Source organism: Thermogemmatispora carboxidivorans, assembly GCF_000702505.1.
Lineage (GTDB): Bacteria > Chloroflexota > Ktedonobacteria > Ktedonobacterales > Ktedonobacteraceae > Thermogemmatispora > Thermogemmatispora carboxidivorans.
Map to the genome: position 1 here is coordinate 5,532,510 of NZ_JNIM01000001.1, position 57,671 is coordinate 5,590,180.

Annotated in this window: 42 protein-coding genes, 3 tRNA genes and 2 rRNA genes (2 of these 47 cut by a window edge); 24 read left to right on the forward strand and 23 right to left on the reverse strand. The window is 61.1% G+C overall.

Going from position 1 to position 57,671, the window contains the following annotated elements; translation table 11 throughout:
* The 10 genes from N688_RS21815 to N688_RS21860 form a co-directional block, all read left to right on the forward strand.
* Positions 1–2,732, forward strand: the 3' portion of a protein-coding gene (locus tag N688_RS21815) for a UvrD-helicase domain-containing protein (RefSeq protein WP_052891256.1). 1,051 nt of this gene lie to the left of the window's left edge; 2,732 of the gene's 3,783 nt are visible here — the last part of the coding sequence; its start codon lies beyond the left edge, outside the window; it ends in the stop codon at positions 2,730–2,732.
* Between the two features lie 315 nt (positions 2,733–3,047).
* Positions 3,048–3,743, forward strand: coding sequence for a DUF8166 family protein (locus tag N688_RS21820; protein WP_156025628.1), 696 nt, complete (start codon positions 3,048–3,050; stop codon positions 3,741–3,743).
* A 93-nt stretch (positions 3,744–3,836) separates the two neighbouring features.
* Positions 3,837–5,582, forward strand: a complete 1,746-nt coding sequence (locus tag N688_RS21825; RefSeq protein WP_052891258.1) for an ATP-binding protein — start codon at positions 3,837–3,839, stop codon at positions 5,580–5,582.
* A gap of 3 nt (positions 5,583–5,585) precedes the next feature.
* Positions 5,586–5,981: a hypothetical protein gene (locus tag N688_RS21830; RefSeq protein ID WP_052891259.1), complete on the forward strand. Its 396-nt coding sequence runs from the start codon at positions 5,586–5,588 to the stop codon at positions 5,979–5,981.
* Positions 5,982–5,984: 3 nt separating this feature from the next.
* Positions 5,985–6,962, forward strand: coding sequence for a glycosyltransferase family 9 protein (locus N688_RS21835; protein WP_052891260.1), 978 nt, complete (start codon positions 5,985–5,987; stop codon positions 6,960–6,962).
* Between the two features lie 158 nt (positions 6,963–7,120).
* Entirely contained in the window at positions 7,121–7,939 is an 819-nt protein-coding gene (locus tag N688_RS21840; protein ID WP_052891261.1) for a hypothetical protein, read from the forward strand.
* Positions 7,940–8,473: 534 nt separating this feature from the next.
* Positions 8,474–10,762: a hypothetical protein gene (locus N688_RS21845; RefSeq protein ID WP_052891262.1), complete on the forward strand. Its 2,289-nt coding sequence runs from the start codon at positions 8,474–8,476 to the stop codon at positions 10,760–10,762.
* 276 nt (positions 10,763–11,038) lie between these two features.
* On the forward strand, positions 11,039–11,998 hold the full coding sequence (locus N688_RS21850) for an AAA family ATPase (protein WP_052891263.1): 960 nt from the start codon (positions 11,039–11,041) through the stop codon (positions 11,996–11,998).
* The gene (locus tag N688_RS21855; RefSeq protein WP_052891264.1) at positions 11,995–13,302 is read left to right on the forward strand and encodes a DUF58 domain-containing protein; all 1,308 of its coding nucleotides are present in this window, start codon (positions 11,995–11,997) and stop codon (positions 13,300–13,302) included. Before N688_RS21850 ends, N688_RS21855 begins: the two co-directional genes overlap by 4 nt.
* A gap of 454 nt (positions 13,303–13,756) precedes the next feature.
* Entirely contained in the window at positions 13,757–14,809 is a 1,053-nt protein-coding gene (locus N688_RS21860; protein WP_052891265.1) for a serine/threonine protein kinase, read from the forward strand.
* Here the strand turns inward: N688_RS21860 and N688_RS21865 are convergent.
* From N688_RS21865 to purL, 16 genes are all read right to left on the reverse strand, one after another.
* Entirely contained in the window at positions 14,806–16,800 is a 1,995-nt protein-coding gene (locus N688_RS21865; RefSeq protein WP_202901989.1) for a DUF6909 family protein, read from the reverse strand. The two genes, N688_RS21860 and N688_RS21865, sit on opposite strands and share 4 nt — an antisense overlap.
* Positions 16,801–16,946: 146 nt before the next feature.
* Positions 16,947–17,798: a DNA methyltransferase gene (locus N688_RS21870; protein WP_052891266.1), complete on the reverse strand. Its 852-nt coding sequence runs from the start codon at positions 17,796–17,798 to the stop codon at positions 16,947–16,949.
* Positions 17,799–18,038: 240 nt separating this feature from the next.
* Complete coding sequence (locus N688_RS21875; protein ID WP_156025632.1) at positions 18,039–19,334, reverse strand: hypothetical protein; 1,296 nt, start codon at positions 19,332–19,334, stop codon at positions 18,039–18,041.
* Between the two features lie 140 nt (positions 19,335–19,474).
* Positions 19,475–20,701, reverse strand: coding sequence for a glycosyltransferase family 2 protein (locus N688_RS23690; protein ID WP_052891268.1), 1,227 nt, complete (start codon positions 20,699–20,701; stop codon positions 19,475–19,477).
* Complete coding sequence (locus N688_RS21885) at positions 20,604–22,058, reverse strand: glycosyltransferase family 2 protein (RefSeq protein ID WP_052891269.1); 1,455 nt, start codon at positions 22,056–22,058, stop codon at positions 20,604–20,606. The genes N688_RS23690 and N688_RS21885 overlap by 98 nt, the downstream gene beginning before the upstream one ends.
* A 138-nt stretch (positions 22,059–22,196) precedes the next feature.
* Positions 22,197–23,405 (reverse strand): glycosyltransferase family 2 protein, encoded by a 1,209-nt coding sequence (locus tag N688_RS21890; RefSeq protein WP_052891270.1) that lies wholly within the window; start codon positions 23,403–23,405, stop codon positions 22,197–22,199.
* A 154-nt stretch (positions 23,406–23,559) separates the two neighbouring features.
* A complete protein-coding gene (locus N688_RS21895) occupies positions 23,560–25,158 on the reverse strand; it encodes a carotenoid biosynthesis protein (RefSeq protein ID WP_052891271.1) in 1,599 nt (532 codons plus the stop codon).
* Positions 25,159–25,352: 194 nt separating this feature from the next.
* Complete coding sequence (locus N688_RS21900; RefSeq protein ID WP_156025635.1) at positions 25,353–25,592, reverse strand: hypothetical protein; 240 nt, start codon at positions 25,590–25,592, stop codon at positions 25,353–25,355.
* Positions 25,556–26,851: an ADP-ribosylglycohydrolase family protein gene (locus tag N688_RS21905; RefSeq protein WP_052891273.1), complete on the reverse strand. Its 1,296-nt coding sequence runs from the start codon at positions 26,849–26,851 to the stop codon at positions 25,556–25,558. Before N688_RS21905 ends, N688_RS21900 begins: the two co-directional genes overlap by 37 nt.
* Before the next feature lie 159 nt (positions 26,852–27,010).
* Complete coding sequence (purN, locus tag N688_RS21910) at positions 27,011–27,724, reverse strand: phosphoribosylglycinamide formyltransferase (RefSeq protein ID WP_156025639.1); 714 nt, start codon at positions 27,722–27,724, stop codon at positions 27,011–27,013.
* Positions 27,705–28,202: an AIR carboxylase family protein gene (locus N688_RS21915; protein WP_052891274.1), complete on the reverse strand. Its 498-nt coding sequence runs from the start codon at positions 28,200–28,202 to the stop codon at positions 27,705–27,707. Before N688_RS21915 ends, purN begins: the two co-directional genes overlap by 20 nt.
* 101 nt (positions 28,203–28,303) lie before the next feature.
* Entirely contained in the window at positions 28,304–29,584 is a 1,281-nt protein-coding gene (gene purD, locus N688_RS21920; RefSeq protein ID WP_052891275.1) for a phosphoribosylamine--glycine ligase, read from the reverse strand.
* 134 nt (positions 29,585–29,718) lie between these two features.
* Complete coding sequence (purF, locus tag N688_RS21925; RefSeq protein ID WP_052891276.1) at positions 29,719–31,275, reverse strand: amidophosphoribosyltransferase; 1,557 nt, start codon at positions 31,273–31,275, stop codon at positions 29,719–29,721.
* A gap of 78 nt (positions 31,276–31,353) precedes the next feature.
* Entirely contained in the window at positions 31,354–32,124 is a 771-nt protein-coding gene (locus N688_RS21930; protein WP_052891277.1) for a phosphoribosylaminoimidazolesuccinocarboxamide synthase, read from the reverse strand.
* A 97-nt stretch (positions 32,125–32,221) separates the two neighbouring features.
* Positions 32,222–34,207, reverse strand: a complete 1,986-nt coding sequence (gene purM / locus N688_RS21935; protein WP_202901990.1) for a phosphoribosylformylglycinamidine cyclo-ligase — start codon at positions 34,205–34,207, stop codon at positions 32,222–32,224.
* The gene (gene purL, locus N688_RS21940; protein ID WP_202901991.1) at positions 34,204–37,251 is read right to left on the reverse strand and encodes a phosphoribosylformylglycinamidine synthase subunit PurL; all 3,048 of its coding nucleotides are present in this window, start codon (positions 37,249–37,251) and stop codon (positions 34,204–34,206) included. Before purL ends, purM begins: the two co-directional genes overlap by 4 nt.
* A 316-nt stretch (positions 37,252–37,567) precedes the next feature.
* On the opposite strand from purL, the gene N688_RS21945 reads away from it, so the two are divergent.
* Positions 37,568–38,482, forward strand: coding sequence for a class I SAM-dependent methyltransferase (locus N688_RS21945; RefSeq protein ID WP_052891278.1), 915 nt, complete (start codon positions 37,568–37,570; stop codon positions 38,480–38,482).
* Positions 38,483–38,531: 49 nt separating this feature from the next.
* Here N688_RS21945 and N688_RS21950 read toward each other — a convergent pair whose 3' ends face one another.
* Entirely contained in the window at positions 38,532–39,680 is a 1,149-nt protein-coding gene (locus N688_RS21950; protein ID WP_052891279.1) for a LacI family DNA-binding transcriptional regulator, read from the reverse strand.
* Positions 39,681–39,978: 298 nt separating this feature from the next.
* On the opposite strand from N688_RS21950, the gene N688_RS21955 reads away from it, so the two are divergent.
* Together N688_RS21955 and N688_RS21960 are read left to right on the forward strand one after the other, a co-directional pair.
* Positions 39,979–43,497 carry a DNA polymerase III subunit alpha gene (locus N688_RS21955; protein WP_052891280.1) on the forward strand — a complete coding sequence of 1,173 codons (3,519 nt, stop codon included), beginning with the start codon at positions 39,979–39,981 and terminating at the stop codon, positions 43,495–43,497.
* A gap of 120 nt (positions 43,498–43,617) precedes the next feature.
* Positions 43,618–43,691, forward strand: a tRNA-Pro gene (locus N688_RS21960).
* Between the two features lie 357 nt (positions 43,692–44,048).
* Here the strand turns inward: N688_RS21960 and N688_RS21965 are convergent.
* Entirely contained in the window at positions 44,049–44,600 is a 552-nt protein-coding gene (locus tag N688_RS21965; RefSeq protein ID WP_052891281.1) for an anti-sigma factor family protein, read from the reverse strand.
* Positions 44,587–45,264 (reverse strand): RNA polymerase sigma factor, encoded by a 678-nt coding sequence (locus N688_RS21970; RefSeq protein ID WP_052891282.1) that lies wholly within the window; start codon positions 45,262–45,264, stop codon positions 44,587–44,589. The genes N688_RS21965 and N688_RS21970 overlap by 14 nt, the downstream gene beginning before the upstream one ends.
* Before the next feature lie 137 nt (positions 45,265–45,401).
* Here N688_RS21970 and N688_RS21975 point away from each other — a divergent pair, with 137 nt between their 5' ends.
* The 8 genes from N688_RS21975 (at position 45,402) to N688_RS22010 (ending at position 50,067) form a co-directional block, all read left to right on the forward strand.
* Entirely contained in the window at positions 45,402–45,851 is a 450-nt protein-coding gene (locus N688_RS21975) for a DUF6249 domain-containing protein (protein ID WP_052891283.1), read from the forward strand.
* 83 nt (positions 45,852–45,934) lie between these two features.
* Positions 45,935–46,426: a beta-class carbonic anhydrase gene (locus N688_RS21980; RefSeq protein ID WP_052891284.1), complete on the forward strand. Its 492-nt coding sequence runs from the start codon at positions 45,935–45,937 to the stop codon at positions 46,424–46,426.
* A 76-nt stretch (positions 46,427–46,502) separates the two neighbouring features.
* Positions 46,503–46,727, forward strand: coding sequence for a hypothetical protein (locus N688_RS21985; protein ID WP_052891285.1), 225 nt, complete (start codon positions 46,503–46,505; stop codon positions 46,725–46,727).
* A gap of 416 nt (positions 46,728–47,143) precedes the next feature.
* Positions 47,144–48,662: ribosomal RNA gene (locus N688_RS21990) — 16S ribosomal RNA — on the forward strand.
* Between the two features lie 323 nt (positions 48,663–48,985).
* Positions 48,986–49,059: transfer RNA gene (locus N688_RS21995), tRNA-Ile, on the forward strand.
* A 13-nt stretch (positions 49,060–49,072) separates the two neighbouring features.
* Positions 49,073–49,145, forward strand: a tRNA-Ala gene (locus N688_RS22000).
* Positions 49,146–49,214: 69 nt separating this feature from the next.
* Positions 49,215–49,331, forward strand: a 5S ribosomal RNA gene (gene rrf / locus N688_RS22005).
* 253 nt (positions 49,332–49,584) lie between these two features.
* Positions 49,585–50,067 carry a hypothetical protein gene (locus N688_RS22010; protein ID WP_052891286.1) on the forward strand — a complete coding sequence of 161 codons (483 nt, stop codon included), beginning with the start codon at positions 49,585–49,587 and terminating at the stop codon, positions 50,065–50,067.
* A 58-nt stretch (positions 50,068–50,125) separates the two neighbouring features.
* Here N688_RS22010 and N688_RS22015 read toward each other — a convergent pair whose 3' ends face one another.
* The 3 genes from N688_RS22015 to N688_RS22025 all read right to left on the reverse strand — a co-directional run bounded on the left by N688_RS22015 (position 50,126) and on the right by N688_RS22025 (position 52,886).
* Complete coding sequence (locus N688_RS22015) at positions 50,126–51,229, reverse strand: class I SAM-dependent methyltransferase (RefSeq protein ID WP_052891287.1); 1,104 nt, start codon at positions 51,227–51,229, stop codon at positions 50,126–50,128.
* 97 nt (positions 51,230–51,326) lie between these two features.
* Positions 51,327–52,427: a DNA polymerase III subunit delta gene (holA, locus tag N688_RS22020; RefSeq protein WP_052891288.1), complete on the reverse strand. Its 1,101-nt coding sequence runs from the start codon at positions 52,425–52,427 to the stop codon at positions 51,327–51,329.
* An 87-nt stretch (positions 52,428–52,514) separates the two neighbouring features.
* Positions 52,515–52,886 (reverse strand): hypothetical protein, encoded by a 372-nt coding sequence (locus tag N688_RS22025; protein WP_052891289.1) that lies wholly within the window; start codon positions 52,884–52,886, stop codon positions 52,515–52,517.
* Positions 52,887–53,190: 304 nt separating this feature from the next.
* Between N688_RS22025 and N688_RS22030 the strand changes: the two genes are divergently transcribed.
* The gene (locus N688_RS22030; RefSeq protein ID WP_052891590.1) at positions 53,191–53,559 is read left to right on the forward strand and encodes a DUF4870 domain-containing protein; all 369 of its coding nucleotides are present in this window, start codon (positions 53,191–53,193) and stop codon (positions 53,557–53,559) included.
* Here N688_RS22030 and N688_RS22035 read toward each other — a convergent pair.
* Positions 53,556–54,488, reverse strand: a complete 933-nt coding sequence (locus N688_RS22035; RefSeq protein ID WP_052891290.1) for a DUF92 domain-containing protein — start codon at positions 54,486–54,488, stop codon at positions 53,556–53,558. The two genes, N688_RS22030 and N688_RS22035, sit on opposite strands and share 4 nt — an antisense overlap.
* A 520-nt stretch (positions 54,489–55,008) precedes the next feature.
* Between N688_RS22035 and N688_RS22040 the strand changes: the two genes are divergently transcribed.
* Both N688_RS22040 and N688_RS22045 read left to right on the forward strand, forming a co-directional pair.
* A complete protein-coding gene (locus N688_RS22040; protein WP_156025642.1) occupies positions 55,009–56,316 on the forward strand; it encodes a hypothetical protein in 1,308 nt (435 codons plus the stop codon).
* A 25-nt stretch (positions 56,317–56,341) separates the two neighbouring features.
* A protein-coding gene (locus N688_RS22045; RefSeq protein WP_052891292.1) for a glutamate mutase L crosses the window boundary here: on the forward strand, positions 56,342–57,671 show its 5' portion. 533 nt of this gene lie beyond the right edge of the window; the window shows 1,330 of its 1,863 coding nt (coding positions 1–1,330); it begins with the start codon at positions 56,342–56,344; its stop codon lies beyond the right edge, outside the window.

A 57,671-nucleotide genomic window follows, 5' to 3' on the forward strand; every position in this document is an offset into this window, starting at 1 on the left:
AGTTTCTGCGCCAGTATAGCGAGCTGGCTGGCCTTCGTCCTGACTTTACGCTGGTTGACGACGCCGAAGGGTATTTCTTGCTGCGCAGCCTGGCGCCTCGTCTCCCCCTCTATTATTACCATCATCTGACACAGCCTACCCTCTATTTCCCTGACATGCTCAAGGCCATCTCGCGCGCCAAGGATGAGTTGGTGACTCCTGAGCGCTATCGTCAGCTGGCCGAGCAGATGCTGGAGCAGGCCCAGACGGTCGAGGAACGTGAGCGAGCCGAGCGTGCTCGCGAAATTGCCTCCATCTATGCTCTTTATCAGGAGGAGCTAGAGCGGCGTGGTGACATCGATTTCGGCGGTCTGATCATGTTGACAGTCCAGCTCCTCGAACGCTACAGCGATCTCCTGCAGCAGCTGCAGCAGCGCTACCAGCACATCCTTGTCGATGAATTTCAGGATATCAACCGGGCCAGCGGCGTTCTCCTGCGGCTGTTAGCAGGAGAGGCGCGCCGCGTCTGGGTTGTGGGCGATGCGAATCAGGCCATTTACGGCTTCCGCGGAGCTTCCCCGGCCAACATCGCCCGCTTCCGCGAAGATTATCCGGGGGCCGTCGTTCTCTCGCTGAGCCGCAACTATCGCTCGCGCCCCGATATTGTCGCGCTGGCCGAAACCTTTCGTCTTCAGCGCCTGGAGGCTGGACAACACAGCGAAGAGGCAGCGCTGCGGCGCAACGAAGCGGTGCGCTCCTCTCCATCAGAACCGTATGTGACGCTGGCGGTCGCGGAAGATGAAGCTGCCGAGCTGGCGGGCCTAGTCGCTGATCTGCAGGAGCGCGCTCGCCGGGGCTATCGCTATCGTGACCTGGTCGTGCTCTGTCGCACGCGCGCTCAGGCCCGGCGCATCTCGCAAGCCCTGGCGGCAGCGAGCCTGCCTGTCATCGAGAGCGGGGGCACTTTGGAACAGGAGCACGTCAAAGATGCTCTGTCCCCACTCGTGTTGCTGGCGGGGCCGGACGGTATGGGGCTGCTCCGCGCGGCGCGTTGGCCGGAGTACTCCCTGCGCCAGGCCGATATTGAGGCCCTGCTGTTGGCGGCGCGCGAGCAGCAGGTTGCCCCGGGTCTGCTCGTGCTGCGTGGCGACATTCCTGAGACGCTGAGCGAAGGCGGGCGCCAGTCACTGCGCCTGCTCAGCGAGCTCCTGCAACGCCTGGCTACGGCTCCCGACATCTGGTCTCTACTCGCTCAGTATCTCCTCATCGAAACAGATCAAGTGCGTCGCCTTCTGGCTCGCGATGACGCCCAGGCGCGGGCCATCCTGGCCGACTATGCCCTCTTGCTCCAGTTGGCGCGGCGTTTCGACCTGCAGCAACAGCGTCAGCAGCGTGAAGAATCCTCGCCAGCCGAAGGCCAGCCTGCCAGTGCGGCTCAGGCCAGCCCTCTCTATGAGCAGGCCCGCAGCTTCCTGGAATATTTGCGCGTCCTTTTCATGCTGCGTCAGGACAGCAGCACGCGCCAGCAGAGTCTTGAGGAGAGCCAGGGCGGCGAGGCCGATGTCGTGCGAGTGATGACCGTCCATGCCAGCAAAGGGCTGGAATTTCCTGTCATCTATTTGCCCGGGCTGAATCAGCAGCGCTTTCCCGCCACCCGACGCCACAATCCGGTACCGCCACCCGACGGCATGCTCTCCCTGGAGAGCGATGAGGCCACCCTGCACGAGATTGGCGAAGCCTGCCTCTTCTATGTCGGTATTACACGCGCCCGCGACCATCTCGTGCTGAGCTATAGTCGTCGTCCAGGCAAGCGCATGGCCAAGCCCTCAGTCTTTTTGGAGCCACTGCTGGCTGGTCTGCCATCGGAACGCCTCGTCAGCACGGAATGGCGCAGACAACAGGACGGGTCAGCAGCTACTGGCGCGGAAGAGAAGCACGAGGAGCCTGGGTCTGCCTGGCTGAACCGGCCCCACGAAGAATTTATCCGCGCCATGCAGCCGGAGATACTCAATGCCCCGGCCATCGAATGCTATCAGCAATGCCCGCGTAAGTATCTCTACAGCTACATCTATCGTTTCCAGCCTCTTCAAGAAGGCTATTCCCTCTTTGTGCAGGCCACGCGCAAGACGCTAGAGGCGCTCTATGAGTGGGTCGGGCGGGCCCGTCGAGCCAGGGCTGGAGGGGAACAGCTGTCAGCAGCCCTGCCAACGCGCGAAGAGGTGCATGAACTCTATGGCCGGCACTGGCGCGAGCTTGGCGGCCACGAATCCCCTTTTGCCTCGCTGTACGAACGACATGGACGCGAGGTAGCCGAGCAGCTTCACCACAAACTGCTGGAGAGTGCCGAGACCCAGCACTGGCAGCTCTGGCGTGGCTTCACTATTGAGATCGCTGGCCAAACCATTCGCGTCGATGTCGATCGCGTCGAAATGCCACGGCAGCCAGAGCAGACGGTGCGCTTTGTACGCACGCGCTTTGGCCGACGCAAGCAAGAGCCGGAGCCTGACACGCGCGAGCTGCTCTACATGCGCGCTTACCGTGAACACTATCCTGGACAGGAGGCCGAGCTCCACTGCGACAACCTGACCACGGGCGAGGTCAAGGCCGTGAAACTCGGGCAACGACGCGAGCAGAGCCTCTACGCCAGGCTGGTCGAGAGCCTGGAGCGGCTCAAAGAGCACGAGTATCCCGCGGCCCCCACTGACCCGGGACGCTGTCCCACCTGCCCCTTCTTTCTTATCTGCCCGGCCTGAAGTCTTTCCTCCCGCCTCCCCTTGTCCGCCATAGCGGGCCTGGCCGAAGAGCCTGGGGCCTGGCCTGAGCCGCCAGAGCAGGAGGACTGACTTGCCTCCTCTCGCCAGGCTTGGTATGGTATAATGGCCGCCAGGTGAGACGGGCCAGCGCTGCCCGTCGCTTTCGAGAGGATGACCCTGTCTGGCTTGAACATTACTGAGAGCAAGAGATGCTCTTCAGGGGAAGGTAAAGCCAGGTCATTTTTCGAGGGAGAGAAGTAGCAGGTACAATAGATACAGGGCGTGCTCCTCCATGCCCGCACACGAGGCATCGGCATGTTTATAGGAAAGATCGTCAAATCCGACTCACACATCAATTACGTTTGTCAGATTTACGGACCGCGCGAGGTTGAAGTCGAGCCGGCGCCTGAAGACTACGCCTTCGGACGCTTTGTGCGCATTGCTGTGCGTGCACGCCAGGGCGATGATCCCGAGGCGGAGCTACATCGCGTGCTGGGTATGAGTACAGAGCCAAGAACCTACGCTGTAGGCGTGATCTACGATACCATCCTGCTCAATCCAAGCTTTGGCTCCCTGGGACCGCGTCTCTCCAACGAAACCCAGGTTGAGCTATTCTCGCCGGACTACATTGCCGAGCGTGCTGTGCTGATCTATGTCATGGTGCTCGGTATGATGCAGGAGAGGACCACCCCCGAAGGCCAGACAGAAGTCTTCTCTATTATGCATGGAGTCCCTCTGCTTTCGCTGGAGCTGGGGAGCGAGATTGAGACGATGGATGATGAGCAGGTGCGGGCGTTCCACTTCTTCTGCGACCCTGACAGGCCGGATGAGCCGCCCTATCTCCATATGGGCTATCTGCCTCACATCATCGCTCAGCGCAATAGCTTACTGCCGATGGTCGCGCTCTGCATTATTGATCAGCTTGAACGTCTCTTCCCTCAAAATCTCTCTCTACTATCGATTGTCAAACGAAACTTCGCCTGGCGCCTCAAAGTTGAAACCACTGGCTGAATGAGGGCTGCCGGAGCCGGGAGCAATGCAGGTCTGCCGTCTGCCGTGCAGTTCAGGACAGAACTCTCACAGAGAAGATGGAGTGAAGCGGCTATGGTCAGCGATTCTGCCAATGTGCCACCTGTTTCGTCAGGGCGCACGGGTCGCAAGCCTGTGGGCATTACCAAGGGACCGGGCGAGTCGGCCCACGAATATACCTTTGTCTCGCGCGACGATGAGCAGGTCCTCAAGAACGGCGAGTATGTCTATTATGAACTCAATGAGCCTGATGAGTGGGGCCAGAACGGCGCCCAGCCGATAGCGCGGCGCGTGCTGGGCCGCATTATCAAGCGTGTTCCCCTGCAGCTCTATCCTGACACCTTTCTGGCCGAGCCGGAGGTCTCGCCGGCCCAGGTTGCGGCGATGGTCGGCTACGATGCGCGAGCCAACGAACTCTTCGAGCTGCACGTCGCCATCATGGGCTATTATGATCCCGCAAGCGGCTCCTTTATTAACCCCTGGATACCACCCCAGTCGGGCAAACAGATTTTCCTGGCGGACGATGAGATGCTCTCGCAGATCCTCTGCCGTAAGCGCGTTGGTCAGCCTGGCTCGGCGACCATCGGCTCGCTGTTAACGCGGACGCCGGGGGCGGTGCCCATCGTCCTCTCGGTCAAGGATGTTGTCAGTACCCATCTAGCCATTATCGCCAGCACTGGCGCCGGCAAGAGCTACCTGGCCAGCGTGATTATCGAAGAGCTGATGAGGCCCTACAATAAAGCCTGCGTGCTCATCGTCGACCCGCACGGCGAGTATGGCACGCTCGATCAATTGCCGAATCTTCCCGAATTCTCTGAGGAGAGCGGCGAAGAGGGGGGCGAGGGCTATCGGGCCCAGGTGCGCGTCTACCGCCCCGAGCAGGTTAAGGTCCGTCTCTCAACCTTGAACATGGGAGACATGCGTCATCTCTTGCCTGAGATGACTGAGAAGCAGCAACACCTGCTTAGCCGCGCTCTGCGTAAAGTGAACGAGATGAAGCGAGGTACGCCCTGGAGCGCGCAGGACCTGATGGAGGCCATTCGTAAGGTGGCGCGCAGCAAAAACGATGAAGACGGCGAGGGAGCGGACGACTCCAGTACCGTGCACGCCTTGATGTGGCGTATCGAGCAGCGCTTTGTCGATAGCTTCACCTTTGATGATGTCCAGCATCTGGATCTGCGTGAGATCTTCAAGCCCGGCCAGTGCACCGTATTGCAGCTGAACGAAGTAGATGAGCGTGATCAACAGGTCATTGTCGCCACGCTCCTGCGCCGGCTCTATCAGGCACGCATGAATACAGAGCGCGGCAAAGTGCGCTCTGGCGAATCCTATCTGCCCTATCCGGTCTTTGTATTGCTGGAGGAAGGTCACCATTTTGCGCCGAGCGGCACCGAAGTAGTCTCGACCCAGATTCTCAAACAGGTCCTGGCCGAGGGGCGCAAGTTCGGCATTGGCGTGGGCATCATCAGTCAGCGGCCCGGCAAGCTCGACGCCGATGTCTTGAGCCAGTGCCAGACCCAGTGCATCATGCGCATTGTTAACGAGATTGATCAGAAGAGCGTAGCCGCCGCCATTGAGGGGGTCGGTCGTGATCTGCTGGACAATCTGCCTGCGCTCTCGAAGGGTCAGGTGATTGTGGCGGGGGCTGCGGTCAACACGCCGGTGATCTGTCGTGTTCGCCAGCGCCTGACCCGGCACGGAGGCGAAAGTAAAGATGCCCCGGATATCTGGCAGAAGTACTTTAGCGCTGAGGCCCGCGCGAGCCGCCGCCTCCAGGAAGCGCCCCTGGGGAACAACCAGGGGTTCAGCCTGTTGAAGTAAGCTATGGCCAAGCAACAGCTACGCTATCGCATTTCCAATCGTGCTGCGCTCTCTCTCCTGGGTGGGCTGGCCCTGCCAGTATGGGCGGCCTTTCTCCTCTTTACCTATTTTGTTCCACCGCGAGGCTTTCTGGCCTTCGTGGCTTTTTTTGTGCTCCTGTTGGGGGCGCTCATCTGCACGCTTGCGCCTCTTGCCTACCTCTTCGGCCTGCTCTTCATTTCTTCGCGTCTCTACCGGACAACGATCCGGCATGCGCTGCGTCAGGGGTGTCTCCTGTCGCTCTGTATTGTGCTCAATTTAATCCTGCGTGCCCTCCATAGCTGGAGCCTCCTGGCTGCTCTGGCCATTGTAGCCGCTGCGGTCCTTGTTGAGCTGCTCTCGCTGGCGAAGAAGTGGTGAGCCATGAATGTGAGCAGAACTGATGACAAGAGCAGAGAGCTGCTGGTAATTCGTCCCGGGGCGATTGGCGATACGCTGCTGACGTTCCCGGTCCTGTCTGCTCTACGGGCGACCTTGCCATCGACCCGCCTGACGCTCGTGGGCAATGCGCAGGTGCTGCCGCTGGCGCGCTGGCTTGGGGTAGCCGACGCCGTCGAGGACTATGCTGACCTGCGCTGGAGCGCGCTCTTTGCAGAAGGGGGCCTGGATCACATGGGGCTGGGCCCACGTCTGCGCCAGGCGGAGCGCGTGGTCTGCTGGCTGACTGATGCCGAGGGCCTCGTAGAGCGCAATTTGCGCGAGGCCGGAGTGACTGCGGTCACGGTCCGACCTGGCCGCCCACCGGCGGGGGCAGGTGTCCATGTGGCATCGTATCTGGCGCAGACGCTGGGATTGGTCTTTGATGTAGCCAGAGCGGTGGCCAGCTGCTATCGGCTCCCTTCTGCTGTGCTTGAGCAGGAGCTGCCCCTCTTCAACGCTGCGCCTCTGGTCATTCATCCGGGCAGTGGCTCTGCCCTCAAATGCTGGCCAGCCTCCCGCTTTGCTGCTGTGGTGCGCTGGGCCTGGGCGCGTGATTGGCCGGTGCTGGTGTTGGCCGGACCTGCCGATCATGGGCAGCTGGCGGCGCTGTTGGGCGCCTTGCCAGCCCCACTGCCGGATACGATAAAAGTGCTGGTTGATCTGCCTCTGCTACGGGTCGCTGCCCAGATTCAACGGGCCCGCTGCTATCTGGGCAACGATAGCGGGCTCAGCCATCTGGCCGGCTTGCTCGGGGTGCCAACCGTAGCCCTCTTTGGTCCCTCGAACCCTGCAGTCTGGCGCCCCCTGGGGCCTGCAGTGGTGACCGTGCAGTCACAGCCACTGGATCAACTGGCTGTTGACGTCGTTGTACGGCACATCGCGCAGCTGGAAAGCACGATGGCCCGAGATTGGGGGAGATGAGGGGGACCCAAATGAGGTGCTCAGGTGCCAAAAAGCAGGGCTTCGATCGTTGTGAGATAAGGGGGAGTATCTCGGTGCCTCCCTACCGGCGGCGGTCGCAGGGGTATCGACCTGCACAACGAGACTGAAATGTTGGTTGAGATTGAGGATAACGCGCGATGCTAGATCAAGAGCAACGAGATGGGCAAGGAGTGAGAGGCCAACCGCTCTCTGGTAAGTTGGTCCTACCGGCGGCTCCCGGAGGACGGCCAGGAGAGTGGTCTGCTGATCCACTGCAGCAAACGACCTATATCGCTCCAGAGATGCTGATCCGGCGTTCGCGGCAGAGCGCGCCGCCGACGCTGTTGGGGAAGATCAGCTATTTCTGGCAGAAGGACCCGGCCTACAAGGTCTTGATGGTTGCCAGCGTGTTGGTGCTGATCGCCGGAGTAATCTTCTCGGTCATCATCGGCAATACCCTCATTCAAGGAAGCTCTACGATGGAGGCCCGCGTGCCTTTGACCCCGCCCCCTGGCGTGGCCCCAACAGGCACAGTGGACCTGCGTCCGACTTTCCCTACGCCAAGCGGCCAGGGCAGTAATGAGAGCAGCCAGCCTCCTATGCAGAGCACGCCCTCGCTGAAACCAACCCGTACCACGGATAACGGGAACGGCTCCAATAACGGAGCGGTTCAGATTACTGGTCTCCCCGGTAGCGTGCCTAATAACAGCGATGTAGTGGTTACGGTCATCACTAATCAGCCTAACAGCTTCGTTCAGCTCCAGGTCACCTATAATGTGGCGCCCTTTGTGACCGTGGTCAACGGTAATACTGATGCTTCCGGTATGGCTACACTGACCTGGCACGTGCAGGTTTTCTCTGCAAGCAGACGCGCCCAGGCCCGCGTCCATGCGACTGTTTTCGGCTCCAATGGGGCCACTAGCTCGAATACTGTAACCGTACGCATTACAACCAGTGCCTTTGCTCCTGCCAATTAGCCAGGGCCAGCTCTGGGTATCTGCTGGCTTCTGGCCGATCGCTCTGTCGTCAGGGGACTGTCTCGGTTCGCCGCTCTGTACTCGGGCCTGAGAAAGACGCTGGTCACTGGCAAAGCTGAGCTGGCAAGAGGATGCTCCCGATGGCCGGAGTTGAAAGAAGCGAGCCAGGCCAGTCCCTATCTGGCGTGAGCCGTAAGCGATCGGTGTGATGTCGCTGGGGGGGCCGCTGTAGAGCATCCCTCTGTGTCCTCCTCCCCCGCCCGGCAGCTCGCTCGTTCATGCGCCTGCCCTCGTTCTAGCCTCTCTGCCTGACCCTGGTGTTGTTCGCCTCGCTGCTGGAACATTCCGTGCTGCTTACCTGCTTCACAGCTGCTACAGGATATGGTATCTTGTAGCAGCAAGCTTATAACAGTTCTACCCTTTCTCTAGTGGAATGAAAGGAAGAGGCCTACTCTACCCGCGATCATTCCAGCAGAGGCTTCGAGTGACAGATAGACCATCAGCGCTCCGACCTGAGAAGGAGGCGGAAAGAGCGTGAAGAAGCCAGGTGACTACATTGGACGCTATCGCCTGCTGAGCTGTTTGCGGCAGACCCCCCTGTGCCAGTTCTATCTTGTGGAGCACGGTGAGGCTCCGGGCACTCTCTACGCCCTGCAGCTCTGGCCGACCATTACTCTGCGATCCAGGCAAGCATATATCGAATTTATTGAATGGATGAAAGCAGTAGTTAACCTGCGAGATCCAGCGCTACTGCCTGTCTTCGAAGGAGATGTAGTCGAGGACCACCCTTACCTTGTACAGGGGAGCGAGCTAGTCACCAGGAGTGAGATCTTAACGCTGCGCTTGGCGCGTAAGAGCCAGGAGCCGTTGTCGGGTGACCTGGTGCGTCAGGTGATAGAGCAGGTTGGTCGAGGACTGGTGGCAGTTCACGGGCTGGACCTGGTGCATGGCCAGCTAGCGCCGCAGTGGGTCCTGCTGACCGCCGACGGGCGCATCCTTCTGAGCGGCCTGAAACCGCCCTTCTCCGTGCCGGATCAGGATCATCCGCTCTACCGTCCGCCCGAGGGCCAGACCAGCAAGCGCGGCGACCAATACGCCCTGGCCATGCTGGTGCGCGATATGCTCAGCGGGCCCTTCTCAACGTCGCAGCAAGCAGATCCCGGCCTCAATCTCGCTGCCTTGGAGCCGGCCACTCAGTCTGATCCCCAGCGGCGCTTCGCCTCGGTGCGTGCCTTTCTGCGGGCCCTCGGCTGTGAAGTGCCCCTCGCGGAGAGTCCTCTAGAGCGCTGGGAGCGACCAATTGAAGCGACCCCAAAGGATGAGGATACCGATAAGCGCCGGGCCATAGCCCAGGGGCAGCCTTCGGAGCAGCTGCCGCTCACTCCCTTGCCGGAGGGCACTCTGGCCCCGACGCTGCTCGCTGGAGAAGAAGTGAGCAGCAGCAGGGCTGAGCCAATCGTACCAGCTCTTCCTTTGACGCCAGCACCAATCTCGTGGCCTTCTCCTCTTAGAGAAGGAGTAGCCTCGCTGCCTGCGGCCAGCGAAGAACCAGGCCCCACCGGAACTACTACAACCCCGGTGGCATCTGGGCCAGCAAAGCCGCGCATCATCGGGCAACTCCCTGTACGGCGCCTCCTTTCGTTCTCTCCTCACAGGCGCAGGCTGGCTCTGAGCGCAGCCGCTGCCATTGTACTCGTTTTGCTCCTCATTTGGGGAGGAACATGGCTTTATGGTCTCCTACCTGCTACTGCCGCGACTGTGACCATCGTGCCGGTGCGTCAGGAGGTCGTGCAGTCTTACAATTTCTTGCGCGCTCAGAGCAGCAATTTTGCCAATCGTCAGGTAGCGACGCGCGTGCTCAGCTATACGACTCCCAAGCGCTCTAAAACGGTGCCGGGCAGCATCGCCCACGCCAACATTCCGGCTACCTCCGCCCACGGACAACTCGTCTTCTCCTCGGTGAGCCGCGACGTTCAGCCTGGCGAGTCATTGCTGATCCATCTTAGCAATGGCTTGGACCTGATCGTTGTCAACCACGGCTTGATTAGTGCTCAAGGTTCGACGACTGTCAATGCTATGGTCGAACAGGCCGGCAGCCAGGGCAATATCCCCGCTCACTTCGTGGATGGCGTCTATCAATTCACTGGGAGCGCAACGAGCGCCGCCTTTACCACCTACATCTCTAATCCAGCCCCTTTCACCGGGGGCGCTGACGCTTACAATGGGCCAGAGGTCACTCAGCAGGATATCGATAGTGCTCAACAGGATCTGAACCTGCAGCTGCGCCAGGAGGCAAGGCAGCAGCTTCAGACCCAGCTTCACCCCGGAGAGGACTTTCTGAGCCTTGGCGGGGATGTGCTTGATTGCTCAGCTCAGGAGCAGGCCAATCATCGTGCGGGGGACCGCGCTGCCACCGTCACTGTGACTGAGCAGTTGAGCTGTAAGGCTGTGGCCTACGATGCTCAGAACCTGATTCACTGGATAGAGCAGGATCTGCAGCAGCGGGTAGAGCGGAGTCTAGGGGCACATTTTGGACGGGTAGGTGAGCTGCAAACCGCGGCCTCGCTTGGACTTATCCAGGCGTCGCAGTTCTTGGTGATCGCCAGCGGTCAGTGGGTGTTGCAGCTCGATGCCGCCGGGCGGCAGGCAGTGGCGCAGAGCATTGCCGGTCTCTCTCAGGATGAGGCGCGGGCGCTCCTCCTCAAGCGGTTCCATGCCAAAACCAGGGATCTGCAACTGGCGCCCCTCTGGGGAAAGCATTTGCCGGTCAGTGCCAGCGCCATCACGATCGTCGGTCTCCCTTCCTTACCACCTGGCTCCTGACTGACAGGGCAAACAACGTCTCTCTCGGCGGCCTGGCGGGGGACCAGGAGCCGCTCACCCTGTGATGGCTCGTGTGGATCAGGCGTATCTCCAAAGGGAGAGGCTCGTATGGGAAGCACGAGGCAACACCGGGCGGGGAACGCAGAAGCAGGGCCAGGCCGCCTCTCCTGGCTCTAGCCGTCGGATCGGAGACATTACCTTCTCTGCGGCTGGCAGTCCTGTCGAGCCTGAATGAACCTGATGGCCGGCCCTGCTGCCAGCCAGAGGACAAAGCCTATGATTCAACCGAAAGAGCTTGTTCAAGTCAGTGAGGCGGCCAGGGCGCTACGCAAGAACATCGGGCAGGTTCTGGTCGGTAAGGAAGCGGTCATCGATCTTCTGTTAGTGGCCCTCCTGTGCGAAGGTCATGTACTCTTTGAAGATGTTCCAGGAACCGGCAAAACCACCTTAGCCAGGTCCCTTGCTCGCTCGCTGGCTTGCTCTTTCCAGCGCATCCAGTTTACGCCTGATCTGTTGCCCTCTGACATCACAGGGATCACCTTTTTCAACCAGCAACAGGGCACGTTCGAATTTCGTCCCGGGCCACTGTTGGCTCAGATCGTTCTGGCCGACGAAATTAACCGGGCCGCGCCACGCACGCAATCCGCCCTGCTCGAAGCGATGGAGGAGCGCCAGATCAGCGTCGAGCGCGAGACAATTGCTCTGCCTCGACCCTTTATGGTGATTGCCACCCAGAACCCCATTGAGCTAGAGGGTACCTTCCCGCTGCCAGAGGCCCAGCTCGATCGCTTCTTTATGCGCCTGCGCCTGGACTATCCTACGGCGGCGGAGGAGCGCCAGATTCTGCGCCGTTTTCGCCAGCGGCAGCCGCTGACCGAGCTGCAACCTGTGCTCAGCAGTGAGCAGCTTGCTCGTTTCCAGCAAGTGGTGCGCATGGTAGAGGTTGAAGAGAGTATTGAGGGCTATCTGATCGAGCTAGTGCGGGCCACCAGGCAGCACAAAGCCATCGAGCTAGGAGCCAGTCCGCGCGGTACCCTGGCCCTCTATCGCGCTGCTCAGGCGTTGGCTGCAATCGAAGGGCGCACCTACGTGCTGCCCGATGATATCAAGCGCCTGGCTGTCCCTGTTCTGGCTCATCGCCTGTTACCAACGGGTCAAGCAAGTTTGCATGGTCAGTCCTTAGAGAAGCTTGTCACCTCGATCGTAGAAAGCATGCCGGTGCCTGTTGAGCCATGAAACGTAGCTGGTACTTTCTCGCACTGGGTGTCTTAGTGGCCAGCGTTCTTTTCCGTCAGCTGTTGCTCTTGATCGTTGGGCTACTGTTACTCCTCATACTACTATTGATCGATGTCTGGGGGACCTTTTGTCTGGTGAACCTGCGCTATCAACGCGCTTTCAGCCAGCAGAGGGCTAGCTTTGGCGAAGAGATCGTCCTGACCCAGGTGCTGGAGAATGCCAAGCTGCTGCCGCTCCCCTGGGTTGAAGTCAGTGATCGGGTACCCCTGGCGCTGGTCTTTCGCGGCCTTGGACCCCATCTCATTCCAGACGGCGGGAGAGCCATCATCGAGAGCCTCTTTAGCCCACGCTGGTACGAGCGTATCGCGCGCAGCTATCGGCTGCGCTGTCTGGCGCGGGGAGTGCACACCTTTGGTCCCACCGTCCTGCGCAGTGGCGATCTTTTTGGCTTCGTTAGCCGGCGTCAGGAACTGGACAACCGAGAGCAGATCCTTGTCTATCCTCCCCTTGTCTCGCTCACCCGGCTGGGACTGCCGGCGCGCCATCCCTTTGGGGAGCGGCCCGCGCCCCAGCGCCTGCTAGAAGATCCTGCGCGCGTCTACGGCATCCGCGATTATTGCCAGGGCGATGAACTCAGGCGGGTGCACTGGAAAGCCTCGGCGCGTGCCATGCGCCTGCAGAGCAAGGTTTACGAAGCCAGCACCACCTATACGCTGGCCCTCTTTCTGGACATGCCGCCGGCCCTCTCCCTGCTGGACCTGGGGGTAAGCCGGGAGCTGCAGGAGCTGGCCATCTGCGCGGCGGCCTCAGTAGCCGACTGGGGGCTGCAGGCTGGCTATGCCGTTGGCCTCTACTGCAATGGCATGCTTGCCGGCCTGGAGGGCGGCAGCGCTCTCCCGGAGACCCTGCCTGTGGAGCTACCACGGGACCACCAGGAGCCGCGGTCGGGCATTATTCGCCTGCCTCCAGCCAGCGGCGCCAGGCAGCGTCAGCGCATTTTAGAAGCCCTCGCGCGCGCCGAATCTCACTATGGCAAGCCCATCGAGGCCGTCTTGCAGGCCGAACATACACACCTGCCCTTTGGGGCCACTGTGATCCTGGTAACCAGTACCATCAGCGAGGCCCTGCTCTCGGTCCTGCAGCGCTTGCAGCGTAGTGGTCATCCTGTCTCTCTGCTGTATATCGGCCAGGCTCCGGTGACAAAAGTGCCTGGGGTCCTGGTCCAGCACATTGGGGGTGAAGGGACCTGGCGGGCCATTCTCGCCTCGTTTGAGCGAGGACAGGATCCTGCCGATTCTCCTTAGCCTGCCCTGACCAGCTCTGCCGCCGTTGCTCAAAGCTGGCCAGGGCAGAAGGCTACTGGATGGGCATCGATGCTGGCTGGATCAAACATGATCCTGTTGGCCTTCGATGGAGAGCGGTGAGAAGGTTGAGCGGCAGCAACAGATCGGGCAGATGGTCGAGGCTGGAGAGCTGGCGCCAGTAGACAGCCAAAATTGCCCACTCTATGTAGCTCAGGTGCGTAGCTTATTATAGTACTGGCAGAGCACTGGAGAAGAAGGGTGTCAGTGATTGTCGTGCCCACCAAAAGCAGCTTGCCCTTGCGTTTTTGCTGATGGTAAGTAAGACCAGGTCTGGAGGGTGCCAGAATCGCGTTAGACATGAGGTAGAAGAGGAGTGACAGTTTTGAGGCAAGGCGTCACTCAGATCCACACAGGAGATAGAGAGCGAGGCCGAAGGGAAAGGGAGAGGAAGGCTATGCTGGCATTTCCACCAAGCGAGAGCTTAATTGGTACCACCCTGGGGAACTACTATCTGGAGCAACTTGTCGGGCGCAACGAGCTGGGGCCGGTTTTTCTGGGCAGCACCGACGAAGGAAGCACCTACCTGGTGCGCTTCATTCTTGCTTCGTGCGCTCTGGATGTCGAGGAACGTGCGGCATATCAAGAGCGCTTTCTGCAGGTGGCCGGCGAAGTAACGGCGCTCCAGCATCGTCACATTCTGCCTCTGGTCGACTATGGGAGCTATCTGGGAGGGTCGTATCTGGTAACGCCCAATCTACCCATGCAGACCCTGATCTCGGCGCTCACTAAAAGCGGCCCGCCCAGCCTGAGCACTATCGGCGACTACCTGGAACAGATTGCACAGGGCCTGGAATACGCGCACGAGCAAGGGATCATTCACCGGAACCTCAGCACGGATTGCATCTTTCTGCTGCGCGATGGGCGCCTCGTCATCGGCGATTTCGGGGTCATGCACCTGCTAGAGCTGGCCACACCTGCAGGCCAGGGCTACCCCGACTATGGCAGCGGCGAGGGGCGAGCGCCGGAGCAACTACAAGAGCGCTCCTGTGGGCCTTACACCGATGTCTACGCCCTGGGGGCCGTTCTCTACCGACTCTTGACCACACATGCGGTCTTTCGTGACAGTTCCCGCGAAGGAGTCTATGCGCAGCATCTCCACGCACCCGTCACCTCGCTTCAGCGCTGGCGCAGCGATTTGCCCGAGGCCCTGGACGGGGTTATCAGACAGGCGATGGAGAAGGAGCCGGCCCGGCGCTTCCAGCGTCCCAGCGACCTGGTCGCCGCCTATCGCCAGGCTGTTGGCTTGCGCGCCGAGGCTGTCGGGCGAGGCGAAGAGAGCGCCAGCTCACCTTCCGAGGAAGCGGCTCCCAGGGAGCAGCCAGCTGAAGAGGCCGAGCCAGCGTCGCCAGCCGCTGAGGCCGGGAGCGGGCGAGCCGCCTTATGGCGCCGCCTGCTCAGGCGCCTGCGTGGTCCCAGGAATCGACAAGGCTTCTCCTCAACTGGCTAAGTGAGAGAAGCCTCCATTGGGCGCGAATCGTCCTGGCCCGACTCGGGTGGCGACTGTCTTCCGTCGCGAACCGCGGCGGCCTCCTCGCGCTGCTCCGTCTTCCCGTATCGCTCCTGCACGTAACGGATCTCGCGCTCAAAGATACGGCGGACGATCGCCACGGCGCAGGCATAGGTCGAATCCATGCCGAAGTAGGAGAGGCTGCCGGCGCCCAGATTCTTGCCGCGGGTGTAGGGGGTATCCGAGGCATAGTGGAGGATGCCGAGATCGTAGGGCAGACGCGCAAAGTTAATATTCTCGCCGATGGGGTAACGAGTGAGATACTGATCCTCGTAGACGGCATTGAGGTATGGGCCGCTCTCCATCTCCACAACCGTGTAGTTAGCGCTGTAGTAGAAGTCGAAGTACTGGCGATTTTGGAGGAAAGTGCCTTTGCCCGAGACGGCTTTCTGATTATCGAGAACCGAGCCATAGATCAGATATGGCTGTACGTCTTGGGCGGAGAAGCAGTTATCAAGCCAATAGGTATTCTGACTATGCTCGTCCAGCACGACATTGGAGATCATCACATCGCCGATGCTGCCATTGAGGGTGGCCGCTTTGCCCAGGATGTAGATCCCGAGGATTGTCGACATATTCTCCATGATCTCGCGCAGCATACGATAGGCAGCCATGCCCAGTGGATAATCGATATTCAGAATAATGGCCTTACTCTTGGCCAGCAGATCCATGCCGGGCATGCGGCAACGGGGGTCAACATCCGTCGGGTGGAGGCGGGCCAGCTCGAAGATCTGCGCATCGATCTCCAGGCCGTGGCGGGCGCCGACGTGCCAGATGCCGCGCTCCTCTTCCTCGGCGATGCGCTGGTGCATCGCCTCCTGGCCCTGGGGCGTGCGGGCCCACTCGCGGGCGGCAAAGTACAAGAAATTCTGCCAGTTGCCGGGCACTTCGCCCGACTGCAGCTTGCGGCACTCTTTCGCCAGGTACTGGTCCTGGCCGCTGAGGGCGAAATCGATCAGCTCAGCCTCACGCCGTAGCACTGAGCCAGAGGTCAGATTGACCAGGCTATGCGTGTTGCTTGAGACGAAGTAGACTGGGCGCTCGCGCAGCCCCAGCGAGTCGAGCAGGCGCTCGACCGGGGCCCACCATTTGCGTGTGGCGCGAACGAAGCCGACATGGGAGCCGCCGAGCATGCGCAGGGTGAAGCTCTTGCGCTGGCGTCCGATGATCAGCAGATTCTCCCACAGCCGGTCACCCCAGACCACTTCCAGACGGCGCCAGTCGTCGCCAGCAATGTGCAAGCGCTGGCGTAGCACCCGCGTGATCTCGGCGAAGACCGGCGAGGAGCGATCCATGCGCGTCGAGAGCAACTGGATCGTTGTCGGGTCGGCATTGATCAGATAGTAGAGCTTGTTCCACTCGATCTGGAAGGCCACCAGAATCGGGACGATGTCGTCGGTATCGCTCACGCTTGCCACGTAGACCGCCAAGGTTTCCTTGCCATCGTAGAACCACTTGCGGCGGCGGGCTGGCGCTGTCACAGCTTGCCAGCGATCAACCTGGAAACCCTGCTTGAGAAAGACCTCTTCGGACTGTCCAAGCAGGACGTGCGTGCAGTAGAGAATAGCTGAGGGCAGGCGCAGAGCGCAGTAAATGAGGGCGGACATATCGGGGTAGGGCGAGCGGGCATCTGGGTGCAGGCTAGAGTCAATATTGTAGTGGGCCTGGACCAGAGCCTTCAAACTTACCTCGCCCGAGCTACGCAACAGCGTATTGTAGGTCCGAATGTAGAGTTCAACATCACGCTTACCCGCCTCATGTTGCCCCTCACCACGCTCTACCATGTATTCATCGCTGCTCTCCCGCGCTACTTCCTCCTGCAGACGCTCGCTATCCTCCTCCTCATTGACGAATTCCTCGATACGCTCGCGTGGTTCAAAAGCATCGGGGTCGGGGATACGACGCGGAGGTGTTGGCTTCTTCCTTGGCATAAGCTCTGTCCCCTTCTTCTCTCCTCTGCTGCGCTGCTGTCAAGCAGATCTGAGGGCTACCTGTTCGTTGCTTTCTGGTAATTATAACCTATGCTGTCTACTTGCCCTTGCCAGGGAACAGCTCAGGCCAGGCTGCGCCGTTGAGCTTAGCTGCGCCGGTTCGCTGCTGGCTTGCGCAGGACAACGATATACTGATGGGCGATATTTGGAACGTAGGCAGTTGGGTAGCCGTAGGGGCGCAAACGTGTGCCAGCCTGGTACCAGATGATCTCTCCCTTTGGAATAAAGCCCTGCTGGCGGGCGCGCCGGGCGAGGTCCACATGCGTAAACATATATTCGCCATGCTGGTAGGCGTTGCGCACGATGACGACCATGTATTTGCGCGGCTTCAGGACGCGGAAGCACTGGGCAAATACCTGCTCCATTGCCTCCAGGTAGGCTTCGTAGCTGGCCAGATTGGCGAGATCGCGCGGGTCATCTGAGCGCATATAATAATCGGTGCGGCGATTGGGGAAGTCGACGGCATAGCGCCCGTTGCTCATAGTCTGGGCCAGATGGATATTGTAGGGGGGATCGGTGGCAATAAAATCGAAAGAATGCTCGGCGAAGTCCTGCATCACTTGCAGGCAGTCGCCCTGGATCAAGGTCTGAGGCTGTAGCGAGTCGCGGTGCTCGCTCAGGATGCGCTGGTAAATCTCTACCCAGCGGGGATTGATTTCAATACCAATGGCCCGGCGTGGCTTCTTACAGATGGAGGCCCCAATGAGCGTGCCGCCAACGCCCGCGAAAGGATCAAGCACGCACTCGCCAGGCTTGGTAAAGAATTCGATGAGCTGACTCATCAGCTGCGGCGGCTTGTTGGCCCCGTGCGCTTTACGTAGGTCATGCCCATAGACCGAAGGGTAGTTCGTGATGAGTACACTTTTGGTGAAATAGAGCCACTCGGCCCCAGTTAATTCATTTAGTGTGTTTTTCTCAGAGACGCTCTCGGTATCCACATCACCCTCCCGTTCTGTAGTGGCGTTGCTGGGCGAGGGGCTATTTGGATCAGCAGGTTGCTGCTCTGATTCTGGTCGTCTCCTGCGTTTTCCTCTAGGAGGCGTTACCAATAACGTCGGTTGCCCCATTGACCGACGTTTCCCCCTGGTAACGCCTTCTTTCTCTTCTGTGTTCATCTCTCTTGCCGGTCTCAGGCGTGCTGTGCTGGCCATAGGTGACTATCTGTACGGCTGTCTTCGCTAACGTGGGCCGGGCCAGGTCAGCACATCATCTGGACCTGGTACCGGCTCTGAGACCTCGGCCTCTGCTGATGGCGGGGTAGGACGAGGACGTCGCCATTCGCAGCGGACCAGGCCCTCGCGCAGCAGGCGTTGAATGATGGCATCGTGCTCGGCCTGAGTAAACTGGCCAAAGGTGCTACTGATGAGCTGCTGACGCAAGTCGGGCCAGCGCCGGCTCCGCAGAGCGCGCCCGGTCTGCAGGGTCCGCTGATAGAGTTGCTCGCGGGCGGTGGCCAGACGCTCCTCGCGTCGGGCCTGGAACCAGACGCTGCCAAGCAGGTCCGCCTGACTCTGCTCCTCCAGCCGACGCCAATAGCTGCACACGGCGTCGTTCATAGCCAGCAGGCTATCCTGGCGACGTGTTGCAAAGAGCAGGGTGTAGGGTGCTGCCTCAATGTGGGCCGGGCCACTCGCTCGTGGCAAAGCGATACGCTGTGTCAGAGGAAAATGGCGCTGGATCTGAGATAGCAAAAGATCGAGCAATTCGGCGAGCGTCTCCGGCGAGAGCGGCGCCACCTCATCGCGAGGCGCCAGGGCCCGCCAGCGATCGCTGCGCAGCAGATTGAGCAAAGCGGTGGCCTGCTGCTCCAGACGTCGGGCGGCGCGCAATCGGCTCTCCAGTTGGCGATGCATGATCAGCAAGCAGAGTTCTGTTGGAGCGGCGCGCTGCGCAAGTGGCTCCAGGTCCTCATAGCGAAAGAGTGCTGGAGCCAGCGGGTTCAGGGCAAAGACTGCCGGTGCCTGGTCAAGGACCTGCAGGATGGCTGTGGCGGCTTCTGGCCAGGTGGCTGTGACCAGGCCGCCTTCTCTGGGGATCGTCAGCGCGGTCGTGGGCGTGCTGCTGGAGCTAGGGCTGGGGCGGCTGGTGCTGCGTCCGCTGACTGAACCTGTCAGCAGCAGCCCGTAGAGGGCAAAAGAACGTCCCTCAGCGAGCAGGCGAGCATGGAGGGCACTCAGTGATTGCAGCCACGGATGCTGCCGCTGAACCTGAGTGCTCCGCCTGCCACGGGAGCTCTGGCGCGCGCTTGGGCTGGGCTCGCTTTCGGTCTCTGCTTCGCTGCTGCTGGTGGCCTGCTTTCCCCGCTCTGGCTCGCCTCCGAGGGCATCGATCCAGTAGCAGCGCCGGTAGAGTGGATTCTGGCGCAGTGCCCGGCAATAGCCAGCAAGGTACTCCTCCTGGAGCCAGAGGCGCAAGGAGGTTAGCAGATCTCCCTGGCGAACAGAGCGGGCCCGCGTTCCCGCACGTGCTGCCATCTGAGAATATTCTTGATCGACATCTGCCCACAGATCATGCATGGTGAACCTATTCTACCACAGGCAATGGTGGATAAGTAAGCGGCTGCATCGCTCTCAAGCAGAGAGGCAATGAGCTGAGTGGAGGGGTGAGGCTCCGCTCAGCGTCGGCGGGCGCTGCCGAGGCGCTGCAGGGGCAGACCCAGTACCTGGATGCTCGACGGCTGACGGGGAGCCTGGCGCCCCTTCCACTCGGCCCCGCGTCCGCTCAGGGCCAGCCGCACCGTATCGAGCATCAACAAGCCGAAGGCTATCCAGCCCACAGGGGCCAGCAGCGACCAGGCGAATGGCTGCTGCTGCTCACGCTCGAAACTGCGACGCGCGCTCACCTGTAGGGCCAGTGTCAACAAGGCGGGGAGCAGCAGCGGCAAGGATCGCTCCCGCTGGCGTCCCCTGAGTAGCTGGCGCAGAGCGGTTAGCACGCTGAGCAAAGGCAGCAGGCCATAGCTGATCAACCCCAGGCCAGCGCCTAGACAGAGCAAAGGGGCTGAGGCCGTCACCGAGTAGACGCTCTTGCGCCAGCCGCGCCAGGCGCTGCGCCAGGTGGTCCACTGCTCATTAGAGACCAGATCGCGCCCATCGACGAAGTCTTCGCGGCAGCCTTGCCGTTTGAGAAACTGCGCCAGGCCCACGTCGTCGCCGAAACTCGAGCGCAGCTCGGGCGCGCTATAGCCACCGCTTGCCTCGTAGGCTGAGCGACGGACCAGCAGATAGTGACCGACGGCCAGCGCCCGGCCAGGCTTCTGTGGGTTCCGCATCTCTCCTGGGGTCGCAAAGTGGGTCATTAACACGATCCCCGCCGGCGTCAGCAAGCGGGAGCCGCTGCCCACAAGCCGGGCGTCGGTCAGCATTGAAAGGAAGTCCAGCTGTTGGGCCTGGGCATGGGCCATCATGCGGCGCAGCGCATCGGGCGCATGGAGCGTATCGGCGTCAGTGAAGAGCAGCCACTCGCCACGTGTCAGGCTGACGCCGGTATGGAGGGCGTGGGCCTTGCCGGCCCAGCCGGCGGGCAGCTCCTCGACGCGATAGACGCGCAGGCGTGCATTGCGTTGTTGCCAGATCGCCAGCAGAGCTGGTGTGGCGTCGGTTGAGCCATCGTCAACGACGAACACCTCAAAGTCAGGGTAATCCTGGGCCAGCAGGGAGGCCAGGCAGGAGCCAATATGTTGCTCCTCGTTGCGCACCGGCACAATGATCGAGACATGGGGGGCCGGGTTGGGCAGGGCCGCCTCAACGGGCGGCGCTGTCTCTCTGAGTGTGCGTCGAACGCGCCAGAGCTGCCAGCCGGCTCCCAGCGCGGTCAGGCACAGATAGGCGCTGTGCAGCAAGGAAAGAAGACGAAAGCGTTTCTCCATTGCAAAGTCCTGTCAAGTAGTGAGCGCGGCAGCCGAAGAGCCTGGTGCTGCCCCTGTCCACGTGAAGGCCCTCAAGAGCGTGGCCCATAAAGGCCAGCGGATGAACGGCGCGATGTTGTGGCGGAGCGGTACGGCCTTTCCAGGTTGCGCCGCGCCCCTTGAGCACGAGCCGCGTGGTATCGAGCATCAGCAGGCCAAAGGTGGCCCACCCCGCGGGGGCTGTCAGCGACCAGACCAGCGGCAAGCGATACTCGCGCTCAAAATGTCGCTTCGTATCGATCTGGAAGAAGAGAGCGAGCGCCGCCAGCGCGCTCGCCAGCAGCGATAGAGGGCCTTGCGCACGCGGCGGCGGCTGCTGCTGCCGAACCCAGCGCCGCCCCTGCCACAATTGGCGTGCCAGTGTGAGAGGAGGCAACAGGCCGTAAAGGAGCAGGGCCAGACCCAGAACCATCCCGAGGGGTGGGCTGCTGGCTACCAGACCATAGTTGCTCTTGCGCATGCCTTCCCAGGCGCTCTTCCAGGTCGTCCATTGGTCATTGAAGACCAGCCCCCGCTCGGCCACAATATCTTCACGGCAGCCGCGACGCTTGAGATACCAGGCCAGGGTAATATCATCCGAGAAGGTTGAGCGCAGCTCGGGAGCGCTGTAGCCGCCGCAAGCCTGGTAGGCCGAACGGCGTACCAGCAGATACTGCCCGACGGCCAGTACGCGCGTTGGCTGATGCGGATCGCGCATCTCGCCCGGCGTCGCCAGCATGGCCAGCAGCGTGGCACCGATCGCGGTGAGCAGGCGAGCGGCTGCGCCGGGCAGGCGAGTATCGGTAAAGAGGGTCAGCAGATCCAGGCGATGAGCGATAGCATGGGCTACGGCCCGGCGCAGAGTCTGGGAAGCATGGCGCGTATCAGCATCGGTAAAGAGCAGCCACTCGCCCTGGGTGAGCAAGACGCCGGTATGGAGGGCGTGGGCCTTGCCGGCCCAGCCGGCGGGTAGCTCCTCGATGCGGTGGACGCGCAGGCGGCTATCGCGCTGCTGCCACGCCGCCAGGCGAGCAGGTGTGGCATCGGTTGAGCCATCGTCGATGACCACGACCTCGAAGTCGGGATAGTCCTGGGCCAACAGAGAGGCAAGGCAGTCGTCAATGTGTGCCTCCTCGTTGCGCACAGGCAGAATAATGGAGACATGAGGAGGAGGCTCCGGCAGAGGAGCCTCATCGAGTGTGGTCAGCTCTTTGATTCCCTTCTTGATGCGATGGCGCTGCCAGAAAGCAACCAGGGCGATGAAGAGCAAGAAAATCAACTGCAGCTGTAAGAAGAACTGCGAGAGCTTCATGCCAGACACCTCGCCTGTGTAAGGCAGGCCCGCCAAGGGGCGGTCACGCTATACCGCAGCTCCGCTGTCGCCGCTGAAGGAGCGGCGCCTTCTGTCCACGGGCCTGGGCAGCGGAGCTGTGCTTAGACTATTGTCATCCTACAATAAAGGTAGCATATTGGTTCTCGTCAGACGGGGAGCGCGACGGCCCTTCCAGTCGGCTCCCTGGCCGTTGATGGCCAGGCGCATAGTATCCAGCAGCAGGAAACCGAAAGCCGTGCTGGCGACAGGTGCCAACAGCGCCCAGCGGGCTGGCAAGCCGAAAGCCTGGCCGAAGCGCCTCTTGCTGTCGACCTGCAGACAAAGGGCCAGCAGGGCCAGCAAGGCCGAGAGGCGTTCTTGGCGCAGGTGCCCAGGCCGCAGGGCTGCACGCAAGGTCAGGAGGGGGGCCAGGCCATAGTAGACCAGGAAGCAGCCGCCGGCGAAGCCCAGCAGCGGATAGGGGGCCAGTTTCCCGTAGGCGCCCTTGCGCAAGCCGCGCCAGGCGCTACGCCAGGTCGTCCACTGGACGTTTTTCACCAGGCCACAGCCACCGACGATGTCCTCACGCCAGCCCTGACGTTTCAAGACCTGAGCGAGGCCCATATCCTCGGTGAAGGAGGCGCGCACCTCGGGAGCAGAGAAGCCGCCGGTGGCCTCGTAGGCCTCGCGCCGTACCAGGATATACTGACCGAAGGCAAAAGCCTGGCGTGGACGGGCGGCGCTGCGAATCTCGCCGGGCGTGATCAGCACCGTCAAGAGCAGTCCGGTCATCGGTGTGAGCAGGCGAGCGGCCAGACCCAGGATCTGCATTTCGGTGAACATCGAGAGCAGATCGAGGCGGTGGGCAACGGCATGGGCCACCATGAGGCGCAGGGTCTGGGGAGCGTGGCGCGTGTCGGCGTCGGTAAAGAGCAGCCACTCGCCGCTTGCCAGGGTGGCGCCGGTGTGCAGGGCGTGGGCCTTGCCGGCCCAGCCAGTAGGCAGCTCCTCGATGCGGTGGACGCGCAGACGGGACTCGCGCTGCTGCCACGCCGCCAGGCGAGCGGGCGTGGCGTCGGTGGAGCCGTCATCGATAACAATGACTTCGAAGTTGGGATAGTCCTGAGCCAACAGCGAAGCGAGGCAGCCGTCGATATTCTCCTGCTCGTTGCGCACAGGCAGAATAATCGAGACGCGCGGGGCCGGCCTGGGCAAGCGTCGCGCGTGTAGCGTGGCCGTCTCGCGAATGGCCTTCTGAATGCGATAGTCCTGCCAGAGTCCCAGCAATACGCTCGCCCCCAGCAGGATCGTGCGTAGAGCGCTCAGGAAGCGCGTGACTTTCTGCATACCCTCTATGATTCCGCCTTTTACATACTGTACTGAGTAAGTAGCAAAGCAAACGTGCTGTTTTCAAGCACAAGCAGGGCCCCAGAGAGAGCCGGGGCCCTGAGCAACGGCAGGCGCTTAAGGCAACGTGGAAGGGCCGCCAGTGCCGGCCAGACTAGACTGGCAGTGGGCTTTTTGTCTGTGGGGCGGAGGGTGGTGGCGAAGCGGCGGAGAGCCGCTGCACCTGCTCCTCGACGACTCGCCGCATCTGCTCAGCGGAAGAGAAATCTTTGCGGTAAAGCGGGGGGCCGAAGCGCACGGTCACCCGCCAACGTCGGCGTCGCCCACCTTCAGAGGTGTAGGCCAGGCCAGCAGGCACAACCGCCACCTGAGTGCGGCCATCGCGCTCCGCCAGCTCGACCAGTTTGACGAAGCCAGGGCGGAAGGGCAGGAACTGCTGCAAGTCCGCTTTCGGCGAGGGATGCGGGTCGATGTTGGGGTAAGCCTCTGGAAAGATCACCAGCACCTCGTCAGCACGCAGCAGGCTGACAGCGCGCGTGGCCATTTGCCGCAGGTAGCGCCGAACCTCGCGCGGGCTGTAGGCGCGGGAGGGGTCGCTGGCTTGCTGCTCGCGAAACTGCTCGCTGCGCAACACCACAAGCCAGTCAACGAGCGAGCAGCCCAGCTCGATTGTGAAGCGCAGGCGCTTCGAACGCAGCCAGTCGAGAGCTACCACCGTGTGTAGACGGCGCGGAATGGCTCGCAGCAGGGCGTAGCCATCGTAAAAGTAGTGGAAGTGGCGAGCAGCGATCAACACCGGCCCCTTGCGCGGTACCTGTTCCAGTCCCTCGACGCGGATGCGAACCGCCCAGTGCGAGATGGCACGAGCGCCAGAGCGCATCAGTAGCCAGGTCGACTGGCTTAACGCCCGACGCCCAGGATGCTGGGGACGCGGGCGCGCCTCCTCGCGTGGAAAGACTACCAGCGATTCTGGTACCAGTACGAAGACCGCTGTCAAGAGCAAGGGTGACCAGAGGCCACTGCCCAGGTTGAGGGCCATGATGAAGCCGGTGTTGGCGGTGTAGACGGCAAAGGGCAGCCAGATCGCCAGATGGTGCGCATCGAGGTTGGAGCGCCACAGCCAGCGACTGATAGCCATCAGGAGCAGACAATTGCAGATCCACAGGAAGAGATTGCCCACCGGCAGGCCGTAGGCGCTGCTGTAGCTATTCAGCAGACCGGTGGAGGTGGTGAAGTGACCGCTCACCAGAACGGCGTTCAGCGCCAGATCCCAGACTGTCAGAAAGTAGGTGCCGAGCACCAGCGACCAGAGCGTCTGCCGCTCCAGCCCGAGCCGATCCGTCAGCTTGCTGGCCAGCAGGTAGGATGTAAAGCCCATATAGAACCATGAGAGCGGCAGCGAGTAGGGAACGATGCCGGCCAGCTTCGGACCTGGGAAGGCGGAGAAGGAGGCGGTGCTCAGGGGAATGCCGGTCAGACTGAGCAGGCTCACAACGATAGAGATCAGCACCGAGGCGGCGAAGAAGACCAGGGTACGCCGCGCGTCGATACAGAGCAAACCGAAGAGCAGCATCGTGGCTGCCCCAAAGAGGATGTGCAGCGAGCCAGCCCAGTGCAGGGCAAACTGGAAGATGCGCACTCCGATGGGGGTGCTGTTCCACAGCTCAGGATGAGGCAGAATGATAAGAAGGCCACCCAGGGCGAAGACGAGAGCCGCCAGGTGGCAGATAAAGAGCAGTTTGACAACTCTCATTTGGCAAGGCTACCTCCACGAACAGGGACAGTCGGGCGGCATCCGGCTCGAACTCTGTTTACATTCTATAACCTCTGAATGCTCCTCGACCAGTCCCAACGCTCGCTTGCTTTTGCCCTTGCCAGCGTTCGCTCGCTAGCTCGGGGGCAAGACCGCGCCCTGCCGCTTCCTGCTGCAGGAAGCCCCTGGACTGCTCACTCTTCTCGCTCTTGCAAGGCGCGAGCTACCTCGCTCGCCAGGCTTTCGGAGGGGGATTCATGCCCTTTGACTCGTGAATGGAAAACGCAGGTCTGGCCACACTTGAACTGGACACGAATCAGGCGGGCCACATAGCCATCGCGGCGTAGAGGCTGTTCCTCTTGCGATTGGATGGCTCCCAGGCCAAGGGCTGGGTGGATCAAGGTATTACCGTCCTGGTATTCTTGGTGGAACATTTCGTGAAAGGCCATTTCCCAGGAGAGAATGCTGAAGTAGAAAGCTCGGCGGTCGCTGGCCTCCTCTGCCGGAGGTGGGGGGGGGTGAAAGAAGCAGCGGCGACCGCATAGAGCCGGCGAGCAATCGTCAGCAGAAGATGGCGGTCCTGAACCTGATCCAGGAGGGCTGGCGGAATAGCCTGGAGGCCATGAAAAGCGCCCATAAGGCTGCCGAGGAAGAGAGCGATCGTGTCGGTGTCGCTGCCAAAAGTATTGACAGCGACGATGAGACCTTGCTGAGGGTGTTGGAGGTACCTCAGAAAGAGGTAGATGGCGACGCAGACCGTGGCAATCCCCGAGCCTTTTGTCGCAGGTTCGAGGGCCCCTACAAAGGTGTAATAGTCCTTCGGCTCTCGCGAGAGGAAGGCGGGAATTTGCTTCAGGTATTGCACGGCCTCCTGGAGCGTGCTACGGTAGAGCTGAGCAAAGTTCAGCTCTTTATTCAAGAGACCGCGGTTCCAGGTGTTGATCCAGCGCTGCAGACGTTCGTCGCTTTGTATGACTTTGGGGACCTGGCGTAGACCATCGAGAATACACTCGATAAAGCGTGGAGGAGGTGGAGGAGCCGACAATGTGAGAGCGCAGTGAACAGCCAGGCCGAAGAGGATCGTTCCCAAGATAGCGCGCGGATGACCGTGGGTAATAATGGCGTTGTAGAACGAGTCTCGAATGAGAGCTTGCTTATCGTGAATATGGGCCAAAGCGATCGGGAGGTTGCGCATGGCAGCGCCATTGGCCCCGGCCTGACGATAGTCAAGATTGCCCTGCCGGTAAAAATTGTTGAGCCAGTCTGCTCTCTTCGCGAGTAGCTTGCGCGCGGCGGTTTTGACTGTTCGACCGCCCCCGCGCTCGTACTGCAGCCACAGTGGTAGCTCTGTATAAGCAAAGTACTCCGGCACGAAATTGCCTGTCTCGTCGATCGAGCGAGCCACTGCCAGCATCAGCTGGGTATCGTCGGAGTATTCGCCAGGGCCAACCGTATCTTCGTAACCCCACCACTTGCCACCAACGCGCTTTTTCCAGCTAACAAAGGTTTGATGTGGAAACTGGAAAAAGGGTAGACGCTGGCCTTCTGGTGAGAAGAACTCTGTCGGCCAACCGAGAGCATCGCCAATCGAGCTGTAAAGCATAGCGGCTTCAAAGCGCTCAGGGGGAGGAAGAGCGCTCTCCCTCGATGGGTGCTGGCGCTGTGGCTCGTCGCTGAAGAGGTGTAGCTGCATGGCTCTCTTCCTGGCTAGGCGCTGAGATCAAACAGATAGGAGGCCCTTCTGACCTTATGGAGTCCATTGATGATATGGGGGAAGAGCTAGCGATAATGTACGCTGACTCTTCCCCAGCCAGATAGCTCTGCTAGAGAGGCTTCCCCCACAGTGGCCTGGCTAGCGCTGCGGGAGCAGCTCGCGTGCGCGCCAGCGCTCGATGGCCTCGATGACCAGCGAGTGCTCGACGGCCTTGACGCGCTCGTGCAGCGTCTCCTCGCTGTCGCCCTCCTGAATAGGCACCTCGGCCCGGCAAAGCACCGGCCCGGCATCGACCGCCGGCGTCACGTAGTGCACAGTGCTCCCCGTGACCCTGACCCCGGCCTCTAACGCCTGACGGACAGCGTGCAGGCCGCGGAAGGCTGGGATCACACTGCCGTCGCTGGCGATATACACGTTGGCGCTGGGATCATCGGGCAACAGTGCTGGATGCAGGTTGATCACCCGCCGCGGGAAGCGAGCCAGAAAATCGGCGCTCAGGATGCGCATCCAGCCCGCCAGCACCACCAGATCGACGCGGAACAGCTCCAACAGATCTGCGAGGCGCTGCTCGCTTTCTTCGCGCTCACGCCAGGGCAGGTAGATCGCTGGCAGGCGATGCTTGAGGGCGCGCTGCAGACCCAGCGCTCCGGCTATATTGCTCACCACCAGAGCGATCTCTGCCGCTCGCAGCCGCCCATTCTCGCAGGCATCGATGATAGCCTGGAGATTGGTCCCGCTGCCGGAGATCAGCACCCCCAGACGCAGGTGAGGCAACGTCTGGGCTTCCCCGCCTGCTGCGGCCTCGTGGCTGTCGCGCACGTTTACCTCGGCGCTAGGCACTGGCTCCACCATGACCGCGCACCTCGGCATCGGCGCGCTCCAACTCGGCAGCAAAGCGCTCGCGATAGGTGGCCAGACGCTGGGCCAGGTCCTGATCAAAGAGGGCCAGCATCTTGGCTGCTAGCAAGGCCGCCCCGTCCGGCTCCAGAATCGTCGGCGAAGCGATGCCCGACGGCAAGCGCAACGACGACAGGACATCCATCCCCGCGAAGCGATCGCTGTAGGGCGGACAGGCAATCACCGGAAAACGGGTGTTGGCGTCGACCACGGCAGACAGGGCATTGGAGCGCCCGGCAATCGTAATATAGACAATGGGGTCGCGGCTTCCCTCGTAGCTCTCCAGGATCTCCAGCAGGCGGCGCGTGGCCTTGTGAGCTGAACAGACGCGCAGCTCATAAGAAAGGTTCAGCTCCTGCAATGTCTTGACAATGCTCTCCGCATGGCTACGGTCGCCTTTGCTCCCCATGATGATCACAACTTTCGCTGCCATAATGACCGGATAATCTCCTTTTATATGAAATATTTAACTCAGGCAAGAATGCCTGTAATTTCTCCTGAAGCCAAATCTCATTGGCCAGGAGCTGGCTGGTCTCAGTCAGTCTGGGACTGCAGCGCACGCAGGCCGCGTTTGGCGATATCGCGGCGGTAGTGCATGCCTTCGAAGTGGATCAGGCGGGCCGCTTCGTACGCACGCTCCACCGCCTCTGCGAGCGTAGTGCCGTAGGCGGCCACGCTCAGGACGCGCCCACCTGCCGTCACCAGCTTGCCGTCGTGCAGAGCGGTGCCGGCGTGGAAGACCTGCACCTGCTCCAGTCGTCCCGCTTCGGCCAGACCCTCAATGGGCAGACCCGTGCGGTAGCTGCCGGGATAGCCACCCGAAGCCAGAGTCAAGCTGACCGCGTAGCCTGGGTGCCACAGCGAGTCGCTCGCCAGGCGCGCGGGCGCTTGTAGCAGATCGAGCAGGTCGGCCTTCAGCAAGAGCATCATGGCCTGCGTCTCGGGGTCGCCGAAGCGCGTATTATGCTCCAGCACCATCGGCCCGCGCTCGGTCAGCATAATATTCGAATAGAGGACCCCCGAGAAGGCGATGCCGCGCTCCTGCAGCGCGCGCAGCGTCGCTGCGATAATGCGCTCATGCACGGCTCGCTCGATCTCAGCACTCACAAAGGGCAGAGGGGCATAGGCTCCCATGCCGCCCGTATTGAGGCCCTCATCGTTATCCAGGGCGCGCTTATGATCCTGCGTCAGCACCAGCGGCACGAAGCTGGTCCCATTGCAGAGCGCCGTCGAACCGATCTCATCTCCCTGCAAATAGTCCTCGATGACCACCACCTCGCCAGCGCCGCCGAAGATCCGCTCGACCATCATCTGCCGCACCGCTGTCCGAGCGGTCTCCAGATCCAGAGCTACAATGGCCCCCTTGCCGGCAGCATTGCCATCGGCCTTGACAACCACAGGAGCGCCGTGCTCCTCCAGGTAAGCGAAAGCGGCGGCGGGATCACGAAAGGTTCGATGCTGCGCTGTAGGGATGCCCGCCGTCTCCATCAGCTCTTTGGCGAAGGCCTTGCTACCCTCCAGCATGGCGCCGGCCTGCGTCGGCCCAAAGATCGGCAGGCCCCGGGCCCGGAAGACGTCGACAAGACCTGCAATTAAGGGCGCCTCGGGACCAACCACCGTCAGCTCGATCGCCTGCCGCTCGGCAAAATCGGCCAGGCGCTCCAGCTCGTTCAAGCCAATAGGCACGCACTCCGCCAGCGCGGCCATGCCGGGATTCCCTGGAGCGGCCCAGAGCTGCGAGACACGTCGGCTCTGCGCCAGCTTCCAAAGCAGCGCATGCTCGCGTGCGCCCGAACCAATTACCAGTACACGCATAATCGCTAGCTCCTCCTTATACCCCTCTTCACTCCTCACACCTGGCTCTGCGGGGTCTCGCCTCAAGCACTGAATGATCAGCTCGCACTCTTACTCATCCTTTGATCGATCGGACGCTTGCCTGTCGACTGGTCTCACGAGGGCGAGGGCTGGCGCATGAGCGGCAGAGGAGACGACTCGTCGGCGGCCACGACGGGATCAAAGGGCCAGCCCTGACGACGCATGCAGCCGTAGCAAAACTCGCGATGTAGCAGCTCCTCATAGAAGGCGGTCGTTTCGCTCTCCTCAACTGGCTCCGCGCTGCTCGCTCCCGGCTGTGCCGCTGTCGGGGCCGTTCGCCCGCTCACGCGGCGGACCGAAGCAATGGCGCGCCCCAGACCGGCGATACTGAGGTAACCCAGGCTGTCAACGCCGATATAATCAGCCACCTCCTGAATGCTGCGACCAGCCGCAACCAGCTCGCCCTCGTGAGGGATATCAATGCCGAAGTAGCAGGGATGGCGCAGCGGCGGCGCGCTTGACCGCAGATGGATCTCGCGCACTCCCTGATGGCGCAGAGCTGCCACCAGGCGCTTCATCGTGTTGCCGCGCACAATCGAATCGTCGACAATCACCAGGCGCTGGCCCTCCACCTTGGGGCGGACAAAGTTGAATTTGAGATCGACCTCCATCTGGCGGAGGCGCTGGTCGGGTTTAATGAAGGTACGATCGCTGTAGCGGTTCTTAATAATCGCCTGGCCGTAGGGAATACCAGAAGCGGCAGCATAACCCAAAGCTGCCGGAATTGACGAATCGGGAACCGGCACCACCAGATCAGCCTCGACCGGGTACTCGCGAGCCAGCTCGCGGCCCAGAGCCTCGCGCACCAGGTAAACATAGCGATCATTGACGTAGCTGGTGGCGTCCGAAAAATAGATATACTCGAAGACGCAGAGCGTCTGGCGCGGGGCCTGAACCAGAATCTCGGAGTGCAGACCCTGCTCATCGATCGTGATCAGCTCGCCTGGCTCGACATTGCGCACAAAGGTGGCCCCAATGCGATCGAAAGCGCAGGACTCCGAGGCAGCGATCCAGATGCCGCCGATACGTCCCAGGCAAAGCGGACGCATGCCCCAGGGATCGCGCACCGCATAGAGCTTGCCCTCAGCCAGGATTACCAGGCTGTAGGCTCCCTTCAACAGAGGGAAAGCCGTCAGCATGCGCTCGCGCAGCGTCGCGCCCTCCGCCAGCAAGAGCAAGAGAGCGATGGCCTCGCTATCCGTTGTCGAAGAGAGCAGATGCTGTGGCAGGCGCGCGCGCAGGGCCGGGCCATTGACCAGATTGCCGTTGTGGGCCACCGCAATCGCCCCAGGGCGTGCGCCATCCTGGCCCTCAACATCGTCTCCGACCACAAACGGGCCTGCGTTCTCTACGCAGCTGGAGCCGGTGGTAGAATAGCGCACGTGGCCAATGCCGCAGTGCGTGGCTGGCAGGCCCTGACCCATATCCGTAAAGACCTCGCGCACCTTGCCCATGCCCACACGGTGGGCGATGCGGCCCTGCCGATCGTAGACCGCCATGCCCGCACTCTCCTGGCCGCGGTGCTGCAAAGCCGTCAGGGCCAATGTCAGATACTGACGCACATCGATGCTCTCATCTCCCGGCCTGGCATAGATCCCCACAATACCACAGGCATCGCGCAGTCGCTCCATGACTTCCTTCCTGCTTCTCTTTCAAAGCGCTGCGGGCAGTGCAGAATGTCTAACTGCTGCACCGCCCGACAGCGTAGATCAAATGCGCAGTTTCCCAGTCAAATCGGCCACCAGGGCATAGCGATCGGCAATTCCCTGCAGATCCTGCTCGGTGACCTCCTTCAGATTGCGGTAGACCTGCTTGTCGAGCATGCGATTCTTATCGCCGCCGGGCCAGAGTCGCCAGCTATCGTTGTCGATCACGTCGGCAACCAGCAGCCTCCCCTCGCTGTCGCGCCCGAACTCGATTTTCAGATCGACCAGGGTCACATCCACGCTCGCCCAGGCCCGTTCGAGGGTCTCGAAAACGCGGCGCCCCTGCTCGGCCATCCAGGCGATTTCCTCGGCGCTGGCCAGGCCCATCTTGATGATATCCTCATCCCAGATCTGAGGATCGTGGCGGGCATCGTCCTTCAGGAAGGTCTCGATGACCAGTGGATCGAAGCGAGTGCCCTCACTAACCCCCGGGTTACGCTTCAAGTAGGAACCGGTGGCGATGCGGCGCTGCACATGCTCGATGGGAACCATCTGACAGCGCTTCACCAGGAGGGTGGTGTCGTTGATCTGGCGCACGAAGTGGGTAGGGATGCCCTCCGCGTTCAGCAGACGGAAGACGTTGGCCGTAGTGATGGTGCTCCAGCGCCCCTTACCCGTCAGCTCGTCGCGGCGCGCCCCGTCGCCCGCCGTGATCTGGTCTTTGCTGACCATATAGACCAGATTTGGGTCTTCGGGGTGGGCATAGATCCGCTTCGTCTTGCCCTCAGCCAGCAGAGGCCCAAAGGTTACCTGCTCCTCATTCTCTGCATTCATGCTAGTACCTGCTCCTCTATCTTGTGCTCTTAGTGCTATGAGTCGTTGAATCTTCCCGATCAGACAGGCGGTTTGCTGTCAGCCAGGAAGGCACCTCTCAGGTCAGGACAACTCCCTCGCCCTCACGAATTGCGCCGATTGGCACCAGCTCGGGTACCAGGCGCAGGGCCTGATCCGCCTGGTCCTCTGCGACCACCAGCACCATGCCGATGCCCATATTGAAGGTACGGTACATCTCGGTATCGTTGATCTGGCCCAGGCGAGCAATCAGCGTAAAGAGGGGGGGAACTGTCCAGGCCGAGGTCTCGATGACCGCCTGCGTACCTGGTGGCAGAATGCGCACGACATTGCCCTGGAAACCGCCGCCAGTAATATGCGCCAGGCCCTTCAGGGCTGTTCCCAGCCCGGCGCGCAGGCGCATAATCTCTGGCAGATAGCAGCGGTGGGGACGCAGCAGAGCCTCGCCTAGCGGCTCCCCCAGCTCAGGAAAGACTGTTTCCAGGGGATAAGCGGCGAAGACGCGCCGTGCCAGCGAATAGCCATTGGTATGCAGACCGCTGGAAGGCAGTCCGAGCAGGACGTCGCCGGCGCGAATCGTTGCCGGATCGATGCGCTCCACCGCCTCGACCACCCCGACCAGTGTTCCGGCCAGATCAAAGCTACCGGGCACATACATATCGGGCATCTCGGCGGTCTCGCCTCCCAGCAGGGCGCAATCGACCTCTTGACAGGCCCGGGCCACGCTCGCCACAATTGTCGCCGCCTGCTCAGGATCGAGCCGGCCCGTTGCCAGATAGTCCATCAAGAAGAGCGGCCTTGCTCCCTGGGTCAGCAAATCGTTGACGCAGTGGTTGACCAAATCGTAGCCAATCGTCGAAAAGCGGTCCATCTGGACCGCTAGCAAAGTTTTCGTGCCCACACCATCGGTGGTAGCTACAAGCACCGGCTCGCGCATCTCCTTAAGGGTTTCGGCCCGGAAGGCAGCCGCAAAGGCTCCCACACCCGCCAACACCGCCGAACCGTGAGTCGCGCGAACCGCGGCCTTCATCAGCTCAACAGCATGTTCACCCGCCTCAATATTCACCCCACTGGTTGCATACGAGAGCGAGACCGGCTCACCTCTCGCCGCCACTAACGCGGCTGTGCGTCCCCGCTCGCCGCTCGTTGCAACCGCCGCCGTAGCAGCAGGCGTACGCCGGTTCCCCGGCTGCCCGTGGCTCTGGTTCTCGCTCTCGCCCTCCAGGCGAGGAGTCCAAAGGCGCCGCTTGCTGCTCTCATCGACACTGGTGCTGCGTTCGACAGGGGGTGCTGGTGGCTCCAGGCTCAGCAGCTGACAGACGTAGGCAAAAGCATTCTGGAAAAGTAAGAGACCATCAGCCGGACTGCGCTGTTGTGGGTGCTGCAGCGCCTGGACGTAGCGCTCGGGATGGGGCATCAGGCCCAAGACATTGCCAGCCGGATTGCAAAGGCCAGCCACGTTCGCCAGGGAGCCGTTGGGATTGGCCGGATAGCCATCACCGTCGTAGAGGAGCGCAATCTGCTCGTGCTGGCGCAGCTCCTCTAACTGCTCTGCACTGGCCACTACAAAACGGCCCTCCCCGTGCGCCACGGGCAGCTCCAGCGGGCGATAAATGCCGCGCGTAAAGATACAGCGGCTACTCTCGGTTACCAGCGAGATCCAGCGGCATTCGAAGCGTCCCGAGCTGTTGAAGGTCAGGCTGGCCGTCTGCTGGAAATTTCCCCAATCAGTGTGTGGCAGTAAGCCGGCGCGGACCAGCACCTGAAAGCCATTGCAGATGCCCAATAGCGGGCGGCCCTCCTCTACGAAACGCTGCAACTGCTGTCCCAGATGCACCGTCAGGTTCTTCGCCAAGAGCGTGCCAGCTCCCAGGTCATCGCCATAGGAGAAGCCTCCTGGCAGGACCAGGAAATGGTAGCTCAGCAGGCGCTCTGGCTCGCGCAGCAGGGCATTGATATGAACCAGCTCTGTCTCGAAACCTGCCAGGCGACAGGCATAGGCGGTCTCGCGTTCGCAATTAAGGCCCGGCGCCCGCAGCACCAACGCGCGTGGCACAATGCTCATGGCAACTCTCCCTTCCAGGCGGCCTGCAGCTCAGCAATCGAAAGGTCGATCAGCGTAGCCGCCCCCTGCTTGATCACAAAGCGCCCACTGGCCGTCACATGGCCGAGCGCCGCCAGGCTCGTCACCCCACTGGCGCGCAGATGGGACTCAAAAGCCTCGCGCTGGCCGGGAGCCACCTCAACCAGGAAACGCGACGGGCTTTCACTGAAGAGCAGAACCGTAGGACGAAAGCCCTCGACCATTCCCTCCAGGCCAGCCGCCGGCTGACGCGCCAGATCGAGGCTCACACCGAGCAAGCCAGCCAGAGCCATCTCTGCCGCCGCTACAGCCAGTCCCCCTTCCGAAAGATCATGGCAGGACTGCACCAGGCCACGACGAATCGCCTCCCCAAGTGCCTTCATTGTCCTTCGGGCCTGCTCAAGTGCCACCTGCGGCAGGGCTGTCGTCGGCAACAGCTCCGTACCCACCATCTCGGCATAATGCGAGGCCGCCAACTCGTTGCGTGTCAGGCCGACCACATAAAGCAGATTGCCCGCCGCCTTCAGTGCCATATCGACCGTGTGGGAAGCGTCCTCAATTACTCCCAGCGCCGAGATCAGCAGCGTTGGAATCACCGGCAGGCGGCGCTCGCCAAAGCGATACTCATTATTCAGGCTATCCTTGCCCGAAATGAAGGGAGTGCCAAAGCCCAAGGCAGCGTCATAGCAGCCACGCACCGCCCGCACCAGCATCCCCAGCTGCTCAGGATCAGCAGGATTGCCCCAGCAAAAATTATCCAGCAGCGCCGCCCGCTCGATATCTCCGCCCAAGGCTGTCAGATTGCGCAGCGCCTCATCCACCGCATTGAGGGCCATATGGTAAGGGTCGATCTTGCCATAGAGTGGATTAAGGCCATTCGTCAGCACCACCGCGGCGCGCGGCAGCGTCAGATCCTCTAGTAATGGCTGCAGGACTGCCCCATCGCCGGGACCATTGCCGGAGCGCCCCACCAGTGGCTTGCGCACGGTAGCCCCCTGCACCTCATGATCGTAGCGCCGCACAACCCCCTCTTTCGAGCCAATCGTCGGATGGCGCAGCAACGTCAACAGGGCATCAGCCGCATCAGGCAAAGCCTCCGGCGAGGCGGTTGCCGATCCGACTGTCAGCGGGCGCTGCTGCCAAACAGCTTCCAGGGTGCGCTGAGGACGGCCCTCATGCAAGAAAGCCATCTCCAGGTCGGCCACCACTTCCTCACCCCAGGTCACCGTCAGCCGTCCATCGGCAGTAAACTCGCCCAGGACCGTGGCCTCCACCTCCTCCAGCGCGCACAAGGCCAGCAGCTCATCGAGACAGGCCGGCGGCACAGCCAGCACCATGCGCTCCTGGGCCTCCGAGAGCCAGACCTCCCAAGGGGCCAGCCCCTGATACTTCAACGGCGCCCGCGCCAGGTCCACTCGCACCCCCGTCTGAGCCCCCATCTCACCGATCGCTGACGAGAAGCCGCCCGCGCCACAATCGGTGATAGCATGATAGAGACGGCGCTCACGGGCCTGCAGGACCACATCGGTCACCTTTTTCTCCGTAATCGGAGCCCCAATCTGCACCGCACTACCGGCCACTGCCTGCGTCTCGCTGCTCATCTCGCCTGACGAGAACGTCGCCCCGTGAATCCCATCGCGTCCTGTGCGACCACCAAGGGCCACCACCAGATCGCCCGGCTCCACGTTCCGGGGATGACTCCCGTGAGGCAGCAGGCCGAGACAGCCACAGAAGACCAGCGGATTGCACAGATACTCGCGGTGGTAGAGCACTGCCCCGTTGACGGTCGGAATGCCCATCTTATTGCCGTAGTCACGCACCCCATTCACCACGCCCGAAGCCACGCGCCGCGGAGCCAACACGCCCGGAGGCAGCGCTTCCGCCGGCGTATCGGGTGGCCCAAAGCAGAGCACATCGGTACAGGCAATGGGACGGGCCGAAACCCCCAGCACATCGCGGATCACCCCACCGACCCCCGTATTGGCCCCGCCAAACGGCTCAATCGCTGACGGATGATTGTGCGTCTCCACCTTGAAAGCCAGATCGTAGCCATCCGTGAACTGCACCAGCCCTGCATTATCACTAAAAGCCGAAACCACCCAGGGGCGCGCCAGCTCACTGGTCGCCCGCATGATGAAAGAGCGCAGCAGGCCGGGGATCGTCTCCTCGAGCGCGGTCTCCCCAGCGGGTGTCAGCTCGCGATAGGCCACGGTGGCCTTAAACGTCTTATGGGAACAATGCTCTGACCAGGTCTGCGCCAGCGTCTCCAGCTCCACATCGGTCGGGTCGCGCCCTTGCTGGCGGAAGTACTCCTGAATCGCCTGCATCTCCTCGGTCGTCAGCGCCAGCATTCTCTGTCTACTCAAATTGCTCAGCTCTTCGGCGTTCATTTCAGAGAGGGCCAGGCGAGCGACATGGGGGGAAGAGGAAGGAGAAGGAGCAGGATCAGTCAACGAAAAGCGAGCAGCTGAGCGCCCAGGGCCGCCAGCTGCTCGCTCGCCTTCTGCCGGCAGCAAGCGGTAGAACTGAATGACCGGGTTATAAAGCAAGGCTTCAGCAATAGCGCGTACCTCCTGCCGACTCAAGCGCTCATCCAGAAAATAACGCCGGCCCGTCGAAACTCGTTCCAGGCCGGCGATTCCGAGCAACGAGGCGGCAAGTAAGACACTCTCCGCCAGGGTATCAGTGACACCTGGAAGAAAAAACACGTCTATGATATGGCCACTAACCTCAGAGGATGAGCGCGCTGCAGCAGACAGCAGAGAGAAGGTCTGAGTGACAGGATCGATCAGCAGCTCGCGAGCGAGGCGCGCCATCTCTTCAGGCGAGCAGGCTCCACTAAGAGAATAAAGCTGGGCGGTACGGAGAAAAAGAGGGGAATGGCTCTCGGTGAGAGAGGCCAGCGCGGGCAGCCTGGCACGCGAGAGATAGGACAGCTCACGGGCAAGCTGTTGGGCCGGGATATCATACTGTGGCGAGGTGGCCCGTACCTCAATATGGTAGTCCGTCACAGTGCTTCTACCCACACTTTGTCCTGTCCAAGGGACAGATTGCTGTTTCCGTTGAATGGAACAGCCTCATTGTAGCACTTTCGGGTAACATCTGGCAAGGTGAGAGGGGGGGAGCCTGCTATGCTTTCTACAGATCAGAATCGGTATAGTTTCGGTGACCGATAACTACCATCTTGCAGTACAATATCTTGATGCAAAATAGCCTTTCAGTCTATACTACAATGCAGTAAAACTCTGCTTTAGGGAAAAAACTATTTTCTCGCGAACTCGGGGCAGATATCCATCTTACCCCGTAGGACTGGCGTTTGAGGTGAATGAAGGAGTGCATTTCATGGTGGCTTCCCAGAACCACATCCTGAGAGACTGCGGCTACGTACTGGATGCGGAGAACGCAGCGGAGACGGCGCGCCTCATGTTGCGGGACAGGCTAGTGAACGAGGCGATGGGGGGAGTTCTGCCGGAAGGAGTCGAGGGGCGGCGATTAGAAAGCATCCTGGATCTGGCGTGTGGACCTGGGGGCTGGGTACTGGAAACGGCCCAAAGCTATCCGTGGGCGAAGGTCACGGGCATAGACATCAGCGAGACTCTTGTCCGCTATGCGCGAGCCCAGGCGCAGGTGCAGGGACTGAGCAACGCGCGTTTTGAGGTCATGGATCTCTTAGAGCCGTTGCCGTTACCCGATGACCACTTTGACCTGATCAATGCCCGCGACCTGACGGGCCTCCTCACACCTGCCACCTGGCCACGAGTATTGCATGAGGCCTGGCGTATCTGCCGGCCTGGAGGCCTCCTGCGGCTCACTGAATTTGAGCGACCGATCAGCAATGGCGCGGCCTTTATGCAGCTCCAGGAGCTGACCCTGCGAGCCTTTCAGTGTCTGGGGCGCAGTTTCCCGCCACCCAGCCATCATCTCGGCATCCTGCCGCGGCTCGCCTCCCTTCTGCGAGAAGCGGGCTATCGCCAGATCCAGCAGCGAGCCTATGTGCTGGACTTCTCCGCCGGTAGCGAAGCCCATGAAGCCCTCTCGCGTGGCTACGAAGTCGAGCTATGGCTGAGCCGGCCCTTTCTCCTGGACGCGGGGGTCACCACGCCAGCTGAATTTGACACCCTGTATCGCCGCGCCCTCCTGGAGATGTTTGACGAGAACTTCGCCGGCCTCTGCTACATCCTGACTGCCTGGGGCCAGAAGGTCTGCCCTGACCCAGACTTTGACGAGAGAGGGGCAGCGTCATCCTGGCCCGATTGATCTCGCTGCTGCGCCGGCAGCGAGATCGCCACGACAGGTCTGCCTGGGACTACAAGCGGGCGTAGCAAGGAGGAGGAGCCGTTGTAGCTCGCACCACCAGCGTTGTTGCCAGGCGGAGGCGCACCGGCTCTGCGCTCTCAAGCGTAGCGGTGGTCATCGCCGACTGCGACTGCGGCAGCGACGAGCCAGCGAAGCGCGCCAACAGCGGCGAAGAGCGCAGCAGAGCAGCCCCAGGGTGATCGGGGGCCTCTAAGAGTGACAGCAGCAGCTCTAGTGCGCAGCGGCCCATCTCCGCCAGGGGCTGGCGCACGGTAGTCAAAGGAGGGCGCATATGGCTGGACGACGAGATATCATCGAAGCCAATCAGAGAGGTATCTTCCGGGATTCGCAGGCCAAACTCCTCGGCGGCACCCATGACCCCATAGGCCATCAGATCGCTGGCGGCAAAGATCGCCGTTGGGCGGGTCCGCTCCGGCATAGAGAAGAACTGGCAGGCGCAGGCCCGGCCTCCGGGGGGCATAAAATCGCCCTGCAGGATCAGCGACGGCTCCAACGGAATACCATAGTCCTGGAGAGCCTCGCAATATCCCTGGAAGCGCTCGCGGGAGACCTGATACTTGAGTGGCCCTTGAATATGAGCGATGCGCCGATGCCCCAGCTCAATCAGGTGACGGGTTGCCGCGTAGGCGCCAGCGCGATTATCCGCCGTGATCCAAGGAAGCTGCTCGGGCGGCAGGCCCTGATCATCGAGTAAGACCACGGGTAAGCCCTGCCGCTGCAGTGCAGGCAGGTAGCGCGCTGACTGACCCGGGAAAATCGCCAGCAATCCTGCGATCAGGCGATTCGCCAGAATGCGATTAATGACGTCGCTGCGGTCGCGCTCGTGGTTGCTGCTCTTAATGCTGTAGAGCACCAGCTCATAGCTGGTCTCCTCAACGACCTCGGCAATGCCTCGCATGATGTCAGGGATCAGCGGCCAGGTGAGGGCCGGCACCAGCACCCCAATCAGGTGGCCCTTGCCGACGGCCAGGCCCGAGGCGGTCACGCTCGGCACAAAATTATGTTCTTCCATAATGCGCAAGATGCGCTCGCGCGTCACCGGATCAACGTCCGGCTTTTGGTTGAGCACCCGCGAGGCCGTGGCCTTGGAGACACCAGCCAGGCGGGCGATATCGCTGATCGTCATGCGCGTGCTCATGCTTCTGCCTCACTGCCTCTTGCATGCAGCCTCTGCCATGCTGTCGCCTTCTAGACGTTACCGGTTACGATACCGGTATCGTAACCGGTTACAAGGTAAAGTGTAATAGCGAACGCTTGCTATGTCAAGGGGACGGGACCGTGATCGGCAGGCAGCAAGCGGCGGGCGGAAAAGAAATTGCTCCTGAGAGAAAGGTGGGCGGGTGCTGGCCATAGGCCGATGGTCACATTGACAGGGCAGGTGGCGCCTTCTATCCTGAAGTACTGGAAATTCTTTCGGCGGAGGCAGATATTCAGTCATGGCTCTCGACTTTGCCCATCTGCATGTCCATACGGAGTACTCCCTACTTGATGGCCTCAGCCGTATCAACGCTCTGGTCAAGCGCACGAAAGAGCTAGGCATGAAGCATCTGGCCATTACCGACCACGGCGTCATGTATGGGGCCATCGAGTTCTATAAAGCCTGCAAAAATGAAGGTATTCATCCTGTTATCGGTGTTGAAGCCTATCTGACTGAAGATCTTCATGATCGTACCAAGCGCTATAAAGAAGACTATAACCATTTATTGCTTTTGGCGAAGAACTATACGGGCTACCGCAACTTAATGAAGCTGACCACCATTGCCAACACCGAAGGGGTACATCTCAACAAGCCGCGCATCGACCGTCGCTGTCTGGAGCAGTACGGCGAGGGACTGATCGCCACCTCCTCCTGTCTGGGGGGTGAGATCCCGCAGCTCTTGGTCCATGACAAGATCGAAGAGGCGCGTAAGGTCATACGCTGGTATCAGGATGTCTTTGGTCCAGAGAACTTCTATTTCGAAATCCAGGAACATGCTGGCTATCCTGAGCAGGAGATCGTCAATAAGCGCCTCTACGAGCTTCATCGCGAGCTAGGCGTACCGCTGATCGCCACCAATGACCTGCACTATGTCAATGCCGAAGATGCGCATACTCACGAAGTACTCCTTTGTGTCCAGACGCAGAGTCAGCTGAGTGATCCGCGGCGCTTCAAATTCGAAAGCCATGAATTCTACTTACGCAGTCCCGAGGAGATGCTGCGTCTCTTTCCTGACCTGCCGGAGGCACTGCTGAACACGGTCCGCCTTGCCGAATCCTGTGAGGTTGATCCGCTGGCCTATAAAGCTTCGCTGCCGGCCTATACTATTCCCCCTGAATTTCCCTCTCAGGAGGCCTACCTCTATCATCTCTGTCTGCAAGGTGTCAAGGAGCGCTTCGGCGAGCTGACCGAGCGCATCAAGCAGCAGCTTGACTACGAGTTCAACCTGATCGTCCAGAAGGGCTTTGTGCCTTATTTCCTGATTGAGTGGGATTTCGTGAACTACGCGCGTCAGCACGGCATCCGTTGCTCGGCGCGTGGCTCGGCGGCGGGCAGCCTGCTGGCCTACGTGCTCGGCATCACGAACGTTGATCCGCTGCGTTACCAGTTGCTCTTTGAGCGCTTCCTCAACCCCGAGCGCTCGGACATGCCCGATATCGATATGGACTTTCCCGATGACCGGCGTGCTGAGGTCATCGACTATGTGGCGCGCAAGTATGGGCAAGAGTGTGTTGCTCAGATGGTCACCTTCATGACGATGGCTGCCAAAAACTCGGTGCGCGACGTGGCGCGTGTCATGGGGCAGCAGGAGCTGGGGGACCGCATTGCCCGTCTGATCCCGGCAGGGCCCAAGGTCACCCTGCGCAGCGCTGTCGACGGCGTCCGCGAGCTGCACGCTCTTTACGACCAGAGTCCCACGGCACACGAGCTGCTCGAACAGGCGATGGCCCTTGAAGGATCGGTCCGCGGCACGGGGGTCCATGCCGCCGGCGTCATCATCGCGAACGAGCCACTGGAGCACTTTGTCCCGTTGCAGGCTATTAACCCGAAAGATCCCTCGCAGGGCTGGAAAACCCAGTACGAGCAGGTCCACCTGGAAGAACTGGGCCTGATCAAATTCGACTTCCTGGGCCTCTCCAACCTGACCATTCTGGACAACACCCTCAAGTTCATCAAGCAGTCGCGTGGTGAGGAGGTGATCCTGGAGCAGTTGCCGCTTGATCCTCTGCCCGAGACCGACGAGCGCAGCCGTGAGCTGAACAAGAAGCGTGCCCGTGCCTTTGCCCTGCTGGCTGAAGGCGAGACCACGGGCATCTTCCAGCTTGAGGGTGCCAAGATGCGGGAATACATCAAGCAGCTCAAGCCGACCTGCATCGAAGACATCACCGCGATGGTGGCCCTCTACCGTCCCGGGCCGATGGATAGCATTCCCGACTTTATTGCCGCCAAGCACGGCAAAAAGCAGGTCAGCTACCTTGATCCGCGCCTCAAAGAGTGGCTGGAAGAGTCCTACGGAGTAATCGTCTATCAGGACCAGGTGTTGCAGATTGCCGTCAACCTGGCTGGGTTCTCGTGGGGCAAGGTCAACAAGTTCCGCAAGGCCCTGAGCAAGAAAAAGATGGACGAAGTCGAGAGCTACAAGGGCGACTTCGTGGAGGGCTGTCTCAAAAACGGCATGAAGCGTGAGGTGGCTGAACAGCTCTTTGAGCTGATCCTGCCCTTTGGTGGCTACGGCTTCAACAAAGCGCACGCCGCCAGCTACGCAGTCGTGGCCTACTACACCGCCTATCTCAAGGCTAACTACCCCGCAGAGTTCATGGCGGCCACCATGACCACGGAGGCTGCTGATGCCAAAAAGATCGCCAACGCCGTAGCCGAGTGCAAGCGCCTCGGCGTCCCCGTCTGGGGGCCGGATGTCAATGCCAGCCAGAAAGGCTTTACCGTTGAAAACGGTGGCGTTCGCTTCGGCCTGCTGGCGATCAAAGGCATTGGCGAAGGCCCCATCGAAGAGATCCTCAAAGCCCGGGCCGATGGCGGTCCTTTCCGTGATCTGGCCGACTTCTGCATCCGCGTCGACCCACGCGCAGTCACCCGCGCCGTGATCGAGACGCTCATCAAAGCCGGAGCGATGGATAGCCTGGGCAATGGCAAGCGCCATCAGCTCCTCGACGCCGTCGAGCGGGCCATGCAGATCGGTAAGAGCGAGCGTGCTGCCCGTGAAAAGGGACTGGTCAGCCTCTTCGGCGAAAGCCTGAGCATAGAGCAAAGCTTCGCCTTCCGCCTCAATCCTGAGACGCCTGAGATCCCGCGCAAGCAGCTGCTCAACTGGGAAAAGGAGCTACTGGGCGCCTATATCTCCCGCCATCCCCTGGCCTACATCAGCGATCTGCTGAGCAAGCGCACTACCCATACAACTGGCCAGCTTAGCGAGGAACTGGAGAACCAGGAAGTGACGCTCGGCGGCACCATTCTAGAGGCGCGGCGCATTACTACCAAGAAAGGCGAGACTATGTGCGTAGCGAAGCTGGAGGACCTGACAGGAACAGTCGAAGTGACGGTCTTCCCGCGTGTCTACGAGCGCACCGCAGATCGCTGGGTTGAAGAGGCGGTGGTCCTGGTGCGTGGCAAGGTGCAGCTGCGTCGCGATGAGCCGACGCTGATCTGCGACGACATCGAGCCGTTGCAGGCCGCCGAGGAGGAGCTGAATCGCCGCCGTCATCAGGTCTGCCTGCGCTTCCGCACCGGCGGCGAGAGCGAGCGTGCTGTCTCCGATGACCTCATCAAGTTGCAGGACCTCTACCGCTACATTCAGGAGCGACCCGGGCGCGACCGCTATGAGCTGATCGTCGAAAACGGCCATTGGCGTGTGCGCCTGCGTCCGCGCGATAACACGATGCATTATTCGCCAGAGCTGCATGCGAAACTTGAGGAGCTGCTCGGACGCGAGGCCATTACGGTCCAGGCACTTGACGCTTGATTGCTGACCTCCCGACCTGGCAGCTCAGTCAGCCTTGGCCAGGCAAGAAGACACTACCGGGCGAGCGGAGCAGGGCTTGACAAAGGAAAAGCCATTCTGCTATACTGCAGTTGTCAATGGCGGGGCGTAGCGCAGCCCGGTAGCGCACCACAATGGGGTTGTGGTGGTCGGAGGTTCAAATCCTCTCGCCCCGACCTGGTGAGGCACTGGTTGAAAAAACCAGTGCCTCTTTTTTGTGTTTGGCGCTGCTGGCTGCCAGATGCTGACCCTCCAGCAGGCATCACCAGCGCAGCCCCAGTCAAAGCAGCACCCTTCGACCGACCAGGGAGAACGACCCACAGCACCCACAGCGGCGGAAGCACAGCAGGAGCAGGAACGGCTCAAACCAGAGGGCCTGCAAGCACAAAGATCAGAAGCAGAGGAACCATGTTCCGCCATAACTGGGCGAACCCTCATCCGAGAGAGCTACTATCGTTACGGGTCGAGGAAGAGAAAGAAGAGCAGCGGGGCAGGCAGCATTTAGACCTGTCCTGCCCAACTGAGCGGCGGGTTTAGTGCAGAACAGGCAAACGCTCCCAAACGGCGCGCAGCCAGCGTGAGCGCAGTTCCTCTCCGGCTACCAGCAGCGTGATACAGATGCCAATGAATGTGCCCATGATCCAGCAGACGAGCATCAGTGTCGTCGCATCCATCGATTGCAGCAGACGGGTAAAGGAGGACAGGAGACCGATCAGCGGACTACCCTCCAGAGGAAGCAAGCGAAGAATGGCTGGCTGAGTCAGCAGGCTGCCCAGGGAAGCGATCGTTGCCAGCAAAGCGGCGGCCAACAACTCGCCAGGGGAAGGGCGCAGCTGGGCAAAGATCGAGGCAGGCTGCTGCTGCGGGGTCAGAGCGACGCGCTCCATAATACGCTGAGAGAGATCCTCTGGCTCAGGGACCGGCTGAAAGCTTTCCAGATGGTGCACAACCTCCTCAAGCAGCTCTAGCTCAGCGCGGCAGTGTGAGCAGCGGGCCAGATGGCTCTCCAGGGCCGGCAGGCGCTCGCCGGACAACCGCCCGTCAAGATAGAGCTGAAGCTGAGAGACAGCCTCACTGCAGCGCATTCGTCACCTCCGCTTTCTGGGAATCCGCCTGGCGCTGGGCCTGGAGAGCCTGTAGACGCTCCTTGAGCAGATTACGGGCTCGAAAGAGATGAGTTTTAATCGTACCGATCGGCATCATCAAGATCTCCGCCATCTCCTCATAGGTCATTTCCTGCAGGTGTCGCAGCACCAGAACAATGCGGTACTTTGTAGGTAACGCCTCCAGTTGTTCACGAATGAGCGCCAGGCGATCACGGGCTTCGAGAGTAGACTCGGCCTGACGTCTCTGGTCACCGGCTTCATCCAGGAGCTGCTGTTCCTGCATAGCGTTCTGGAGGGCCTTATCGCGTTTGCGCTGTTCGAGCTGGCGCAGGCAGCAATTGTAAGCGATGCGATAGAGCCAGGTAGGGAAACGGGCCTCGCCACGGAAGGTTGGCAGGCCCTGCCAGGCGGCCAGGAAGGCCTCCTGTGTAATCTCGCAAGCCTCCTCATAGTCCTGCAGCATGCGCAGAATCATATTAAAGATGCGTCGCTGGTAGCGCTGGACGAGCAGAGCGAAAGCCTCGCGGTCTCCGTGCTGGCTGGCTTTCACGAGCTGAGCATCGTCCTGCTCCAGGCGAGCGCGAGCAGCGCTGGAGAGGGGGAGATTCAGGCTGCGAGCGGAATGCAGCAGATCCTCGTTCATAGGTTGTGCATCAAGCCTGGTACGACTGGAGAGCGAAGCTCGGCCAGGAACGAAACAAATTCGTAGTGCAGGACCCTTTCTCAACCGACTTATCTTATATATTATACACGCGAGGCAACAGTAACGAGGTCAGATGCATGTCATCGAACGTCCTGGCAGCCCTTTTGGGCTGGCTCCTGGCCCTGATAATCTTTTGCGGCTTTATCGTCCTGCTGCGCTATCTTGACCATCGAGAGCGCATGGCGCTGATTGCCCGCGGCCTGGATCTGGAGAGCCTGCAGAGGCGCAGTCGCAGCCGGCGAGCCTTACGGGCGGGACTCATCACCATGATGGTTGGGCTGGCCTTGACCTTTGGTCTCTATCCCCTGGGCTTCATGCTCCCACCGACTCTGACTGCGGCCCCTTTTCACCTCGGTCCCTGGTTGCTGCCGGGCCTGATCCCTCTGAGCGTGGGCGCGGCCCTGGTGATCAGCTACTATCTCGAACAGGATGGGCAGCCCCCGCATGATCGCGATGGACAGTCCTCACCCCCTACAACCGGCCCGAATGAGCGGCCTCCTGATCCTCCCTTTGGGCCTGCCTCTTGACAGTCATCTCTTGCCGGCCTATACTCAGAGCAAGTTATTTAGTAGATCAACTAAGTCAACAATAGTTGCTGCAAGGAGTAGCCATGTCGCTTATTGAAGAGCTGCTGGCGGCCAACGAGCGTTACGCCTCTACCTTTCAGAAAGGGGAGCTGCCGCTACCGCCAGCTAAGAAGTTAGCGATTGTCACCTGTATGGATGCGCGAATTGATCCGGCGCGTATCCTGGGATTAGAGGAAGGTGACGCGCACGTCATTCGCAACGCTGGGGGACGCACGGCGGAGGCCCTGCGCTCACTCATCATTTCTCAACAATTACTGGGGACCACCACCATCCTGGTCATTCACCACACCGACTGTGGCATGCTCACCTTCGAGAACGCCGATCTGCAACGACGTCTACAAGAGCAATTTGGCGCAGATGCCTCTGGGATTGACTTCTTTCCGTTTAAGAGTCTGGAGCAGTCGGTACATGATGACATCGCCCTGCTCCGCTCTTCTCCTTTCCTTTTGAAAGAAAGCGAGATCCTTGGATTCGTTTACGATGTGCATAGCGGGCGACTCTTGCCCGTGCACTAGCACGCCCGCTGCTCGGGAGAGAGGGCGGGCCTACCCTATAGACAGAACGCCGAGGAGGAGGAATAAGCAGAGTACTATGGAGCGCGATAGTCTGGTGCTAGGGCCACTCGTCTTTCGAGCCAGCCACGAGGGGCTGATCGTCGAAATCGCTGAGCGGCGCTATGTCCTTGACAGCCAGCATAGTCAGCAGTTGCGCCAGTTTCTCCATAGCTATCAGTGTGAGCAACGACCGACCAGGGAGAGCGAGGAACGGGAGCATCGTCTGCCCCTCTGGGTCTATGCCATGCATGAGCTGGGGTGAGCAGGAGGGGGTGGGGTGATCCCGCCTCTTGTTGGCCGCGCTCACTGAAGAGCTAGAGCCGCCCACCCCTCCCTGGCCAACTCTCCTGATGCCCATACGCTTACCTTGGAGATAACCCGTTGGCCCAGCAGGGAGGACCTTCGGATTTTTTTTCGAAATTCCTCGCCTAACCCCCTTGACAGCCGCGCCAAACAGTGCTATCATCTCCACTGCACTCGGGAACACAGGAACTACACCGAACCTGCCCCCGAGCGCTTGATGGATCACATGGCCGTAGTGCCAGGTGCACCTGAACAACTGAAGAGTGATAAGGCTTTGAGTTAAGTGACGACCGGAAACCTGGGTTTACAGGCGGCTGGCCTTTACCAGAATGCCAATGAGGGTCTCCAGAAGAGGAGACTTTCAGATAGATCTTCTGGATGGCGAGTTTGATCCTGGCTCAGGACGAACGCTGGCGGCGTGCCTAACACATGCAAGTCGAACGTCCTTTCCGCGAGGGGAGGGCGTGGCGGACGGGTGAGGAACACGTGGGTGACCTGCCCTGCAGTGGGGGATACCGGTGCGAAAGTGCCGACAATCCCGCATACGGTGGCGTCTTGCAAGAGGCGCCAGGAAAGCTCCGCGCCGGAGGGTGCGGGGCGCTGCAGGAGGGGCCTGCGCCCGATTAGCTGGTTGGTAGGGTAACGGCCTACCAAGGCGACGATCGGTCGCTGGTCTGAGAGGACGACCAGCCACACTGGGATTGAGAGACGGCCCAGACTCCTACGGGGGGCAGCAGTGAGGGATCTTCGGCAATGGGCGAAAGCCTGACCGAGCGACGCCGCGTGCAGGAAGAAGGCCTTCGGGTTGTAAACTGCTTTTCTGGGGGAAGAGAGAGGACGGTACCCCAGGAAGAAGCCCCGGCAAACTACGTGCCAGCAGCCGCGGTAAGACGTAGGGGGCGAGCGTTGTCCGGAGTTACTGGGCGTAAAGGGCCTGTAGGCGGTCGGGCAGGTTCCGGCTGACAGCCCGCGGCTTCACTGCGGGAGAGGCAGGAAGACGGTCCGACTTGAGGGCCACAGAGGGACAGGGAATTCCCGGTGGAGCGGTGAAATGCGTAGAGATCGGGAAGAACACCGAAGGCGAAGGCACTGTCCTGGGTGGTACCTGACGCTGAGAGGCGAAAGCTAGGGGAGCGAACGGGATTAGATACCCCGGTAGTCCTAGCCGTAAACGCTGACCACTAGGTGTGTGGGGAGATCGACCCCCTGCGCGCCGAAGCGAACGCATGAAGTGGTCCGCCTGGGGAGTACGGCCGCAAGGCTAAAACTCAAAGGAATTGACGGGGACCCGCACAAGCAGCGGAGCGTGTGGTTTAATTCGATGCAACGCGAAGAACCTTACCAGGGTTGGACAAGCGCGCTGAGGGTCCAGAGATGGGCCGGCCCGCAAGGGAGGCGTGCTCAGGTGCTGCATGGCTGTCGTCAGCTCGTGCCGTGAGGTGTTGGGTTAAGTCCCGCAACGAGCGCAACCCCCGCTCTCGGTTGGAATTCTCCGAGGGGACTGCCGCGCACAACGCGGAGGAAGGTGGGGATGACGTCAAGTCAGCATGGCCCTGACATCCTGGGCGACACACACGCTACAATGGTCGGGACAGCGGGCAGCGACCCGGCGACGGGGAGCCAATCCCTTAAACCCGATCTCAGTGCAGATTGCAGGCTGCAACCCGCCTGCATGAAGGAGGAGTTGCTAGTAACCGCCGGTCAGCACACGGCGGTGAATACGTTCTCGGGTCTTGTACACACCGCCCGTCACACCACGAAAGCCGGCAACACCTGAAGCCGCTGGGCGAACCCCTCAAGAGAGGGGAGGCAGGCGTCGAGGGTGGGGTCGGTGATTGGGGTGAAGTCGTAACAAGGTAGCCGTACCGGAAGGTGCGGCTGGATCACCTCCTTTCTAGGGAGTCGATGGGAGATAGAGCAGCAGACAGCCGTTCTGCCTGCGCTCATATCCCTTCTCCCAGGTCGATCCTGTCACTCGTCTTAATCTCCTGACTTCTCCTCTCTGCGGAAGTTGGGAAACCGCGGAAAAACCCCCTTGTCAGAAACACTGACAGGTGGTAAAATAGTAGGCGGTGATCGGGTGGCAGCATGGCAGAGAAGACCACTTGCCATAAGGCTAAAGCCTGGCAGGTCGGTCGTCACAAACTCGCCTTATCACTCTCCAGGTGTTCGGGTCACCCGGCACCCGTCGATGTGACCTCATCAGCTGCTAACTGTGGGCTATTAGCTCAGGTGGTTAGAGCGCAGTCCTGATAAGACTGAGGTCCCTGGTTCGAGTCCAGGATGGCCCACCCACCCACACAGGGGGATGTAGCTTAGTTGGTAGAGCGCTGCCTTTGCACGGCAGAGGTCAGGGGTTCGAGTCCCCTCATCTCCACCTGAAGGGGATGCCAGTTCATCTCATAGAGAGCTGGCTCGTTGGTTGCCCGCCTGTCCATGCAGGTGGAGCGGTGACTATAGCGGAAGGGAAACACCCGTTCCCATCCCGAACACGGAAGTTAAGCCTTCCAGCCCCGATGATACTGCGGGGGAAGCCCCGTGGGAAAGTAGGACGTCGCCGCCCCACCTGCCTGGATGGGCGCTTTTCTTATACCTTCCCACTCCCTGCCTCGCTCCCCTCTCATCCGGCAAAAGCAATGATAGACACTTACGTTACGCTTCGCCTATAATAGATTCTGAACCCATGATGATGGCGTTCTCTCCGTCGCCCCAGCTGATGACTGCCGCGAGCGCAGGCGCTGTGCTGGTTGGCGCTGGATCGATCGTCTTGCTCTACATCCTCTCTGGGGAGCTTGTTCGACTGGGAGACTTGCGTGATGAAGCCCTGGAAGCTGTTGACACGCCTCGCTGTAGTGGTCTTCCTCGTGTTAGTCATCGTGGCTATCTTCGGCCCAAACCTGGCCGATTTTGCCAAGGGCCTCCTTGGGAATGTGGGCAAGCCTTTCTCTAACACTGTGTCGTTCCCTTCCTCTAACATCCAGGCCCACCTGGTCCATGCCCCTGACCAGACGTCAGCCTCGGCCCCTTCCCCTTCTCACCTGCAAATCGCTGTCCTGGGTCTTAAGCCTGCTACCACTTACTATCTGACGATCGATGAGGGTAGCTGTGGCGGTCCCACCCTCCTTTTAGTCGGTTCGCTGACGACCGATGACACGGGAACCGCCCTCAAGGATTTCTCACTCAATCTCAGCGATCCTGCCGGCCTGGCCTCGCGCAAGCTGTGGCTGAATTTCCATCGCGACAGCTTCAACGGCACAAGCAGCGCCTGCTCGCCTATTGATACTTCGCTGCTCCGTTAGATCGAGGCCTCTCTGCTTCAGAGACGAGCCATGCCTTGATCGGCAGCGCCAGCGAGGCTCAGCGCCTCATGATGAGCACCTTGAAGTTGCCCAGTCCTGCAGGATCGGTCAGGGCCAGAACTCGTTGGCGCAGGTTATACCAGCGGAGCAGGGCAATCTGTCCTTGATCTGTGGCGCGCTCTTGATCTGCTGCCGAGAAGTGGGTACGGCGGAGCTGCTCGAGTTCCTCGAAGATGCCCAGGCGCTCTAGCCAGGCGCGCTGCGTGGTGAAGAGGCGTAGACGGAGACCATGACGACGCCCTTCGTCGATCAGCGCGCTGAAATTCACATGAGCCGTGATGTCCTGCTCTCCGGGCCTTGCCAGAGGCTGCTCGTTGACACGGTGTTTGTGATAGCAGAGGAGCGTCCCTTGAGGCCGGGCACGGCTGTAGAGCCGCGCGGCCCGGTCTCCGTAGTCGATCACGAGCAGAAATCCTCGCCGCAGCAGCGAAGCTTGCAGCTCTATCCAGCGGAGGGCCTCCAGGTTGATCTCTGCCCTCCAGCCGTTGGGGAAACTTCGCCAACGCAAGCAATAGCGGTCGAGGTAGGTGACTACTTCCGGTGCTGGCGGGACAGCGATCTCCCGCAATCTGCCTTTTTCAAGACCCACGTAGATCTCGTAGAGCTGCCCCTGGCGCACTTCGACGAGGTGGACCGGGAAAGCGTCGACTAGCTCGTTGGCCAGAATAAGATGAGGGCCTCCCTCTTGTTCGCGAAGCTGTTCTAGCGCTTCGGCAGACAGGGCATCTTCCCCCCGCTGCAGGTCCAGGCTGCGGTAGCTGAGGGCTCTAGCAAACTCCGGTTGCTCTTGCTCTGCCCAGGCGCGAACCCCTGCCTCTAGCTCGCCTCGCCCGGCTCCTTGCTCCCAGATCCGTAAGGGCTGCGGGCGACCTAGCTCCTCCCACATCTGCCAGAGCTGGCGCCCCAAGCAGTGGGCGAAGAAGTCTCCGAGGTCGCCGCTCGTGAAGTAATCCCCGGACCAGCCAATGCGCGGAGTGCCAGCTGTATAGTAACCGCTCTCTGGATCATAGAGCGCTATGCGCATATATTCAGCGAAGGACAGTGGCCCCTCGCGCTCGATGCGCACGATCAGTCTCTGTTCAAGAAGAGAACTCGTGGCCATTGGTGCATCCTTGGGAAACAGCTTGAAATTGCTTGCTTGTTTGCTTGCTGCTGTCGATGGGCTTGCACAGAGGTCCGTGGTGGGGGGCCGACTGCCGCTAGGGGCGAGCTGGGGTGGTGAAGAAGTGCATGAGCACTAGATCAAAAGCAACCTCGGGACTCAGACGGCTGCGCTTCAATGCCGCATCCGTTTCGACAAGCTGACGATAGATGAACTCAAGCTGAGTGAGACTGAACTGCCGCGCTTGCTGAACCGCTCGCTCGGCGATGAAAGGCGCGATGCCCAGTGTCGCGGCGATCTCTGCCGCGCGCAGTCCCTTCTGCGTCAGCTCTTTGGCGAGGAGAAGCGTGCGCACTTGAGAGAGCATGAAGCCCAATAAGAGCAATGGTGGCTGCCCTTCGGTCAGCAGGCTGTGGAGAATGTCCAGGGCCTGCTTCTGTCTGCGCTGGGCCAGGGCGTCGGTCAGCTCAAAGATGCGCGTCTCCTGCACCTGGGCAGAGAGGGCCCGCACTTGAGGGACATCGATGGTGCCACCTTCACCGACATAGGTGGCAAGCTTCTCCAGCTCGTTGGCCAGCATACGGGTCTGGCTGCCGATGAAGTTCGCCAGCAGCGTTACCGCCTCGTGCGTAATACGAACTTTGAGCTGCGCGGACCGCTCCTCGATCCATCGTTCGAGAGCGGCCCCTTTGGGGAGCATGCTTTTGATCTCCTGGCCATGACGGCGAGCCGCCTCCACGAGTGGATGACGCGCCTCAAGGGCCTCATCAACCAGGAGGATCAAGGTAGTCGAGGCCGGCATCACCGGCACAAGGCTCGCCAGCCCTTGCTCAAAATCGGCACGCGAAGCAGCTCCAGCTTTCTTGCTTCCCTTGCGGGCCCGGGTGCGCTTGCGCTCCTCGGCTCCCTCTCTTGTTGCTGTGCCTGCCCCCTGATCGCTCTCGGCGGAGACGCTGGCTGCCTCCCGCTCCTGAGCAGTCGAGGAACTACTCCGCCGCTTGCGGGGCAGCCCCTCGACGATCACCAGCCGACCTTCGCTCAGGAAAGGCAGCGTGCTGCACGTCGCCACGATGGTCGCCAGCTCAGTTTCGTCGCCGTGGTAGAGATCCTGGTTGTAGCCGAAATCCCCCTGCTGGCGGAGGCGCCGCAGCGCTTCGCGGCTGCTGAATTCGTCATCGCCATGCAGCAAATAGAACATAGCCCACCCATTCGCTTACTCACTTGCCCTCAGCGAGAAAAAGACACCCCCTGGCGACGTTCCTGACCGGCCCCAGCCGCAGCTCGCTCACTCGGGCATGAGTGTGGTTTGCCGGCGCGAGCGACGGCTCTCCCCACGCGCGACCAGCCAGTCGGTCAGCATACCGCCGACCAGACCCAGAACGCTGCACAGGAACAGCGAGCCGAAGAAGGTCGCCCCAACCTGAGCATTGGGCAAGGGTGTATCGAAAATCAGCGTATCGACCCAGCCCAGAATGGCGAGCAGGCCGATAAACGCCCCGATGAAGGTTCCCAGAAGCACCGCCCAGCGCCGCCTGACCAGCACTACGCTGACCCAGAAGATGATAAAGAGTGCCAGGGGCAGCGACAGCAAGAAACCGAAGAAGCTGGCCAGGAAAAGCCCATCGCTGGGATTAATGATGAGTGCTGGTCCTCCCATAGACCTCGCATTGCCTCCCGCTAGCTAGCTTTTGCGTTCGTATTATACTGCAGCTCCAGAGGACTGACAATAGCGCCTCCTCCCGGCCTCATCGGTGATGGCAATGATCTGGCTTGGCTCGCCTGGCTCTGTCAGGACGGCTCTAGCCTGCTGCAAACGTGAAAGCGAAGGACTGGCGGCCAAAGACTACCTGCCTCTGGCTCCTGCTGGCCCTGCAACACCTCCCAGCGCTCTGCGTATATATAGGCAGTCAGATCCCGGAAACAATTTTGCATCTCAACCGGACGAATTCGAGGAAAAGGCCATGATGAATCGAATGACAACCCTGGGCTTGGACGAGCGTCTAGAACGGGTGCTTGCTTATGCGCTCATCTGGATCTCGGGCCTGATCCTCCTCTTAGTCGAGAAGAATCGAAATGTGCGCTGGCACGCAGCCCAATCGCTGGTGACCTTTGGCTCACTCTCGCTGGTGGTTCTGGTGCTTCAGTTCTTGCACGGGGTTTTAGGTCTGCTGCCTCTCTTTGGCTGGCTGATTGGTTTTGGCCTGAGCCTGCTGATTAATCTGCTAGGCTGGCTGCTGCTCTTGCTCTGGCTGTGGCTCATGTTCATGGCCTGGTTCAGGCCGGACTATCGGCTGCCCTTCTTTAGCCAGCTGGCGGACAATCTCGTCTAGTCTCGGCCCCGGTAGGGCGCGCTGCAGCGACTGAGGGCAGCGGCGATCAGGCTCCCGCTCAGAGTGGCCAGGAAATTCACAACATCGTTGTTGACTCCCGGCCAGCCACGCACGCGCTGGGTGAGGCTACCGCAGCCTTGATGGCGACGCTGCTCGGTCTCCTGTCCACAGCGTGGACAACGATAGATGGTCTGGAGGGTGGCACCAAGCAGACTGTCGATCAGGCTGCCTGCCAAACCACTAAACCAGGCAATGATCGCCAGCGGGAGCGGTCGGCTGCGGTCTGGCTCGCTGGCGCCGCCGGAGAGCAGCCGAGCCAGGGTGAGCAAGCCCTGCAACACTATGCCAATCGCCAGGGCGCCCGCCGCTGCAGCCAGCGTGCCCGGCCAGGAAACTGCCCCGGAGATACCTGGCGACACCGGGCGCCCGCTCGTGATCAGACGGGGAGGACGGCGCGTCAACACGCCTAGCTCAGTAGCCCAGGTATCAGCTGTAGCCGTTGCCAGAGCACCCCCAAAGGCCGCCAGCCAGGGATCACAGGATGCACGCTCAGCCTGGACCGCCGAGGTCACGGAACGCTGGCGCAACCCATAACGCAGCGCGCACCAGGTGGCAACGCCGCCGTTTGCCGCCACTTGCAGCAGGTCACGAGCGCTGCCCTTGTTGGACTTCTCCGCCGCGATATGGACCTTCTGCTGCTGGCGAAAGCGAGAAAGCAAGCTGGAGGAGATAAAGAAGAAGATAAGGGAGAGACCCAGCTCCCAGCCACCTGCGCCAGCGGTCACCGTGCCCGTCACGATAGCTGCTGGCACTCCGCTACGACTAAGAGCACCTCGGCGCCGTGCCAGCAGGCTAATCCCACTGCTCGCCAGTAACCAGACTAAGAGCCGCCACCACCACGGGCGCCGGCGGGCGCTCCTTTTCTCCATCGCTGTTTCTCCTCCTTTGTCTGGCGAATGATAAGCATCTGTCCTATCTTTTGTTACAGAATGCCGACAGAGCCAGTTCTATTGTAAAAAGGGCCTTGCTCGCCTGCAAGGGGGGGGGAGGGTAGTCTGCGGCGGAGAGAAGTAAGTAGTACTTTTGGCTGGGAATTATGGATCTATAGTATCATATCAGTGAGCCTGGTCATGTTTATCATCAGGTAGATATAGCAATCGAGGCAGGCAGCCAGCGCAGTGCGTTGCGTGCCAGCGAAAAGCATGCTACACTGCGAGCGAGCCAGATCCAGGAGCGAAGGTGACGGCCTGGTGAAAGTGAGGAGCAACAGTGATTAGGTGTAGCAACTGTGGAGAGCCAGTCGCTGCCGGCATGGCGACGTGCCGGCGCTGCGGCTTGCCCTTATCTGGCGGAGTTGGAAGTGCTGCAGGAGCTGCAGATGCGCAGAAAGGAGTATCTCAGCGGGCAGAGTTGCCGGCCTGGCTGCAGTCGTTGCGGGCAGGTGAGCGCTTGCCAGCGGGTTCTACTGGCCCTATCCCTCTCTCTGCCGCTGATTTGATCGACGAGGAGAGCCTCCCAAGCTGGATGCGCGCCGAGCAAAAGGAAGATACTGCCGAATATCAGTTTCCTGCCAGTGCCCAGCTGGACGGGCCGGCGGGCTACGCAGCTGCCCCGCCCGCCCGAGGGATTACGGCCCGCTCTCTCATCGATGAGCAGGCCCTGCCCTCCTGGATGCGCGAGGGGCAGGGACAGGAAGGGATGGGAGTACGTGAGAGTGGGCTGAGCGGTCAGAAGGATATTCCCGCCTCAAGCCTGGTTGAGCCGGAGGCCCTGCCAGAATGGATGAAATCTTTAGGACCGTCGACGGCTGGCCCGGCGGGTGCTGGCGTGGAACCTTCGGGACCCGCCTCTCCAGAGTGGGGCCGAGCGACAAGCGCCCAGCCAGGACCAGCTCCCGTGTCTGGGCAGCCGCTGCAGGCCCACGACCTGATTGATCCGCACCAGTTACCGGACTGGCTACGGGGCCAGAGCGCGGCTTCTGAGGCAGCCCCAAGGCCGGGCGCTCCAGAAGCTGGGGGTGCTACCCGATTGGAAGCAGCTTCTTTGATCGATATGAGCGCTTTGCCGGCCTGGCTGCGTGAGGGGCAGCTGGAAAATGCAGGCTCAAGGCCAACGTCGCCATCGCCAGGAGGGCAAGGAGGACCGGCGGCCCCTCCTCCGACGCCGTCTCTGCCCGCCGGCGGCCTGACGGCGGCCTCGCTCATCGATATGAATGCTTTGCCCGAATGGCTACGCTCCTCGATGGAAACGCCTGCTCCCGCTGGCTCTCGCGGACAGGACCCGCTGGCCGTCCAAGAGCCTGGGCGAACCTTGCCCGATCCTATGCAACCGCGCGTTGAGAATATGCGTGTGCCCAGCCGGCCCCGCACGGAGCTGGGCGTCAGCGAGCAGAGTGAAGCAGCGGCCAATGTCTTCGCTTCTCTGCTGGGGGTGGCCTCGGCAACGCCCTCGTTGCCCGCTCAGGGACCTGACCCCCGCTACGGGCAGATGGCGCCAGCCTCACCTCCGCCGGCTCTCGCTGCTGGGGGGGGGATGTCTGGAACGCCTGTGAGTCCTCCGGGGTATCCCGCTGCCTATATCGGCGCCAATGCCGGTGCGAATCCTGTTCCGGCGGCTTCCGCCTATACGGCGCCGCCTCCATCTGCCCCACCTCCAGGGCCAGGTGCCGAGGCCCACGCGCAATCTCGGGCGCAGGCTCAGGCCCGGCCTGCTAAGCGTAGCTTCCTCGATGTGATTCGTAGCTGGTTCCCGCACTAGGTGAGAGAAGAGGGGTGTTCTGGAGATGCAGACGCAGTTGAATCAGCAGGAGGGTCAGGCAGCCGCTCATAGAAAAGATGCCGCTGCCGCAAATTCTATTTTGGTTGCCGACTGCGGCAGCGTGCTGACCAAGGTTTCGTTGCTGGGCCTGGTCGAAGGACAGTATCGCCTGATGGCGCGCGGCGAGGCCCCAACAACGCTGGCTGCTCCCCGGGAGGATATTACTCGGGGCATCGCCCAGGCTATCAACGAGATTGAGCTGGTCACGGGCCGGCAGATTATTGTCGATGGCCATTTGCTGGAGCCGGAGCAGCCGGATGGCAATGGCGTAGATGTCTTCGTGGCCACTATTAGCGCTGGCGGCCCCCTCCGGTTGGTGGTTCTGGGCGCGGCCAGCCCCGCCTTGACGGACCTGGTCAGCCAGGCGGTCTCTGGTCTCTATGCCGAGACCCAGGCTTTGCCTTCTCCAACGTTTACCGCGAGCATGGCCGCTGGCCAGCTCACGCAACCAGGCGCTACCCCCTTGCCGGGGGTCAGTCCCCTACCCTGGACTCCCGAACGCCTGGCCCTGGAATGGCGCCGACAGCTCGACCGCCTGCGCGAGCTACAGCCGCATGCGGCTATCATTGTTGGTATGGCCGATGGACCAGCGGGGGCCACCCCGATTCAGGAAGCCTGCCAGCTTCTGGTGAATGCGGCCCAGGAGCAACGCGAGAAGACGCGGCTTTTCCCTTTGCCGGTGCTCTATGCCGCCGCCCCTCAGTATGTGGAGGCCTCGCGACGCCTGATCAATGGGGCTGGCGAAGTGACGCGCCTGGACCCCCTGGTCTCGGCCTCCAATCTCAGCCCGATCAGCCTGGCCGCCAGCTCGCTCTACGAACGCTCGATTCTGCGCCGTTTGCCCGGCAGCGAGACCCTCTGGTCCTGGTCCTCGGCCTCCCCTGTGGCCACAGCGACCTCCCTCAGCAGCCTGGTGCGCTTTCTGGCTCACCACTATACGATGAACGTCATGGCCGTCGACGCAGGGGGGGCTAACACAACGTTGCTGTTGGCTGGCGAGCGCGGGGAGTTCATCCCGATGGTCAAGGCGGGCATCGGCGTCGGCTCTGGGCTGGGCGAACTCTTGAAGCGCGTTGGCTCTCAGCATATTAGCCGCTGGTTGCCGTTCGATGTCTCCGATGAGGAGCTGCGCCAGTTCGTGCTCAATACGATGTTGCACCCCCATGTGGTCCCCAGCAATCAGCGGGAACTGCAAATCAGCCAGGCGTTCGCCCGCGAGGCGATCCTTCTGACCGCCGAAGCCCTGAAAGCGGGCGCCCTCAGCAATTTCTCGCCCGATCTGATTCTGGCCACTG

Excerpts from the sequence above, each read along its gene's own strand:
- N688_RS21895 (WP_052891271.1), bottom strand. The coding sequence starts at position 25,158 with ATGAGAGTTGTCAAACTGCTCTTTATCTGCCACCTGGCGGCTCTCGTC.
- N688_RS21820 (WP_156025628.1), top strand. The coding sequence starts at position 3,048 with ATGTTTATAGGAAAGATCGTCAAATCCGACTCACACATCAATTACGTT.
- N688_RS21825 (WP_052891258.1), top strand. The coding sequence starts at position 3,837 with ATGGTCAGCGATTCTGCCAATGTGCCACCTGTTTCGTCAGGGCGCACG.
- N688_RS21975 (WP_052891283.1), top strand. The coding sequence starts at position 45,402 with ATGTCATCGAACGTCCTGGCAGCCCTTTTGGGCTGGCTCCTGGCCCTG.
- N688_RS21945 (WP_052891278.1), top strand. The coding sequence starts at position 37,568 with ATGGTGGCTTCCCAGAACCACATCCTGAGAGACTGCGGCTACGTACTG.
- N688_RS21980 (WP_052891284.1), top strand. The coding sequence starts at position 45,935 with ATGTCGCTTATTGAAGAGCTGCTGGCGGCCAACGAGCGTTACGCCTCT.
- N688_RS21915 (WP_052891274.1), bottom strand. The coding sequence starts at position 28,202 with ATGGCAGCGAAAGTTGTGATCATCATGGGGAGCAAAGGCGACCGTAGC.
- holA (WP_052891288.1), bottom strand. The coding sequence starts at position 52,427 with ATGTTCTATTTGCTGCATGGCGATGACGAATTCAGCAGCCGCGAAGCG.
- N688_RS22010 (WP_052891286.1), top strand. The coding sequence starts at position 49,585 with ATGAAGCCCTGGAAGCTGTTGACACGCCTCGCTGTAGTGGTCTTCCTC.
- purN (WP_156025639.1), bottom strand. The coding sequence starts at position 27,724 with ATGGTGGAGCCAGTGCCTAGCGCCGAGGTAAACGTGCGCGACAGCCAC.
- N688_RS21835 (WP_052891260.1), top strand. The coding sequence starts at position 5,985 with ATGAATGTGAGCAGAACTGATGACAAGAGCAGAGAGCTGCTGGTAATT.
- purM (WP_202901990.1), bottom strand. The coding sequence starts at position 34,207 with ATGAGCATTGTGCCACGCGCGTTGGTGCTGCGGGCGCCGGGCCTTAAT.
- N688_RS21875 (WP_156025632.1), bottom strand. The coding sequence starts at position 19,334 with ATGGCAGCACGTGCGGGAACGCGGGCCCGCTCTGTTCGCCAGGGAGAT.
- N688_RS21830 (WP_052891259.1), top strand. The coding sequence starts at position 5,586 with ATGGCCAAGCAACAGCTACGCTATCGCATTTCCAATCGTGCTGCGCTC.
- N688_RS22025 (WP_052891289.1), bottom strand. The coding sequence starts at position 52,886 with ATGGGAGGACCAGCACTCATCATTAATCCCAGCGATGGGCTTTTCCTG.
- N688_RS22015 (WP_052891287.1), bottom strand. The coding sequence starts at position 51,229 with ATGGCCACGAGTTCTCTTCTTGAACAGAGACTGATCGTGCGCATCGAG.
- N688_RS21985 (WP_052891285.1), top strand. The coding sequence starts at position 46,503 with ATGGAGCGCGATAGTCTGGTGCTAGGGCCACTCGTCTTTCGAGCCAGC.
- N688_RS21855 (WP_052891264.1), top strand. The coding sequence starts at position 11,995 with ATGAAACGTAGCTGGTACTTTCTCGCACTGGGTGTCTTAGTGGCCAGC.
- N688_RS21840 (WP_052891261.1), top strand. The coding sequence starts at position 7,121 with ATGCTAGATCAAGAGCAACGAGATGGGCAAGGAGTGAGAGGCCAACCG.
- N688_RS21890 (WP_052891270.1), bottom strand. The coding sequence starts at position 23,405 with ATGCAGAAAGTCACGCGCTTCCTGAGCGCTCTACGCACGATCCTGCTG.
- N688_RS21850 (WP_052891263.1), top strand. The coding sequence starts at position 11,039 with ATGATTCAACCGAAAGAGCTTGTTCAAGTCAGTGAGGCGGCCAGGGCG.
- N688_RS22030 (WP_052891590.1), top strand. The coding sequence starts at position 53,191 with ATGATGAATCGAATGACAACCCTGGGCTTGGACGAGCGTCTAGAACGG.
- N688_RS21955 (WP_052891280.1), top strand. The coding sequence starts at position 39,979 with ATGGCTCTCGACTTTGCCCATCTGCATGTCCATACGGAGTACTCCCTA.
- N688_RS21970 (WP_052891282.1), bottom strand. The coding sequence starts at position 45,264 with ATGAACGAGGATCTGCTGCATTCCGCTCGCAGCCTGAATCTCCCCCTC.
- N688_RS21930 (WP_052891277.1), bottom strand. The coding sequence starts at position 32,124 with ATGAATGCAGAGAATGAGGAGCAGGTAACCTTTGGGCCTCTGCTGGCT.
- N688_RS21860 (WP_052891265.1), top strand. The coding sequence starts at position 13,757 with ATGCTGGCATTTCCACCAAGCGAGAGCTTAATTGGTACCACCCTGGGG.
- N688_RS21885 (WP_052891269.1), bottom strand. The coding sequence starts at position 22,058 with ATGAAGCTCTCGCAGTTCTTCTTACAGCTGCAGTTGATTTTCTTGCTC.
- N688_RS22035 (WP_052891290.1), bottom strand. The coding sequence starts at position 54,488 with ATGGAGAAAAGGAGCGCCCGCCGGCGCCCGTGGTGGTGGCGGCTCTTA.
- purD (WP_052891275.1), bottom strand. The coding sequence starts at position 29,584 with ATGCGTGTACTGGTAATTGGTTCGGGCGCACGCGAGCATGCGCTGCTT.
- purF (WP_052891276.1), bottom strand. The coding sequence starts at position 31,275 with ATGGAGCGACTGCGCGATGCCTGTGGTATTGTGGGGATCTATGCCAGG.
- N688_RS21900 (WP_156025635.1), bottom strand. The coding sequence starts at position 25,592 with ATGTTCCACCAAGAATACCAGGACGGTAATACCTTGATCCACCCAGCC.
- N688_RS21950 (WP_052891279.1), bottom strand. The coding sequence starts at position 39,680 with ATGAGCACGCGCATGACGATCAGCGATATCGCCCGCCTGGCTGGTGTC.
- N688_RS21905 (WP_052891273.1), bottom strand. The coding sequence starts at position 26,851 with ATGCAGCTACACCTCTTCAGCGACGAGCCACAGCGCCAGCACCCATCG.
- N688_RS21965 (WP_052891281.1), bottom strand. The coding sequence starts at position 44,600 with ATGCGCTGCAGTGAGGCTGTCTCTCAGCTTCAGCTCTATCTTGACGGG.
- N688_RS21865 (WP_202901989.1), bottom strand. The coding sequence starts at position 16,800 with ATGCCAAGGAAGAAGCCAACACCTCCGCGTCGTATCCCCGACCCCGAT.